The sequence below is a fragment of the Rhodanobacter sp. DHB23 genome, assembly GCF_014842975.1.
In the GTDB taxonomy this organism is placed as follows: Bacteria; Pseudomonadota; Gammaproteobacteria; order Xanthomonadales; family Rhodanobacteraceae; genus Rhodanobacter_A.
This window is the reverse complement of the sequence record NZ_JACYXK010000020.1, coordinates 1-55,632: the sequence shown is the minus strand read 5'-3', so window position 1 is coordinate 55,632 and position 55,632 is coordinate 1. Positions and strand designations below refer to the sequence as shown.

The following is a 55,632-nucleotide window of genomic DNA, read 5'->3' as shown; positions in this document are numbered from 1 at the left end:
CATCATGGGTCTCCCGTCGTCTCGTCGGTGGCCGCCACGGGCTCGCCGTAGGCGCTGGTGGCGCCGGCATGGCCGGTTGCGGATTGCTGCGCCTCGCCATCGGCCTGCGCGTGCAGCATCTGTTGGTGTTCGAAGTCGCGCACCATGCGCTCGGCGAAGTCCTTGTACACCGGCGTGGGACTGAAGACCGACGCCGCCGCACGGGCGAGCAGGCAGGCGGCCATGATCGGTATCACCATGGCCTGGTTGTCGGTCAGCTCCATCGCGATCACCGCCGAGGTGAGCGGCGCGCCGGTGACGCCGGACAGGTAGGCGCTCATGCCCAGCAGCACCACCGCCGCCTCCGGCGCGTGCGGCAGCAGGTGGGCGATGTTGTGGCCGAGGCCCGCGCCCACGGCCAGCGCCGGCGAGAAGATGCCGCCCGGGATGCCGGCCCAGTACGAGACCACGTTGGCGAGCAGCTTGACGATGCCGAAGCTTTCGCCGGGCGTCGTCGAGGCCTCCTGCACGAAGGCGCGCGCCTGGTCGTAGCCGGTGCCGTAGACGCTGTTGTGCGAGAGCACGCCGATGACGGCCAGCGCCAGTCCGCAAGCGGCGGCGAACAGCACCGGCCAGCGTGCGCGCAAGCGGCCGACCATGGCCAGCGGGCCGTGGCGGCTGAGCAGGACCAGCCGGGCGAACAGGCCGCCGAGCAAGCCGCAGACGATGCCGCACAACAGCACCGCCAGCCACGCATGGCCCAGCAGCAGGTCGGCCTGCACTTCGCCGAAGTACGAGTAATTGCCCATGATGCCCAGCGACACCACGCCGCCCACGATCACCGCGGTCAGCAGCAGGCCGCTGAAGCGGTGCTCGAAGGTGCCGGCCAGTTCCTCGATGGCGAACACCACGCCGGCCAGTGGCGTGTTGAATGCCGCCGCGATGCCCGCGGCGCCGCCGGCGAGGATGAAGCGCGAAGCGGCCTTGGGGTCGGTGAAGCCGAAGCGCCGGCCCAGCGAGTAGAACAGGCCCGCACCCACGTGCACGGTCGGGCCTTCGCGGCCGATGGAGGCGCCCACCGTCAGCGCGATCAGGGTCAGCAGCATCTTGCAGGCCGCGATCGGCAAGGCCAGCATGCGTTCGCGGAAACCCTCGTCCTCGATGTGCATGGTGGCGATCACTTGCGGGATGCCGCTGCCGCGGGTGGCGCGCAGGCGTCCCTCGGTGGCCCAGGCCAGCAGCCCGAACACCACCGGCGTGATCAGCAGCGGTATCCACACGCCATGCGCGAGGATGTGCTGGAACAGCGCATAGGCCCAGTTGCTGGCCTTGGCGAACAGGATCGCCGCCAGCGCCACCAGGATCGCGCCGCTCCACAGCGCGATGCGCCGCTTCCACTGCATCGGGGCGAAGAACTCGTGGCCCAGCAGGGCCTGCAGACGAGGGTTGGACGACTTCGGCGCGGGCTCGGACATCCGCCGATTATCGCAGACTGCGCCACGCCATCGGCATCAGCGCGGCCTCGGCAGCCAGCGCGTCTCGTACAGGTCGAAGCGGCGGTCCTTGAGGTTCTGCACGGCGCCGGCGTTGCGCGCGCTGGCCAGGCTTTCCAGGTGCAGGTCGGCGAACAGCACGGTCTCGCTGTTCGGGGTGGAGTCGGCGGCGATGCCGTCGCGCGCGAACGGGAAGTCGCTGGGGGTGAGGATGCAGCTCTGGCCGTACTGGATGTCGAAATTGTTGACGCCGGGCAGGTTGCCGACGTTGCCGGAGAGCACCACGTAGCACTGGTTTTCCACCGCCCGCGCCTGCGCGCAGTAGCGCACGCGCAGGTAACCCTCGCGCACGTCGGTGCAGAACGGCACGAACAGGATCAGCGCGCCCTGGTCCACCAGGTGGCGCGCCACCTCGGGGAACTCGCTGTCGTAGCAGATCATCACGCCGATCGGGCCGCAGTCGGTCGGCACCGTGGCGGCGCTGTCGCCGCCGGAGATGTTCCAGGTGATGCGTTCGCTGGGCGTGGGGTGCAGCTTCTCGCGCTCGTGGATCGAGCCGTCGCGCAGGCAGATGTAGCAGACGTTGTGGATGTCGCCGTTGTCCTGCTCGGTGGGATGGGTGCCGGCGACGATGTTGATGTTGTAATGCACGGCCAGCCGGCCGAACAGCTCCTTCACCTGCGGCGTGTACTGGCTGAGCCGGCGGATGACCCGGGTGGCCGGCAGCTCGGTGTTCTCGATCGACAGCAGCTGCAGCGTGATCAGCTCGGGGAACACCACGAAGTCCGCGTTGTAGTCGGCGGCGATGTCGGTGAAGTACTCGACCTGGGTGGCGAACTCCTCGAACGAGGCGATGCGCCGCTGCAGGTATTGCACCGAAGCCACGCGCACCGTGGTGGGCAACTGGCGCGGGGAGGCGGTCGAGGGAATGTCCGGCTGGTCGAGCAGCAGCGGATTGCGCCACGCCAGGTGCACCGCATAGCCCAGCGATTCGTGGTCCGCGGGCACGTAGTTGCGCAACAGGCCGATCACCTCGAAATCGTTGGACAACTGGAAGCTCAGCGTGAGGTCGCGGCGGCGGCCCGCCTGCACCGCCTGCACGTAGCCCTCGGCGCTGCCGTAGCGCTGGATGTTGCGCGCCAGTCCGGGGATGCGACCGCCGAACACGATGCCGCGCAGCTTCAGGTCCATGCACAGCCGCTTGCGCGCCTGGTACAGGCGCTGGCCGATGCGCATGCGGCGGTAGTCGGGGTGCACCACCACCTCGATGCCGTACAGCCAGTTGCCGTCCGGCTTGTGGCGCGAGGCCATGCCGCCGGCGGTGATCTGCACCCAGGTGTGCGGCGCCAGCGCGGCGGCCTCGTCGATGCGGAAGGTGGCGCAGTAGCCCACCACCTTGCCTTCATACTCCACCACGAACTGGCCCTGCGGGAAGTGCGTCTGCTGGGAGCGCAGCATTTCCGCGGAATAGCCGTTTTCCGGCGTGTAGATGCGGGCGGTGAGTTCGACCAGGGCCGGTACGTCGCCGGGCGTGGCCAGACGCAGGCGCAGCTTGGGAATGCGTTCGCCGTTTTTCCTCGCCATGCAGGCATGCTGCGGCGGCGCGGGTGAAGCGGATGCGAGCGTGGCGACTACAATGCGCGGCATCACCTACGGGAGTCATGCATGAATCACGTCGTTCGCTGCCTGTTTCGGGTGTTTCCATGAACGCCGGTGTGGGCGGCTGGAGCGGTCGCGTCGACCTGCCGGAAGGCCCCGCCACGCGCCGCTGGCACCAGTGGGTGCGCGAGCCGGTGGCCGGCGCCGCGCCCGGCGTGGCGGTGCTGGGCTTCGCCAGCGACGAGGGCGTGCGCCGCAACGGCGGTCGCGTGGGCGCGGCCGAAGGCCCCGCCGCGCTGCGCAGGATGCTTTCCAACCTGCCGCTGCTGGACGACACGCCGCTCTACGACGCAGGCGATGTCGATGCAGCCGACGGCGACCTGGAAGGCGCGCAGTTGCGCTACGCAGGAAAACTCGCCGCGCTGCTCGATACCGGCCACTTCCCGGTGGGACTTGGCGGCGGGCACGAGATCGCGTTCGCCACCTACCAGGGCCTGGCCCTGCACCTGGGCGAGCGCCGCCCGCGCGTGGCCATCGTCAACTTCGACGCGCATTTCGACCTGCGCAGGCAGGATCGCGCCAGTTCCGGCACGCCGTTCCTGCAGGCGATCGAGCACGCCGCCGCGCATGGCCTGCCGCTGGATTACTGCGTGTTCGGCATCAGCACCTCGGCGAACACGCGCGTGCTGTTCGACACCGCCGACGAGCTGGGTGTGCATTACGTGCGCGACGACGAACTGGGCCTGCTCGACCTGCCGGCGCGCATCGCGCAGTTGCAGGCCAGGCTGGCGGACGTCGACGCCGTCTACCTCACGTTCTGCCTCGACGCGTTGCCGCATGCGATGGCGCCCGGCGTCAGCGCGCCCAGCGCGCGCGGCATACCGATGGAAGTGGTCGAACCGCTGCTCGATGCCATCGCCGCCACCGGCAAGGTGAAGGTCATGGACGTGGCGGAGCTCTCGCCGCCGTTCGACCGCGACCACGTCACCGCGCGCGTCGCGGCGCGATTGATCCATCGCGTCACGCATGCCGCGGCGCGTGCCGCAAGAACCTGAGTTTTGCTGCCAGTCAGGTCGATAAGGCAGGACTGAATCCGCGCGGCCGTCGTCGTCAGCGCGGTTTGGCGCACGACGTTTTCAGCAGCACATACCCCCGAGGAGGAGTGTTGCCATGCGCCGTTTCATGTCCGTCTGTCTGCTCGCCGCCGCCCTGCTTGGCGTCGGCACCATGCTCACCGGTTGCGTGATGGTCGCGCCGCCGCGCCCCGCCCGCGTCTGGGTGCCGGGCTACTGGGGCTACGGCCACGCCTGGGTCGGTGGCTACTGGCGTTATCGCTGAGCCCGGGGATGCATGAGGCCGGGGCGTTGCGGCGCCCCGGCCTTTGCATCTGGCGTCGATCCGCTTGCCTCGCAAAAAAAGCCGCGTCGGCGACAACCGACGCGGCTTTACGTTGCGCAGAGGGAGGAGGTTCTGCGCAGACGTTCCTTACTGGCCGTTGCCGGCGGCCTTCTGCTGGGCGCGGAACTGCTGCCACTGCTGGCGGCGGGCCTGTGCCTTCGCCTTCTGCGCGGCCAGCTGCGATTGCTGCGCCGGGGTCAGCACGTTGTAGATCTGCGCGCGGACGTTGGCCATCTGCTGCACGCGGGCGGTGGTGGCGGCGCCTTCGGCCTGGGCCAGCGCGGCGGCGGCGGACTGGTAGCCCGGATCGGTGGGGGTCATCGCCTCGAAGGCCTGCTTCTGCTGGCGCAGCGCCTGGAACTGGCCCTTGTTCTGCGCGAAGCTGCTCTTCATGATCTGCTTGATGCTGGCCTTCTGGGCATCGGTCAGGTTGAGCCCGTGCAGCGCCATCATGCCGTGGTGGCCGCCATGGTGACCCCAGCCGCCGGGGCCGCCCGGGCCGGGAGCGCCCTGCGCCGCGACGGCGAAGCTGCCGATGGCCAGTGCCGAGCTGAGGGCCAGGCCGAGAATGAGGTTCTTGCGCATGGAGTGTCGCCTCTTGCGTTGGGGGAATGGAACGTGTGGCTATTGGACGACAATCCGGCGTGTATGTTCTTTGCGGGAGCGTAAAGATGGGTAAAGCCCTTGCCGCCGCCCGCCGCCGCCCCGCTAAATAGCGCCATGACCCGCATCCTGATCGCCGACGACGACCGCGAACTCTGCAACCTGCTGTCCGAGTACCTGCAGCGCGAAGGCTTCGCCGTGGACCTTGCCCATGACGGCGAGGAGGCGCTGGCGCGGCTGCACAACGCGGCGCAGCGGCCCGACCTGCTGATACTCGACGTGATGATGCCGGGCCGCGACGGCCTGGAGACGCTGCGCGAGCTGCGCATGAAGCACCGCCTGCCGGTGATCATGCTTTCCGCGCGCGGCGAGCCGGTGGATCGCGTGGTGGGGCTGGAGCTGGGCGCGGACGATTACCTTTCCAAGCCCTGCCTGCCGCGCGAACTGCTGGCCCGGGTGCGTGCGCAATTGCGGCGCCAGGCGCCGGCGGCGGCCGCCCCGGCCGAGTTGCAGCTCGGCGCGCTGAAGCTGCTGCCCGGCGAGCGCCGTGCCCTGCTTGGCGAGCAGGAGCTGTCGCTCACCGGCGCCGAGTTCCAGCTGTTGCTGGCGCTGGTGCAGCACGCGGGCGAGCTGGTGGACAAGGCCGTGCTCACCCGCCTCGCGCTGGGCCGCGAACTGGAGCGCTACGACCGCAGCATCGACGTGCACGTGAGCCGCCTGCGCCACAAGCTGGCCGAAGCTTCCGCGCAATCGCCGCGCATCGATTCCGTGCGCGGTGCCGGCTACGTGCTGGTGGCGGGCGCGCCATGAACCCGTTCAAGAGTTCGCTGTACTGGCGGCTGCTGCTGTGGTTCTGCGCGGTGAACCTGCTGGTGCTGGTGCTGGGCGGTTTCCTCACCCGGCGCTTCGTGGAATACACCACCGCGGTGGAGATCGACTGGGCCGCGTTGGCGCAATCGGCCGAACAGGCCTACGACCAGGGCGGTCCCGCCGGACTGGCGGACTGGAGCAGCCAGCAACGGCACGAGGGCGTCGAGGCCACGCTGTTCCAGGACGGGCAGCCGTTGCGACCGGTCTGGTTGCCGCCGTCGATCCTCGCCTCGCTGCCCGGCATGCTGGCGACCAACCGCAGCCTGGTGCTGCGGCCATGGCGTGGCCTGCTCATGTACGTGGCGGTGGAGCCCGTGGTCGGCGCGGACGGCCGGCAGCGGCAGCTGGTGGCGATCAGCCGCACGCGCACGCGGCTGCCGCCGCAGGCGCGCGAACGGATCCTGCTGGCCGTGCAATGCGCGCTGTCGCTGCTGTTCATCGGCCTGGTGGGCTGGTGGGTGGCGCGCAGCGTGGCCAAGCCGGTGCAGGCGCTGCGCGCGGCGGCGCAGCGCATGGCCGCGGGCGAGCTGTCCGCGCGCGTGGACCATCCCGGCGGTGCGGCGCATGACGAGCTGGCCCAGCTCGCCGGCGATTTCGACGCCATGGCCGAACGCATCGAGGCGCTGGTCACGCACGACCGCCGCGTGCTGCAGGATCTTTCGCACGAACTGCGCTCGCCGCTGGCGCGCCTGCAGCTGATCATCGACCTGGCCCAGCGCAGCGCCGATCCCGTGGCGGCGGAACGCTACTTCCGCCAGGCCGAACAGGAGATCGCCCGGCTCGACCGCATGACCGGCGACATGCTGGCGCTGTCGCGCATGGAAGGCGGCCTGCCGGGCATGGAGCGCGAGCGGCTGGACTTCGCCGAGCTCGCCCACGACGGCGTGCGACAGGCGGCGCTGGAAGCGGATGCGCGCCGCATCGACCTGCAGTGGCGGCATGCCGCCGGCGGGCCGATCGACGTGGTCGGCACCCCCGTGCTGCTGGAGCGCGCGCTGGGCAACCTGATCTCCAACGCCATCAAGTACAGCCCCGAGGGAAGCCGGGTGGAGGTTTCGGTGCAGGCCGCCGGCGGGCAGGCCGAATGCCTGGTGCGCGACCAGGGCCCCGGCGTGCCCGAGGCCGAGCTGGGCTCGTTGTTCCGGCCGTTTTTCCGCGGCAGCAACGCCGCACGCGCCGAAGGCCACGGCCTCGGCCTCGCCATCGCGCAGCGCGTGGCCAGGGCGCATGGCGGCGAAATCCTCGCGCGCAATGCCGGGGACGGCGGGCTGGAGGTGCGGCTGAGGTTGCCGGTGGCCGCCAGTTGAAGGCTGCCGTGCAGCACTGCCGGGAGGGTGGGCGAAGGATGTTTCCGCGGCCCGGGAACATCCTGTGGACCTTGGCCGCGGTTGTCGTTGTCCTGTATTTCGCCCTGCCTGCCGCGCTGCTGCGCTGGAACCTCGACCGGCTGATATTCACGGCGCAATCCAGCGACCGCACGCATGAGGACCAGCGCTTCGAGATTGCCGTTTCGGCCGGGGCCACCGTCGTGGTGCGCAGGTACGGCCACGCCGGGCAGGCATGCGCGTTCTTCTTTCCGGGGCAGCATGGCGGCATCGGCCGCTACGAGAGAACGCTGTTCCCCCTGATACGGCGCGGCGGGGCCGATGTCTACGCCATTTCGTACCCCGGCCAGGATGGGGCGAAGGGGCATGCCCATGTCGCGCTCCTGCCCGACCAGGTGGCGCTGGCGGTATCGCGGGTGGGCAGCGCGACCCGCTGCGGGATGGACCGCAGCGTCTTCGTCGGCCGGTCGCTGGGCGCGACCATGGCGCTGGTGGAAGCCACGAGGTTCAAGCCCAGGGGCGTGCTTGTCGATGGGCTGGGAGCTGACCTGGCCAGTGTCGTCCGGGCCTGGATCCGCCGGCATCCGGCGTTGATCGGCTGGCAGGTGCTTCCCGTGCGCGGGTTGCTGGGGCAGCGGGACTATTCCGCCGCAGCGCTTTTGGGGCAGATTCCATCCGTGCCCGTATCGGTGTTCCAGGGGACCGCCGATGCGGTGACGCCCTATGCGCCTGCACGGAGTGCAACGATGGGACTTCCGAACGTGACATTCACGACGGTGGCGGGCGGCACGCATCGGGATACGTACGTGCTTGCCGGGGCTGCCTATGCCGGAAGCCTGCGCTCGTTGCTGGATGCGGATACTTCGCGGAGTAGATGACCCTGTTGGATGCCACCGACCTGCCGATGCGCCGCAACGCCTTCGCCGCCGTGGGACTGGCGCTGTGCGCGGCGCTGTTCTTCACGATGACCTATGTGCTCAACCGCAGCCTGGTAACGGGCGGCGGGCATTGGGCGTGGGCGGTGATCCTGCGCTACCTGATCACCTTGCCGCTGCTGGCCTTGGCGCTGCCGTGGCGCGGCGGGCTGGGCGAGTTGCCGCGCGAGCTGCGCGCGCATCCGCGCGCGTGGCTGGTGTGGAGCAGCGTGGGCTTCGTGCTGTTCGGTGTACCGCTGACCTGGGCCGCCGGCAGCGGGCCGGCGTGGCTGGTGGCGGGCAGCTTCCAGACCACGGTGCTGGCCGGGCCGCTGCTGGCGCCGCTGATCTATCGCGATGCGCGCCGGCGGCTGGCGTGGCCCACGCTGGCGATCGGCGCGCTGATCGTGGCCGGCGTGTTCGCGCTGCAATGGGGGCATGCGCACGGCCATTTGAGTGCCGGCGACTGGCTGGCGGCGGGTGCGGTGGTGCTTTCCGCGTTCGCCTATCCGCTGGGCAACCGCATGCTGCTGCTGCATCTGGAAACCAGCGCGCAGCGGGTGAATGCCCTGCAGCGCGTGTTCGGCATGACGTTGTGCAGCTGGCCGCTGTGGTTGCTGATCGCGGCGATCGCGCTGTGCACGGTGGGCCTGCCGGGATGGCGCGAGGTGTGGCTGGCCGGCGGCGTGGCCCTGTCCTCGGGCGTGATCGCCACCGTGCTGTTCTTCGCCGCCACCGACCGCGTGCGCACGCAGCCCACCGCGCTGGCCGCGGTGGAGGCGATGCAGGCGGCGGAGTTGCTGTTCACCACGGCGCTGGGCGCCGCCGTGCTTGGCGAGGCGTGGCCGCATGGCTGGGCGCTGCTGGGCGCATTGGCCATTGTCGTGGGCATCGCACTGTTCGGCTGGGTGAGCGGACGCGATGCAGCGGGCGATGAGGCGGCCGTGCGCGCGCTGCGTGGCGACCGCAGCGCGTGAAACATGCTGCTTCCGCTCGTCATCCCGGCGCAGGCCGGGATCCAGTGGCAGCATGGCGCGGATCGGCGTCATCAGCGCTGGATTCCTGCCCCCGCCCGAATGACGAATCCAAGGCTCAACTCGGCTGCTTGCCGTAGCGGTATTCCACCATCAGCCACAGCTTGCGCTGGTTCACGGTGAAGCTGTCGGCGCGGTAGTCGCCGTATTGCAGCTCCAGATTCAGGTGTGCATCGAGGTTGGCGAGCAGGCCGACATCGGTCTCGCTGCCGTAGCGCCTGCCGTCGCTGCTCGCGGGTTGGAAGTCGTGCTGGGTGACTTGCCAGCTCAGCCCCTGCCACGGCAGTTGGCCGAGCAGGCCGCCATAGCGATCGTGCAGGCCGTGCGGCGGAATGGAGAACACGCCGACCCAGCCGTCGAAGCTGTGTCCCGAACCGTAGGCGGTATTGAAGGCGTTGCGACCGTTGCCGCCCAGCAGTTCCTCGCCCGCGCGCGCCGAAATTGCCGGCAGGCCGTAGCTGAGTTCGACCAGGTGGTAGGGCAGGCTGAAATGCGCAGGGTTGTTGGCGTAGTCCTGCTGGTGCGCGCCCTCCAGTGTCCAGCTCAACCGTGTTTGCCCGATGGGCGCGTTGCCGATCCAGCGCAGGCCTTCGGTGCGCACGGAGTCGGCCGCCTGGGTGAGGTTCTTCACGAAGTAGGCATAGGCGGTCAGGTTGCCCAGCGGCAACGCCTGGTCCACGTGCAGCAGCTTGCCGTCGAGCTTCCAGCGGCGCTGGTCGATGTCGGGGAAGTCCGCGCCCACGGTGCGGTTGACCTGGCCGATCCAGCCCCAGCCGATCGTGGTGCCGCTGCCCGGCCGCACGTAGCCGGTGATGCCGTCGAAGCTCTGCGGGTTCTGGCGCCACAGGTTGGCGCTGAAGAAGCGGCGGTCGTCGAGGTTGAGGTATTGCCTGCCGGCGCGGACGCCGAACGTGTCGTTCGCGTAGCCCACCCACGCGTTGCTCACTTCGGCCGACGGCGGATCGGGCTCGGCGGGGTAGGGCGTGCGCTTGCCGGTGGTGTCGTTGTACTGGCGGCCGAACAGCGTAAGCACCTTGGTGCCTTCCGCATAGGCGGAGAAGTCGGGCAGCGGCGTCCACAGGTAACCCAGTTGCAGGCGCAGGGTGTGGGCGTGGCCGGTGTCGGCCAGGTTGGCCTGGTGCAGCGTGCTGTCGCGGTAGCGCAGCTCGATGTACGGCACGCCGTCGTCGGCATGGGCGAGCGGGGCGAGCAGCAGGCCGGCGAGCAGCAGCAGGACAGGTCTTCGCATTCGTGGCCTCGGTTTCCTCATGGGGTGAGCCGAGTCTGTTCACGAATGGACGTCCAAAAAAATGAAGCCTCGGCATGTGGATATGACGGGCGACGCGTGCCGAAGTCATGGTTTCATGTAATTTCGTTTTGAATCGTTTTCTTGCGTATTGGAAGGCAACGGGTTACATATCTGGCTTCGATCATCAAGCTATGGGAACCGCCATGCGCCACCCACGAACCCTGCGCCATCCGGCGACACTCGGCCTGCTGGCCTGCACCTTGCTCGCCGGCGGCATCGGCGCCGCCGTGGCGCAGACGCAGACGCTCGAGGACGGCGTGCAACTGCGCTGGAACGCCGACCAGTACGGCAACCATCGCTACACCATCGCCGTGGACAAGGCCGCGGCGGCGGTGCAGGTGACGATCCCATGGCATCGGCGCGACCATCATCCCGAAAGTGTCGCCACCTTCGTGGTCGGCCCGGACGGACAGGTGGTGGGCAACGTGCTGCGCGAGCGCATCGACCAGGCCGAAGGCGTGCTGGCGTTCGAGGCGAGGCAGGCCGGCACGTATGCGGTTTACTACCTGCCCTACATCGGCAGCGGTCGTTCGAACTATCCCACGGTGACCTATCGCACGCCGGCGGATACCGCGGACGCCACATGGGTAAAGAAGAACAACCTGGACGATCCGCGCCATGCGGCGAAGCTGCCGCAGGCGCGCGTGCTCGGCTACGAGGCGGTGGACGATTTCGACGCCTACACCGACATGGAGCGCACCGCGACGCCGGACGAGTTGCAGCACCTGCTGGCGGCGAACCCGGATCAGCCCTGGCTGCTGTTCCCGGAAACCCGCGAACACCCGATCCGCATGTTCAGCCAGGTTCCCGAGCGTTGGGCCGAACATGGCGCAGGCAGCGCGTTGACCGACCACGCGCTGCGCGGCGAATACCTGAGTTTCCAAGTGGGCCTGTGGACCGCGCGCAGTGCGGCACAGGACGTGCGCGTGAGCTTCGATGACCTGCACGGGCCGGATGGCGCGACGATCCCGGCGGCGCAGCTCACCTGCTTCAACCTCGGTGGTACCGACTACGCGGGCAAGCCGTTCACCAATCGCCTCGATGTGGCGCAAGGCCGCGTGCAGCCGCTGTGGATGGGGCTGGATATTCCGAAGGATGCGAAGCCCGGCACCTACCATGGCACGCTGACGGTCAGTGCGGACGGCACCGCACCGCGGCAGGTTCCATTGGCGATCACCGTGGACGCGGGCACGGCGAAGGCGCACGGCGACGACGATCCGTTCAAGCTCACGCGCCTGCGCTGGCTCAACTCCACGCTGGCGCAGAACAACGACCTGGTGAAGCCGTTCACCGCGGTGACCGTGCAGGGCGCCAAGCTCGGCATCCTCGGCCGCACCGTGACACTCGCACCCAGCGGCCTGCCGGCGCAGATCGACAGCTACTTCGACGAGCGCATGACCGGTATTGCCAAGGCGCCGCGCGCGCTGCTGGCCGCGCCGATGCAGCTGCTGGTACAGGACGCCGGCGGCGCGCATGCCTTGCGTGCAACAGGTTCGCCCAGCGTGCAGGTCGATGGCCCCGGCAAGGTGCACTGGCAGGTGACGGGCCAGGCCGGCGCGCTGAAGGGTGAAGTGACCGCCAGCCTGGAGATGGATGGCACGCTCAGCTATGCCATCGCGCTCACCGCCACGCAGGCGGTGAAGCTCGACGACATCCGCCTGGAGATTCCGCTGAGGAACGACGTGGCGCAGTACGAACTGGGCCTGGGCCGCACCGGTTCCGCCGCGCCGGACAGCTTCGCGTGGAAATGGAACGTCGAGAACAACCAGGACGGCGCGTGGATCGGCGCGGTGAACGCGGGCCTGGAATTCCACCTGCGCGACGAGAACTATCGCCGCCCGCTCAACACCAACTTCTACCACCAGCAACCGCTGTTGATGCCGACGTCCTGGGACAACGCGGGGCAGGGCGGCATCACGTTCGCGCACGACGGCGCGCGCTACGTGGTCAAGGCGTTCAGCGGCGCGCGCACGATGGCGGCGGGGCAGACGCTGCACTACGACCTCGTGCTGCGCGTGACCCCGTTCAAGACCATCAAGCCGGCACAGCACTTCGCCGAGCGCTATTTCCACAAGTACGCCGACCTCGACCAGATCAAGGCCGAGGGTGCCAACGTGGTGAACATCCATCACGCCACGCCGATCAATCCGTGGATCAACTATCCGTTCCTCGAACCCGCCAAGATGAAGGCGTACATCGATGCGGCCCATGCACGCGGCATGGAGGTGAAGATCTACGACACCATCCGCGAGCTCACCGACCGCGCGCCCGAACTGCCGATGCTGGAAAGCCTCACCGGCTGCCGCCTCGGCGACGACGGCAACGCCGCACCCGGACCGTGCAGCGAGATCGTCAGCCCCGGCAAGGGCGGCGGCTTCTCCTGGTTGCAGGAACATCTGGACGGCAACTACATCGCCGCCTGGCACGTGCCGGAGAACCGCGACGCGGCGGTGGTCGACGCCGGCCAGAGCCGCTGGCACAACTTCTACATCGAGGGGCTGGACTGGCTGGCGCGCAACATTGGCATCGACGGCCTTTACCTCGACGACGTGGCCTACGACCGCACCACCATGCTGCGCGTGCGCAAGGTGCTGGATGCGCATCGGCCGCATGCGCTGATCGACCTGCATTCCGCCAGCCAGTACGACGCGCGCGACGGCTACATCAACAGCGCGCTGCTCTACATGGAGCTGTTCCCGTACATCAACCGCCTGTGGTTCGGCGAGGAGTTCGACTACGAGCACACCTCGCCCCAGTACTGGCTCACCGAGATCTCCGGCATTCCCTACGGCCTGATGGGCGAGATGCTGCAGAACGGCGGCAATCCGTGGCGCGGCATGGTGTTCGGCATGACCAACCGCCTGCCGTGGACCGGCGGCGACCCGCGCCGCCTGTGGCAGCTGTGGGATGCGTTCGGCATCGAGCAGGCCGACATGGTCGGCTGGTGGGTGCACGACACGCCGGTGAAGACCAGCAATCCGGACGTGCTCGCCACCAGCTACGTGCGTAAGGGCGACAAGACGCTGGTGTCCATCGCCTCGTGGGCCCCCGCCACCGCGAAGGTGAAGCTCACAATCAACTGGAAGGCGCTGGGCCTGAATCCTGCACGCGTCCGCCTGGTCGCCCCCGCGGTGGAGGGCTTCCAGCCGGCCGCCACGTTCAAGCCGGGCGATGAAATCACCGTGGAGCCCGGCAAGGGCTGGCTGCTGGAGCTGGAGGCGCCGCCGGCGCACGGCACCGACGGCCAGGAGTGACGTCCGGCACCTGCGGCAGGGCGATCGTGCAACTAGCGTGACGCCCACGCTGCGCCGCGTCCGGTCGATGGACGCGGCATCGCGTGGGTGGGATGTCCGATCGCTTGTTCTCGACTTGCCGCATAAGGAGTTACGACGTGTCCGGTTCACGCTGCTGCATGCTCTGTCTGGCCCTGGTGGTTGCCCTGGGTCTCAACACCGCCACCGCCGCTACCGCTACCGCCGCACCGCCGGCGCTGGCCGCACCGCAGGTCTTCGCGCCGGGCATCGTCTCCGGTCCTGCCAACGACGAGGCGCCGACCTTCAGCCCCGACGGCAACACGCTGCTCTTCACCCGCAGCGGCGCCGGCGGCGGCACCATCATGGAATCGCATCGCGTGGACGGACATTGGTCCGCCCCGGTCATGGCATCGTTCTCCGGCGCCTGGCCGGATCTTGCGCCGGAGTTTTCGCCGGATGGCAGGTACGTGATCTATGTGTCGATCCATCGCATCGACAGCACGCCGGCGCACAACCAGGTAGGCCTGTGGCGCGTGGACCGCGAAGGCAACGACGGCTGGAGCAAGCCCCGGCGCCTGCCGGACGCGGTCAACATCAGCGACGCCGTGTGGAAGGCCAGCATGACGCGCGATGGCAGCATCTACTTCCTGTCGATCGACCCTGGCAAGGGCAAGCGCCTGTACGTGTCGCACTATGCGCACGGCACCTACCAGCCAGCACAGCCGTTGCCGTTCAGCCACTACGGCGACAACGACGTGGATCCGGAGATCGCGCCCGACGGTTCGTACATGGTGTTCGCCAGCGATCACCGCCTGCCGGGCAACAGCAAAGACCACCTGTTCATCGTGTTCCGCCAGGGCGATGGCTGGGACACGCCGCAGGCCATCCGTTACGAGGGCGACGATGCGCCCGGCTTCAGCACCGACTACCTGCCGCACCTCGGGCCGGACCAGCGCACGCTGTATTTCACCAGCGACCGCAGCATGCCGGTGGCGCACTATCCGCACACGCCGGCGCAGGCGGCCGAATACCTGCAGCGCATCGAGCAGTGGGACAACGGCAACCTCAACGCATGGTCGGTGTCGCTGACGCCCATGCTGGAGGCGCACAGAAACGCAGGCTGATCCGCGTGCCGGCGATGTGCCGCCGCGCATCGTCGATCGTTCCACGCGGAGGTTCTATCCTCGCTGCATTACGTTCGGAAGGATGCGGCGGCGATGCACGATCTCCCTCTCCCTGATGCGCCAGCTGCGGATCCGCAGGACTGGATCCGCCACGGCACGCCTGCGTTCCGCCGCACCAACCTCGCGCTGTTCGCCGCGGGCCTGGCCACGTTCGGCCTGCTGTACTGCGTGCAGCCGCTGATGCCGGAATTCAGCCGCGACTACGGCGTGAGCGAGGCGGGTGCGGCGATGTCGCTGTCGCTCACCACTGGCGTGCTGGCCTTCGCGATGCTGTTCGCAGGCGGACTGTCCGACGCGTGGGGGCGCAAGCCGGTGATGGTGGCATCGTTGCTGTCGTCGGCGGTGCTGGTGCTGGCCAGTGCGGCGATGCCGGACTGGGCTTCGCTGCTGGTGGTGCGCACCCTGCTCGGCCTCACGCTGAGTGGGTTGCCTGCGGTGGCGATGACCTACCTCAGCGAGGAAATGCACGTCGAGTCGATCGGCCTCGGCATGGGCCTGTACATCAGCGGTAGCGCGGTGGGCGGCATGGGCGGGCGGCTGGTCGCCGGCGTGCTCGCGGATTTCTTCGGCTGGCGCACGGGCGTGGCCGTGGTGGGCGTGATCGGCCTGGTCTGCGCGTTGGCGTTCTGGCGCGCGTTGCCGCCGTCGCGGCGCTTCGTGCGCCAGCCGTGGGATGCACGTGCGCTCGCGGCGCGCTTCGCCGGCATGTTCCGTGACCGCGGCCTGCCGTGGCTGTTCGTCGAAGGCTTCCTGCTGCTGGGTGCCTTCGTCACCGTCTACAACTACCTCGGCTACCGCCTGCTCGCGCCGCCGTACAACCTGAGCCAGGCGGTGGTGGGGCTGATCTTCGGCATCTACCTGATCGGCACCTTCAGTTCGGCGTGGATGGGCCATCTCGCCGGCAAACTGGGCCGGCGCAAGGTGTTGTGGACGGCGCTGGCGCTGATGATGGTGGGCGTGCTGCTGACCCTGGCCGCATCGCTGTGGCTGATCGCGCTGGGCATCGTGGCGATCACCTTCGGTTTCTTCGGCGGCCATTCCATCGTCAGCAGCTGGGTGGGTCGGCGCGCGGGTGCGGCGAAGGCACAGGCCTCGTCGATGTACCTGTTCTGCTACTACATGGGTTCCAGCGTGGCCGGCGCCAGCGGCGGCCTGTTCTACGCCGCGCACGGCTGGAACGGCGTGGCCGCCTTCGTCGGTGCGCTGGTGCTGGCTGGGCTGGTGATCGCGCTGGGGCTGGTCCGGCTCAAGCCGCTGGTGAATGTGGCTACGCCGCCGACGCCGATGAGCAAGGGGGCGATGGGGTAGGAGCCGGGATACGGGATTGGGGATTCGGTACAGCAGCATGTCGCGCGCTTTAGCTTTCCCGAATCCCGTATCCCTAATCCCCGCTCTTGAGCATGCCCTTCACCTGGTCGTAGTCGCCGTCGTTCCTGTCGGCGGGGATGCCGAGCAGGTGGGTCATCAGCGGGTAGACGTCCACGTTCGGGAATTCCGGATAGCGCAGGCCGGCCTGGAACGCCGGGCCATGGGCGATGAACAGCGCGCCCATGCGCGGGTCGGCGTTGTCGTAGCCGTGTTCGCCGATGCTGATGTGGCCCGCGTGCTTGGCCAGGTGCTCGGCGGTGGTGATGCGCCAGCCGGTGTCGGCCAGGCATACCAGTTGCGGCACGCGCGGGTTGTTGCCGTAGTGCAGGCGCGCCGGGATGCGCGTCTTGTCCCAGCAGCGCATGTGCTGCTGCGGCTGTTGCAGCGTGCGTTCTATCGCGGCGAAATCATGGCCCGGCTTCGGGTTGAAGCCGGCGACGATGCCGAGGCTCACGGTCTGTACTTCATCCAGCGGGATCAGCTTTTCGATCAGCACGCTGTTGGCGAGCGGCACGCTGGCCATGCCGTGGTCGGCGACCACGATGATGTTCATGCGGTCGAACAGGCCGCGCTGCCGCAGCCCCGCCACCAGCCGCGCCAGCGCGGCGTCGGTGTCGCGCAGCGCCTGGTCCACCTCGGGCGAATGCGGGCCGTGGTCGTGGCCGGCATGGTCGACCTGGTCGAAGTACAGGGTGAGGAAGGTCGGCCGCTGCGCCGTCGGCAGGTCGAGCCAGGCCAGCACCTGGTCCACGCGCTGGTCCGGCGTCACCTTGCCGTCGTAGGGCAGCCAGTAATCCGGGTGCCGGCCGTGGATGTCGGCCTCGGCGCCGGGCCAGAACATCGTGGCGGAGCGCAGGCCGTGCGCATCGGCGTCCTCCCAGATCGGCGTGCCTTCATTCCACCAGCGGCCGTCGCCCGCCGCCTTGCGGTCGCCCAGCGAGAACTTGCCCAGCGCGGGATCGAACATGGTGTTGTTGACGATGCCGTGGTGGTCCGGGTACAGGCCGGTGACCAGGGTGTAATGGTTCGGGAAGGTCAGCGAGGGGAACGAGGGACGCATCGCGTCGGCATGCACGCCGCCTTGCGCCAGCATGGCCAGCGTAGGGGTGAGACCGCGATCGATATAGTCGGCGCGGAACGCGTCGATGGAGATCAGCAACAGGGGCGCGGGACGGTTCGCCGCGGCGGCCTGCACCGGCACGGTGGGGGCCGGGGGTTGCGTGGCGCAACCGGTGCCGAGCGCGACCAGCGAGGCCAGCAACAGGCGGGATAGTAATTTCATGCGGAAGGCATACGATACGGATGTCTTCCCATGATCGCCCAGAAGTCATGACAATCGCACGCATATTTTGCTCGCTGGCTGTCCTGTCCGCCGTGGCCGGTACTGCCTCGGCCCAGACCACGGCGGCAAACGCACGCTTCCAGCAGGCAACCCAACAGCAGCAGACCAACGACCAGCTGCAGAAGAACCAGCAGCAGGCGCAACAGCGCCAGAACGTATCCAGCATGGCGCAGCAGCCGCTGGCGCAGGATTCGGACGCGCGTCGCCAGCAGCAACAGGCCGACCAGGCGCAGCAGCAGCGGGACAACGCGCGGCAGCAGGACCTGGTCAACCAGGCGCGCGATGCCGCCGCGTCGACGGATGCGCAGCAGGGTCATCCCTGAGCGTCTGCCAGCGATCTCCACGCGAACCACGTGGAGCTATCGAACGGGCTTTAGGGACACGTATCCAGCCTCCGCGTCGACCTTCAGTCCCTGTGTCGACGCGGCAGCGCCGCGCACAGCAGCACGATGAGCAGCGCCAGGTCCAGCCAGGCGAACCAGTCGCCCCAGCGCGCATAGAGCGTGTGCGTGGTGCGCAGCGGCAGGTCGCCCACCAGTGCCGCGTCGTGCTGTTCGCTGGAGGCTTCCGCCAGCACGCGACCGCGGTCGTCGCTGAGCGTGAGGCGGCCGTCGCGCGCAGCACGGGCGATGGCGAAGCCGCTCTCCACGCCGCGCATGATCGCCATGCGGCTGTGCAGCCAGCCGTCGATGCCGAAATCCCAGGCCGGCACCAGCAGCAGCTGCGTGTCGCGCCTCGCGTAGGCGCGGCCGGTGTCGTGGAAATCCATGTCCTTGCAGATCGCCAGCCCGATGCGCGGCGAGCCGGCCAGCACCGTGTAGCTGTCGCCCGGCGTGTACTGATGCTCGAAGCCGGGGATCAGGTGATGCTTGCTGTAGACCTGGGGCGCCGCGCCATCGGGCGGGAAGGCCATCGCCATGTTGCGCTCGGCGTGCGGATCGCCCCTGGCGTCGATGCCGGCATCCAGCAGCAGGTCGTGCCGGTTGGCCAGCTGCGCGAAGGCCGGCACGGTGGCGTCGGCAGTGGCGAAGGAGGTTTCGGGAATCACCACGGTGCGCGCGCCCTGCTGCGCCAGCGCGTCGATGACCTGCACGTAGCGGGCCTGCAGCGCCTGTCCGTCGGCAGTGTCCAGCGCCGGGCGTATCGGCTGCTCGATGGACGCCAGCCCGATGCGCAGCGTGGTGTCCGCCGGCGCCTGCAGGCGCAGCCCGCCGTAGAGCAGGGTGGCGGCCAGCGGAACCAGCGCTACCGCCAGCACGGCGGCGCGGCCAGGGCGCGGTGATGCGGACGGCCACGCCAGCGTGGCCAGCGCCGCCGGCAGCAACAGCAGCAGGAAGCTCACGCCCCACAGGCCGGTGGCCGCGGCGAGCTGGACCACCGGCAGCGCATCCATCTGGCTGTAGGCGATGTTGCCGAAGGTGCCGTGCGGCGACACCTGGCTGCTGGCGTATTCGACCGCCACCCACAACGCGGCCGGTGCCAGCGCGGCGGCGATGGTGCGGCCGCCGAGCAGCAGCCGGCGATGCAGCAGCGCCACCAGCATGAACACCAGCGCCGGCCCGGCGATGGCCTGCAGGACGAAGGGCAGCGGCAGGCCGATGACGCCATGCAGGTAATGCCACTGGTTGCAGCCGCCGAGCGCGTAGGCCGCGAATGCGGCAAGCGCCGCCCGGTGCGCCCGCACGCGCGGCGCCAGCCACAGCACCGGGAGCGGTGCGATCCAGGCCAGCCACCACAGCGGATGCACGCCGCTGCCGAACCACCAGCACAGCGCGGACGACGCGGTCGCCGCCAGACCGGCCGGCACCGCGCGACGATCAGATCCTGATGCCATCGAGCAGCCTCCCTATCGATGCGCGGTAGAACGCGCGGAACTGTTCTTCGTCGTAGCTGAAGCGGCCTGCGCGATACAGCGCGATCAGCCCGTGCGTATGCGCCCAGAACGTCATCGCCACGTCCCACGGGTCGTCCTTGCGCAGCACACCCTCGCGCATGCCCTCGGCCAGCGTGTCGGCCACCACGTTGAGCGTGGGCGAGCGACGTGCGCGGAAGTCCCCGGGAAATTGCCGGGCGTCGTCGCGGCGCACCGAGAACGCGTGGTCGAACAGGTGCGGGTGGGCCAGTGCGTAGTCCAGGTACAACATCTGCGTGGCGCACAGGCGCTCGATCACGCCGGCCCGTCCGTCGTGCTCCTGCCAGCTGTCCGCCACGGACTGGAAACTGTCGTCGGCGATCCGCTTCAGCAACGCCTCGCGGTTCGGGAAATGGCGGTAGATCGCCATCGGCGTGATGCCGACCAGCTCGGCCACACGGCGCATCGTCACCGCCTCGCCGCCTTCGCGGTCGAACAGCTTGTGCGCGGCGCGCAGGATCTTCTCGGCAGTGGTCAGGCGCTTCATGTATACACTGTATACATGAAGCGGTGGGCGCGTCAACGCACCTCGGGGAGGCCATGGGAACATCCGGTGCCCCGGTTCGCGGACTCCGGGCAGCGCAGGCTCTCGCCTCGAACGACGAAGCCAGGCAACTTGAATTCGCGAGAACCCGCACGGGTGAGTCCCTCTCCCTTCGGGAGAGGGTGCCGGCAGGCGGGAGAGGGTCCGGGCGGAGCGAGACGTCGAGGCAAATCCGAACCCTCACCCCCAGCCCCGCTCCCGAAGGGACTTGATCAGCGTCGAGTCTCAGTCGTGCCATGTCCTGTCTCCCTCCCCTGCATGCAGGGGAGGGCTGGGGTGGGGTCAGGCTCTTGCGAAAGCCATCCATGAGCGTCTTTCGCAGGGTTTCACCCCCTCCCAACCTCCCCCTGCAAGCAGGGGGAGGAGCAAATCAGTTCACAAGCTGAGACTCGATGCCAATCAGGCCGAAGAGGGAGGGGAGAAGATCACTTGCGAAATTTCCGGACAGCAGTGTGCGAAAGCCGGAATCCAGCACTTTTGCATTCAAGGGATTACAGGCACTGGATCCCAGCTTGACCAGCCTTCGGCTGTTGAGAAGCGCCTCGCTGGGATGACGAGCAAATCAGAGGTCCACCGGTGCATTACGCCGAAGCGAACAGGTCACCGCCGGTGACCCGCGCCTCCATCGACAGCAGGAACTGCTTCACCGGCAACCCGCCGCCGAAACCGGTGAGGCTGCCGTCCGCACCGATCACGCGGTGGCAGGGCAGCACGATGGGCAGCGGGTTGCGGCCGTTCGCGGCACCCACCGCGCGCACTGCCTGCGGCTGCTGGATGCGCCGCGCCATTTCGCCGTAGCTGATCGTGGCGCCGTAGGGGATGTTCGCCAGCTCGTGCCACACCGCGAGCTGGAACGGCGTGCCTACGGGGTGCAGCGGCAGCGCGAACGCCTGTCGCTCGCCAGCGAAATATTCCTCCAGCTGCACGCGGGCGAAGGCGAGCTTGCCTGCATCGCGCACCCACCGCGGATCGAGCGACTTCGGATGCTTCCCGCTCTCGAACCACACTTCGCGCAGGCCCTGGGCATCGGCGAGCAGGCGCAGCAGGCCGATGGGCGTGGGCAGTTCGTCGTACCAGATGGTTTCCTGCGTTTTCATGGATTGGCTCCCTTGCGTTTCGTGCGTGGTGTCGGCGCGGCGTCGCTGCTGGCGCGCCATAGATGGATCACGGCATAGGCGCGCCACGGCCGCCAGGCCTCGGCGAGCGCGGTCAGCGCCCTGGTACTGAGTGCATCGCCGTCGCCCGCGGCAGCGCGGCGCAGGATCAGGTCGGCGGCGGGGAAGGCATCGGGATGGCTCAGTGCGCGCATCGCCATGTAGTGCGCCGTCCATTCGCCGATGCCGGGCAGCGCGACCCAGCGCGCCACGAATTCCTCCAGCGGCTGCTCCGCGCGGAAATCCACGCGGCCGTCGAGCAGGGCGCGCGCCACGCCGCGTATCGTTTCGGCACGCGCCGTGGTCACGCCGAGTGCGCGCAGGTCGGCATCCGCCAATGTTTCGGGCGTGGGGAACAGGCGATCCAGCCCGGGCAACGGCGCTTGCTCCAAAACCACACCGTGGTGTTGCACGAGGCGCGACGCCAGCGTGCGTGCCGCCGCCACGCTCACCTGCTGGCCGAGGATCGCGCGCACCGCGACCTCGAAACCGTCCCAGCTGCCCGGCAGGCGCAGCCCCGGGCGCTTGCGCAGCAGCGTGCGCAGCGTGGCCTCGCCGCGCAACGCGTCGGCGATCGCGCGCGGGTCGGCATCCAGGTCGAACAGGCGACGCACGCGCGACACCACGCCCTGCATCCGCACCGGCTGCGGGCAATGCAGTTCCAGTTTCAGCGCATGCTCGCCGCCCGGCCACGCCGAAACGCGCAACCAGCCCGGCGCGTCGGCCGGGCCGAACACGCGCGCATAACTCGTCCCGTCCACCTGCTCGATGCCGGGCAGCGCGCGGCCGCGCAGGAAGTCGAGCAGCGAGGCGAAATCGAACGGCGGGCGGTACGCCAGCCGCAGCGTCAGCGCGTCGTTCTTCGCCGCGCGCGGCTGGCGGCGCAGTTCGCGCGGCGCGATGTGGTTCGCCTGCGCGAACGCGGCGTTGAAGCGGCGCAGGCTGCGGAAGCCCGACGCCAGCGCGACCTCGGTCACCGGCATCGCCGTCTCGGTCAGCAGCTGCTTCGCGAACAGCAGGCGCCGCGTGGTGTGCACGCTCAGCGGCGGCGCGCCCAGCCGTTCGGTGAACAGCCGGCGCAATTGCCGCGCACCCACGTTGACGCGCGCGGCGAGCTGCTCCAGCGAGCCTTCGTCCAGCGCCCCGTGCTCGATCAGCTTCAGCGCACGCGCCACCACGTGGTCGCCGCGCTGCCACACGTCGTTGCCCGGCGACAGCTCCGGCCGGCAGCGCAGGCAGGGCCGGAAACCGGCCGCTTCCGCCGCCGCCGCGCTGGCGTAGTAGCGCACGTTCTCCCGCTTCGGCGCGGGCGCGGGGCACACCGGCCGGCAATAGATGCCGGTGCTGCGCACGGCGGTGAAGAACAGCCCGTCGAAGCGCGCGTCGCGGCTCAGGCGCGCCTGTTCGCAGCTGCGCGGGTCGGGCAGGGTGCCGGCATGGAGTTCGTTCATGCCGTCAGGCTAGCACCGGCGAGTCGATGCGACTCGCCGTTTTCGGACATCTATGCAGGCGCCCCGCCGGAGCCGCGCCGGCTCAGTGCACGGGCGTCATCAGGTGCTGGTACGGCGTGCCGGGCCACATCACGTAGGGCACCGCCGTATCCGGCGTGGCGTCCTTCGGATACCGGTCGTAGAACGCCGCGTCCGCGCCGAAGATCATCAGGTGCGGGCCGGTGCGTACCCAGTGCCGGCCGGCGGCGGGCTTCGTGGCGAACGGGTCGGTGTTGCTGGCGTCGACGCCGCCTTGCAGCATGTACGCCAGGCCGACGCCGGGCGGCGGCGGCTGGTGCGCCATGTACGCACCGAGCCATGCCCACGCGTTCCTGTCCGCGCACATCGGGTCCGGCCCCGGCGTGGCCGGGTTGTCCGGCATGCAGGTGAAACCGTTCGTTCCCTTGCGCAGCGTGCGCATCGTGCCGCCTGCACCCGGCACGACGATCGTGGCGTGCTTCGCGATGCCCGCCGGCGCCGCGCTCATCGCGCTCGCGATCAGCTCGGCGTCCGTCGGCATCTTCCTGTCCGCAGCCTGCAACCCGCCCGCGGCGAGCAGCATCGCGGTGGCAATCGTGTATCGGCAAATCGACTCGGTCGTACGCATGGCAGCCTCCCCCGCTATGACGCGTGACGGCCACTCCCGGATCCCCGGCCCGCCAGTCTCCGCCGCTGCCCGGAGTGCGTCAATTCGTGCACGCGGGATATTCCGGCTGCTGCGCCGGCGCGCCCTGCAGCACGCCGGGCGGCGGCTCGCGGTGGGCCCATCCGTCGCATTGACAGCCGCCGCGCGCTGCCGAACGATCCGGCTTGGCGACCCTGCCATCTCCCAGGGAGGCATGCATGACACGCGCATATCGCACTGTCCGTTTTCCGTGTACCGCGACGCTGGCGGCCTTGCTCGCGGCCTGGCTGCCGCTCCCGGCCGGCGCCGCCGCGAAGCCGGCGGCGCCGGCATGGGTCGCCACCTGGGGACAGGCGATGACCTCGCAATACGAGTCGGTCATCGGCAGCGACGGCAAGCCGGCGCCGGATGCCTGGGGGCAGCCGGTCGAGCGCGCGCCCACGGTCGCTCACCTGACCTTGCGCCAGAGCGTGGACGTCAGCGCCGGCGGCGAACGCGTGCGCATCCGCTTGTCGAACTACTACGGCCGCGAGCCGCTCACCGTGAGCGTCGCGCGCATCGCGCTGGGCGCCGGCCATGCCGGCGACCGGTCGGCGATCGCGCCGGGCAGCGACCGGCCGCTGCGCTTCGACGGCGGCAAGGCCTCCATCACCATCGCGCCCGGCAGCGAGGCCGTCAGCGACCCGGTCGAACTGCAGGTGCCGGCGTTGTCGAACGTGGTCGTCAGCCTGTACTTCGACGGACCGGCTCAGCTTGCCGATGCCCACCCGCTGGAACGGGCGCATACCACGTACGCGGTCGACGGCGATGCCACGCAACAGCCGTCGCTGGCGCAACAGCCGGTTGCAAGGGCATGGCTGCGCACGCGGGGCGATCACATCCACCTGCTGGCCGGCGTCGAGGTCGCGGCGCCGGCGGGCACCCGCGGCATCGTCGCGTTCGGTGACTCGATCACCGACGGCGCCCTTGCCAGCGCGCCCGGCAAGACCTGGCCGGCGGTGCTGGCCGGCCTGGCCCAGCGCAACGGCGACGCGGCGGCCGTGGTGAACGCCGGCATCAGCGCTGACGAACTCACCACCGACCAGATCGGCGCGCCCGGCGCCGGCAGCGCCGGCCTGAAGCGCTTCCTGCGCGACGTGATCGACCGCTCCGGCGTCACCGACGTGGTGGTGCTGTTCGGCGCCAACGACATCAACCGCGGCATCGACGCCGCCGGTTATCCGGACGGCGCGTCGGCCGGCGACCTGATCGCCGGCATGCGCATGCTGGCCGACGTCGCCCACCAGCATCATCTGCACATCTACGCCGGCACGGTCACGCCGTTCGCCGGCTTCCCGGGCTGGTACAGCCCGCAACGGGAGGCCGTGCGGCTGCAGCTCAACCAGTGGATACGCAGTTCGGGCGCGTTCGACGGCGTGGTTGATTTCGCCGACGCCGTGGCCGGCACGTACACGCCGCCGCCGTTGGTTGCGAAGCAGTCCCCGCTGCCGGTGGGCATGGCCACCGTCTGCGCCGGCGACGCCGGCCTGCATCCGAACGATCGCGGCTACGCCGTGATGGGCACGCTGGCCTACGACGTGCTGTTCCACGCGAAGCTGCAGCCGCCGCAGGGGTGCCATTGAGCTCGTGCCGCTCCGGGCATTCCCCGCGCGGGCCGGCGCACGGGTTCCATCGGGGTGCGGGCGGATTGCCCGCCCGTGCCCGCGTGGCGTAGCTTCCGCTCTTTCCGGATGACACGCAGGGATGCCATGAACCGATCATTCGCCGCCGCATGCGCCCTGGGCTGCATCCTGGCATTTGCCGCCAAGGGCGCCGGGCACGCGCCCCAGGCATGGAGGGTGATCAACAACGACCGCCAGCACTACGCGGTGGACGGCTCGGGCGACGTGACCGGCGGCTTCGGCGCGACGGTGACGCTGGCGGGGCACGACGCCGGTCCCGCGAAGTTCGGCGGCGCGCTGGCCACGCTGGACGCCGCGGTGTACCGCGGCCAGACGCTGGTGCTTTCCGCCGATCTCGATACCAGCGAAGTGGCGCGCGGAGCGGCGCTATGGCTGCGGGCGGACGACGCGGCCGGCAAGCGGATCGCCTTCGCCAACTCCCAGTGGATGCCCGTGCTCGGCACGGTGTCGGGCGCGCATCGCGAGGTGCGCATCGACGTGCCGGCGACGGCCGCGCACGTGCTGCTCGGCGTGACCCTGGCGGGCGACGGCGAAGTCGTCGCCCGGCATCTCCGGCTCGTGGCCGCGGGCAAATCCGGCGCTGCCGCGGTGGCGCCGGAGGCCGTGCTCGATGCCGCCATCCGCATCGTGCGCGCACGCGCCCTGCATGCGCGGGACGTCGACTGGGAACGGCTGACGCCCGCGCTGCGTGCGATGGTCAAGGACGCGCAAACCCCGGCGGATGCCCATCCGGCCATCCGTCTCCTGCTGACATGGCTGGGCGACCACCACAGCTTCCTGATGGAGCCATCGGATGCCCGCCAGGAACGCACCCAGGGCGGGGCGACATCGCCTTCCACCGTCGAACTGCGGCCGGGCGGCATCGGCTACATCGAGATGCCGGGCTACCGCGGCATGGACGCGCGCCATGCCTTCGCGGGCACCATGGTGGACGCGATCGGCAAGCTGGCGCCCCGGGTGCGTTGCGGCTGGATCGTCGACCTGCGCGGCGATACCGGCGGCAACATGTATCCGATGCTGGCGGGGCTGCGCCCCCTGCTTGGCGACGGGAAGCTCGGCGGCTTCCGCGATGCCGGCGGGCACACGGATGCCTTCGCGGCCTCCAGCCCGCGCGACCCGTCGCCGCCGACTGGACCGGCACTGGAGCATGCCGCGGTGGCCGTGCTGTACGGACCGCACACGGCCAGCTCCGGCGAGGCGGTGGCCGTGGCCTTCCGCGGGCGACCCGGCACGCGCTCGTTCGGCCAGCCCACGGCCGGGCTCAGCACGGCGAATACCGGTTTCGGCCTGCCCGACGGCAGCATGATCTTCCTGACGACCGCCGTCGACGTGGATCGCACGGGGCAGGCGTACGGCGGCAAGCTGCAGCCGGACGTGCCGACAGCAGCCTCCGGCGCCGAGGGAGATGCGACGCTTGCGGCGGCACAGGCATGGCTGGAGCAAAGCCCGGGCTGCCCTCGTTGAGACTGTTCGCGTCGCAGGGTTCGCCGCGCATGGCGCGTCACGCCCCGCGCCTTCTCCCCACCATGCTCGCCAGCACCCCGTCGCGCCGGATCAGCCCGTGGTACAGCGCCGCCGCCATATGCGCGAGGACGGTGAGGAACAGCAGCATCGCCAGCCAGGTATGCAGGTGGCGCAGGACGGCGAAGGCGATCGGGTTCGCCGGGAAGATCGCCGGCAGGCGCAGCGAGTCGCCGAGCATCACCGGATAGCCGCCGGCCGAGAGCATTGCCCAGCCCACCAGCGGCATCGCGATCATCAGTGCATAGAGCAGCCAGTGCGAGGCGTGCGCAGCCAGCTTCTGCGGCATGGGGAGATCCGCCGGCAACGGTGGTGGCGGATAGTGCAGGCGCACGGCGAGACGCACCACCGCAAGCAGCAGAATCGCGATGCCCAGCGGCTTGTGGATGCGCAGCAGCCACGCGTGGCGTTCGGATACCGAGGCCACCATGCCGACGCCGATGAACAGCATCGCCAGGATCATCGCCGCCATCAGCCAGTGCAGCACGCGGGCGGGCAGCGCGAACAGACCGGTCGTGTCCTTCATTGCCGGGCCTCCGGCTGCGCCTTCGCAGGCATGGACGCGGTACCCGGCAGGTGCGCCTCCTCGCTGGTGCGGCGCAGGTAGGAGTCGGCATAGGCGGCCGAGCGCGCCGGCAGCAGCGGGTCGTCGGACGGCGCGATGCCGTTCGGCAGCACGGTCGGGTCGTAGTTGATGTCGCGGCAGGGGCCGCTGTCCTGCGCCTGCTCGCTTTCGACCACCAGCGTGCCGGCGTCGACGGTCGGGCGATCGGTCGGCCATGCCCTGGTGGCGTCGTCGGTGGGATCGCCCGGGTTGGCCAGCGTCACCACCAGCTTCCAGCGCAGCGGGCCATGGGAAAGACGCTGGCGCAGATCGGTGGCAAGGTAATCGGCATCCGTCGGTGCGGCGCCATCGTCATCCGCGGACTGCGGCACCATGCGCCAGCGCACCGCATGACGCTGGCCATCCGGCCCCGTGAACACGAAGGCATCGAGGCTCCAGTAGCTCTCGGTGGCGAAGCTGGCCGAGGGCTTCGCGGTCTTCGCCCAGGCACGGAAGGCGGCCGTTTCCGGATGTGCGGCGAAGAACGCCGCCACTTTCTTCGGATCGGGTTTGCCGGTGGCCGGGTCGGGCTGCTGCGCCTGCAACTGTTCGTAGAACGCCTGCGGCGTAGCCACCGGGAACACCGGCATGCTGTTCATGCCGGTGCGCCATTGCTGCCCGTTCGTCTGGGTGAAACGCAGCGCCATGCTGCGGATCGGCACGCTGCTGTCCGGCGCATACGGGTTGCTGCCCGGGATCGCGAAGCGGCCCACCACCGGCGTGCGTTGCCCCGGCGCGAACACCTGTGCCATCGAATACGGCGCGGCCTGGCCGCTGCTCTGGAAATAGCCGGCGACGCACACGCCCTTGGCGTGGTTGCGCCGGTAGCCGGGATGCACGCCGGCGTTGGCCTCGAACTGGTCGACAAGGCGCTTCGGCGTGAGCCGCTGCGGCGCGAGCCAGCCGCCGACGTAGCCGAAGGCCAGTGCACAAGCCGCGGGAACGGCGGCGATCAGTACCCAGGCCCCCAGGTGGTGCGGTCGTTTTTTGGGTGTCGGTGACTCTGGCATCAGGTGCTCCGGAACAATCGAAATAGCGGTGGGCCTGGCTGGCACAGGGTGCGCCAACGACGGCTGCTTCCGGGGTATTCGCCCGGCCTTCGTCCGGCGTTACCCGCATGATCGAAACATGCCGCTACGCAGGCTGCGCAGTCGACGCACAGCACTGACAACCCTCGCAACGCGGTGCTACTGTCCTGTCTTTCGTGCCTTGGGGGAGCGGCGAAATCATGTCGACGCATGGACGCACCGCACTGATCGTTGCACTGGCCCTGGTGGGCATCGCAGGCCTCGGCGCATTCGGCTGGTTCGTCAGCAGCGAGATGCCGCTATTCCTGACGACGGCTGCCAAGGAAGCGCAACCCACCGGCTCCCGCATCCAGCCCCCCGCCATGCTGCGCAGGCATGCCGGGCCCGTCTTCACTCCCGACGAAGTGCATGCCTTTCTCGCCAAGGTTCGCAGCGCCGAGGCCATCGCCGATCCGTTGCAACGCTGCATGAGCTACCCCGATCCACCGCGCAGTCACTGGTCGCCGGCGACGGTAGAGGCCTATTGCCGTTATTACTTGCAAAAGACGATCTCGTTTGACGAAGCGCAGGCACTCATCCAGAACGGGCGCGCCGCCGAGCTCGATCGCCGGCTTGCGCAGGCGCTTCAGGCGCAGATCACGCGCCCCGAGTCGCATGGCCTGCTGGATTACACGTACTTCAAGGCGTTCAACGAGGGTTCGCTCGGTGTCCGCGAAACCCTGGATGCATGGAAGCGGGCGTCGCCCAACAGCGCGTTTGCCTTTGCGGCAAGCGGTTGGGCGTATGTGGCCATGGCCTCGAAAGCGCGCGGCGGCGCCTACATAAGCGAGACGCCGCAAAGCAACATCGACGCGATGGATCGCCTGCTGGCGCGGGCGGATACCGATCTGCAGCGCGCCATGGCCTTGGATCCCAAGGTCACGCCGACCTACGTCGCGATGATCCATGTCGGTGCGATGAGCTTTGGGGCCGCCTACGTCGATCGTGCCGCGCGGAGTGGCCTCCCGGTGGCGCCCGACGACTATGCCATTTACGGCATGCTGAGCAACGCGGCGGAGCCCCGCTGGGGCGGTTCGCTGGCGGCCATGGATCGCGTGGCCCGGCAGGCGCAGGTGTCCGTAAAGGAAAACCCGCTGCTGGCGATCCTGCTCTCCGCCGGGCCGGCCTACGAATATGACGTGTGCAATTGCCGCTCGTCGGTCGATTGGTCGATGTATCCCAAGGTATTCGACAACGTCAGCAGCACGGCCTTGCTTGGCTACGCCGGCAACACCGCCAGCGAGCACGGACACGCGGAACTCGCGGTGGTCTATCTGTCGGAGCGACTGCGCTTCCTGCCGGATGCGCAGGGCACGCGCCGGAGGCGGGACAGCAACCTTGCCCGCGTGGGCGAATCCCGGATGGCGCTCGACGACGCCAATCGCCTCATCGCCGGGAATCCCATGAACCCCGACAACTACCAGCTGCGCGGCACCGTCTACCTGTCGCGCGGGGACAGCCAGAACGCCGAAAAGGATCTCGAGCGCGCACTGGCGATGAACTCCGACGACATCGATGTGCTCATGCTGCTGGGGAGTCTCTACACCAACCAGACGCACGAGTGGGACAAGGCCTGGGACATCACCGACCGCATCATCCGCAAATACCCCGGCAGCCCGGCGGGGTGGGTGATGCGGGCAACCATCCAGGAAACGCAGCCGCGTGCCGGCCTGGACGGCACCTATCGGTATTTCCTCGACCATTTTGCCAACGATCCGAATCCGGGCATGCAATGGCAGATCAGCCACATGCGTGAACTTCTCGCCAAGGCGCCGCCAAACGCGGCGGCGGGGCCGGCGCCGAAAAGCCACTAGACGGGTTGCCCGCGGGTACAACACACCTTCCCCCGCAGGTTTTTCCGCCGCCATGCCGCAGCGCGCCTTTTCACGCGCCGGATGGCTCGCCACAATCGGGTTTTCCCTCGTTCCCCGAGATCGCCATGAACGCTCCCACCCGCATCGACACCACCCGCACCATCCGCGCGCCGCGCGGCACCGAGCTGAGCTGCAAGAGCTGGCTCACCGAGGCGCCGTTCCGCATGCTGCAGAACAACCTCGACCCCGAGGTGGCGGAGAACCCGGCGGAGTTGGTGGTGTACGGCGGCATCGGCCGCGCCGCGCGCAACTGGGAATGCTTCGACGCCATCCTGCGCTCCCTGCGTGAACTCAACGACGACGAGACCCTGCTGGTGCAGTCCGGCAAGCCGGTGGGCGTGTTCCCCACCCACAGGGACGCGCCGCGCGTGCTCATCGCCAACTCCAACCTGGTGCCGGCCTGGGCCAACTGGGAGCACTTCAACGAGCTCGATAAGAAGGGCCTGATGATGTACGGCCAGATGACGGCCGGCTCGTGGATCTACATCGGCTCGCAGGGCATCGTGCAGGGCACCTACGAAACCTTCGTGGAAATGGGTCGCCAGAGCTACGGCGGTAGTTTGAAAGGGCGATGGATACTCACCGCCGGCCTCGGCGGCATGGGCGGCGCGCAGCCGCTGGCGGCCACGCTGGCCGGCGCTTGCTCGTTGAACATCGAATGCCAGCAGAAGAGCATCGACTTCCGCCTCAAGACCCGCTACGTGGACGAGCAGGCCAGCGACCTCGACGACGCGCTGGCGCGCATCGCCAAGTACACCGCCGCCGGCGAAGCCAAATCCATCGCGCTGCTCGGCAACGCCGCCGACGTGCTGCCCGAACTCGTGCGCCGCGGCGTGAAGCCCGACGCCGTCACCGACCAGACCAGCGCGCACGACCCGGTCAACGGCTACCTGCCCAGCGGCTGGACCGTGGAGCAGTGGTTCGAGCGCCGCAAGAGCGACCCCAACGGCACCCGCGACGCCGCCAAGAAATCCATGAAGCAGCACGTGGAAGCCATGCTCGCCTTCCACGCGCAGGGCATCCCCACTTTCGACTACGGCAACAACATCCGCCAGATGGCCAAGGACGAAGGCTGCGCCGACGCCTTCGCCTTCCCCGGCTTCGTGCCCGCCTACGTGCGCCCGCTGTTCTGCCGCGGCGTGGGCCCGTTCCGCTGGGTGGCGCTATCAGGTGACCCGGAAGACATCTACAAGACCGACCAGAAGGTGAAGGAGCTGATCCCCGACGATGAGCACCTGCACCGCTGGCTGGACATGGCCAAGGACCGCATCAATTTCCAGGGCCTGCCCGCGCGCATCTGCTGGGTGGGCCTGGGTCAGCGGCACAAGCTGGGCCTCGCGTTCAACGAGATGGTGCGCAACGGCGAGTTGAAGGCGCCGGTGGTGATCGGCCGCGACCACCTCGACTCCGGCTCCGTCGCGTCACCGAACCGCGAGACCGAGGCGATGAAGGACGGCAGCGACGCCGTGTCCGACTGGCCGTTGCTCAATGCGTTGCTCAATACGGCCGGTGGCGCGACGTGGGTGTCGCTGCACCACGGCGGTGGCGTGGGCATGGGCTACAGCCAGCACTCCGGCGTGGTGATCGTGTGCGACGGCAGCGCCGAGGCGGACAAGCGGATTGCGCGGGTGTTGTGGAACGATCCGGGTACCGGGGTGATGCGGCATGCGGATGCGGGGTATGAGATTGCTGTCGCGTGTGCGAAGGAGCAGGGGTTGAAGTTGCCGATGGTTTGAAGGTAATTAAGTTGTCTGGCAAATTATTCGTCGCCGATGAATAAAAAGGAATATCTATGAAAAGCGTTGGATTTTTCAACAATAAGGGTGGTGTAGGAAAGACCACGTTAATTTGCAATTTGGCTGCATCGTTGGCAAAGATAAAACAAAAAAAAATATTGATAATTGATGCTGATCCTCAGTGCAACGCATCAGCTTACCTTCTTCCTGAAGATTCGCTCGAGCAAATATTGATTGATTCGACGAATTTTAGTCTCGACAGTTTTTATGAGCCGATTAGACGGGGGCAGGGGTATCCCGCAGGAATTCCAACTGTTAAACGAAGCGATCGATTTGGTGTCGACCTTATCGTTGGGGATCCCAAGTTGTCTATTAGGGAAGATTTACTGGCGACGGATTGGGCGGCAACAAAAAATGGTGATCCGCGTGGATTTCAGACGACATACGCAATAAAAGAGTTGATACAGAGGTTTCAGGACTATGATTACGTCCTGATTGACATGGGTCCATCCCTTGGGGCTCTAAATAGGTCCGTATTGCTGGCAGTTGACTATTTTGTTATGCCTCTATCGGTTGATATATTTAGTCTAATGGCTGTGCAAAACATAATTAACTCGCTGGATAATTGGAAGCAATCTCTGTGTGATGCTATTCAACGCCATGAGCGTCAGGAGGGTGAGGCTTTTAGGATTCATGGTAGCGCTGTGGCGTGGAATCTGAAGTTTGCTGGTTTTGTTATGCAGCAATACAAGGCCAAGAGTAAAGAGGGTATAAGGCAGCCGGTGGCGGCGTTCGAAAGGATCATTTCTATGCAAAGAGAAGAGATGGAAAAGCTTTGCGATTTCTTCGACGTGCGACCAGATAATGTAAACCTTGGCGAAATTCCCACATTAAGCAGTGTCGTGCCGTTATCTCAACAGGCGCACGCGCCTATCTTTGAGTTAAATTCGACTGACGGTATAGTCGGTTCCCAATATACTCGTGTTAGCGACGCTGGAGATTTCTTTCATTACATTTCTGATAGGTTCGTTCAGGGGTTGTCGTGATGATTAATTGGCCCGACAGGCTGGTGAATTGTATCGCGAGGCGCCGATGCGTTGTTGTTATCGGATCTGGGGTCTCAAGGAATGCGCTTAACGGCGCCGGGAAGAGGCCTCCTACTTGGGAGGAATTCTTGCGCGGCTGTGCTGATAAATTGGCCGATTCCGTGGCAATAAATGGATCGATTGATGAGCGCGATTTTCTTACCGCTTGCGAGCTGATTAAGAGAGCAATGGGGGTGCATGATTTCGTTCAGGTAGTGCAGCAAGAGTTTCAACAGCCTGCGTATAAGCATGCAAAAATACATGAGTATATTTATGGTCTGGATGTATCAGTGGTGGCTAGCCCTAATTTCGATAATATCTACGAGACCTATGCTTCCGCAGTTTCTGCTGGATCGGTGGTTATCAAGGATCATACGAGTAACGATATTGGAAGTTATTTGCTTGGCGGCGAATCACGGCTAATTATTAAGACGCACGGATCGGCAAATAACCCACAAGATGTTATATTTACGAGAATGGATTATGCGCAGGCAAGGACGAAGTTCATGCTGTTCTATGAAATATTAAAGTCTCTTGTTATGACGCACACTTTTCTTTTTATCGGATGCGGTGTTGATGATCCAGATATCAGGATGCTATTTGAGGATGTGCAATTTGCATACGGTAGAATGCCGTTTCATTATATGACATTGCCTCGTGGGACTGCGCATGCCGATGTGCTGCGGGTCATATCTGAGCTTATGCATGTTCAATTTCTGGAATATTCGAGTGATGATGGGCACCTGGAGTTGACTGGGTCGCTTGGTGAATTAGTTGAGAGGGTTGAAGAATTAAGAAGTGAGATTTCCCTTAATAGAAGGTGGTGAAATTCCAAGATGAGATTCAGGATGAGCAAGACTTAGTTCCTTGGTTCTTCGGCTGAAAGTTAATGCGGTCACAAGCTAAGTGGGTATTTTACTTCCTGTGTTATCGCCCATTGATAAAGCGTGGTTCAAGGCGGTGTAAGTTGTAAGTATCTTAGTGAGTCGGGAGGGGGTGTGGAAGTTTCTGCAATTTATGGATATGAGTTCACGAAGCCATTTTTCTTAAATGGTTTTGAGTTTATTCCTAGATATGAGGATGCCGTTCAAGCTCATGATGCGTCTAGGTCGCGCGATTTCAACTTGACCGGATGGGTTTATTCCGAAGTGTTTGGTGACGTTCTGCCGTTCCGTCTGGCCGCAGTGCTTTCTTTTATAGAGCGCATGAAAGTCGTAATCTCAGATCCAATTGTATTGTTGCCGTCTTTCAAGGGAGATTTTGTCGATTCAATCTCTGGGGGATTGTTTGAGAGGTCTAGCGGCGGTGGTGCGGTTTTGATTCGTGATTGTATAGACAAGAACAGTCGACCTGATTTCATCCGGAAGGCGATGAGTGCGTTTGATAATCTGGATATCGCGGAGAAATGCCGATTTCCTGAGCTAATTTTTAGCTGTGTTGAATCGTTTTCTCTGTCTCGGCCACTGATAGAGATACAGTATTTCCTTCTTTTTTCGTCTCTCGAAATGTATGCTCGATCGATCACGCGAGACTCATCGCCAAGGCTGCCACGCATTATCTCTAAGGCTTTGAATGATCATGGCTTTGACGTATCGAAAAAGCATCAGTTTGATTCTCGGAAGTCTATTAGTACTTATACCGATTTTCGTAATGCTCTTTTCCATAATGGAAGGAGATTTTTTGTAAGGGAGGAGGGTGGAGTGAGGAAATATTTCAGATTGAATGATTATATTTTCAATATCGCACAGTTGGTGGCGCTTCTGGTGCTTAAGGTGGTTGATTTTGACGATGGACATATAAACTGGAATAGCTGGTTAGATCGACAGGCTTTCAAATAGCGATGTAGCGGATAAAGGGATGGGGTAATTAAACCGCAATCATGGGTCAATTTCCTCGGTTGCGAGCCTTCCTCGCCGGTTGACTTTGAGATGTACGGCTCTGGTCATTGGCTCCGCCGGGCACACCTTGGTGAAGCGGCCCGGCAGGCCTGCGTTTGGGGTCAATACGGCACGTCGCCCGGATGAAGCAGTGCGAGTTGGGGCAGTGGCAACTGACTGAGCCGTTCGGCCTGCTCGCTGAGGAAGTACAGGGCGGCGAAGAGGCCTTCGGTGGTGGGCGCATCCAGCGGGCAGCAGCCGGGTTCGACGGTGTCGCTCTGGCTGTTGGCGTGGAGGTCGCGGAAGGCTTCGCTGTTGGTGAGGAGGCGGGCGAGGGCGCGGATGGCGGTGGTGAGGCCGGCCAGGGTGGCGGCGTCCTGCTGGTCGGGGTCGGCTTCGGCGAGCGTCCAGTAGGGGCGCGAGAGCGGGTTGGTGGGGATGCGCGCATCGTCGTGCGCGACTGCCGTATGATCGGGCTTAGCCATAATCAACTCTCCAGTAGTTGGTGGTGGTCAGCGGGTCGTATGGGTTGCAGCCCATGCGGCCCGCGCTGCTTTGGCCTTGCGGGTTTTCTGCGGCCGGCGATGCGGTGTCGGCGGCAGTGCCATGCTAAATAAGCGGGGCGGGAAAATCTGTAGGGAAAGGATTTTGTTTTGTAAGTTGTGCGTTTGATTGATGGGGAAATTCAGGGCGGTCGCATTTAATTCATGCAGGTGTGATGGCGCGGTTTTCTTGGACGTTCGTTTCAGTAAATCAACTCCATTCCCTGTCTGGATCCACAGGCAAAACCATCCATTCAATCAGGTCAACCTTGCGGAGATGGGTATGGAAACCGTTTGTCAGGCGTGTGGTTACCAGAGAAAGCCGACGGATCAGGCGCCCGATTGGCAATGCCCATCCTGCGGCAGGGCGTACGTGAAGACGGCGCATGAATCGCCCAGCCCGCTGGTGGTCTACACGGACAACCCTGCCGCCGCGGCGGACCACCGTGTGCCCGAGGGGCCTTCGTACCGCACGGAGCCGAAGGAGACGACGCTCAACAAGCGCGGAATACTCATCGGCACGCTTTTTTCGCTCTTTCTCGTCTTCGGCATCCCCATCCTGGCCGATCCGTCGGCGGCATCCGACATTCTTCTGCACAGCGACGCCGGGTTCGTGGCCCTCCTTTTCATCGCGCTGATGGCGGTGGTGGGCGTGATGAGGCGCATGAGTGCGAAGGTCGATTCCGGCGACCGCAAGTCCTCACTGGCCTTTGCGGCCACGTTCTTCGTGCTCGTTTTCGCGGTGCTTTTCTTCGGCCTCGCGATTTCCATGCACAACGAAGACCGCATCGAGGCCAGGATCCAGGGCAACGGCCTGCGGGCCACGGCGGACGTGGTCCGCATCTACAACGGCGGCTGCGGAAAGCGGTCTTGCAGCATCTACGTGGAATACGCGTTCGCGCCGGCGGCTGGCGCGGACGGCACGTCCAAGCCCATCCATGGCTACGCACGTATCGGCGGCCGTTCCAATGATCCCGATGTCGTGTACGCACGCACGAACAAACAGGTTCCGATCGCCTACGAAGTGGGCCATCCGACAGTCTCGGCCCTGAACTTCAACGACGATGTCTTCCGCCTCGATCATGGTCAACAGTCCCGCGCCGGCACGGCCTTGCTGGGTAAGCTCTTTCTGGGAATCCTGCTGCTGGTACTCGCGGTGGTTGCCCTCAGCCTCTGGCTGCGCCCGGGCGAGAAATCGAATGCGGTGTGATGAGAGCAATGCTGGCGCGAGACGCGCTGAGCTGCATCCCAGGTCAGCCGGCTATCAGCCAATAGCTTTGGTGGGTAGCGTCCGTTTCTGACCCGGGCCCGCCATTACGGCTCGCAAGGCACCAGGAGGTGCTGATTGAAGAACGTCATCGGAATTGCAGCGCTGTCCTGCGTGCTCAGTTGTTCGGCACCTGCAAGGGCCGGCGCGTCCGCACCGGCGCCTGTCACGTATCAGGTCCCTGCTTCGTGGAAACGGATGAGCGACGATGGCACGCCCGCGCAAAATCAGGGCGCCATGTTCGAGGTAACGACCAGGGACAGTTCTGAAGACCATCCTCTAGTGGTGATCCGAAGCTACAAGCAGCCTTCGGGACTGAGCATGGACAACATCGACCTTGAACAAGTGGCCAAGAAGATCACCCCTGGTGGCGTACCCATCAGTTGCGCGGACGACGGTACGAATTGGAAAACGTGCGTCTTTCTTGGCCACGTCGACGACAAGAAAATAGTCGTGCTCTATCGCATTGGAGTGAAGGACGGCTACGTCGCGGAAGAAGCGTTCCTCTTTCCCTTGGCTGCCGCCAAATCTGATGAGTTGGCACTGCTGACCGTCTACGGACAGGAGGCGCAGCAGGGGCGGACAACGGGAGTCTATGCAGCGCTCCATAGCACCTACAAGACGATCTCGCTGTTCAACGAATTCACGAAAACGCTGGGCATCAACGGGCCGGCTCCGTTCAATGCCAAGGCGATCATGGCCAAGCTGCCCGAAGAGGCACATCCGACCGTTTATCGGTGGAAGGGTGACCCGGCCGGTTCCAGCTCCGCTGGCGGCTGATCCTTATGAGGACGTGGTTCTTTCATGGGAGACTACGGTATGTCCGCTTTCGACCAAAGCGGACAGCTTCTCAAGAGGCCCCGTGTCGATCCCGTAGACGCTCATTCGTCGCACGCATGAAGGTGACCATACCGGCCACGCTTCACGCCAAGGAGACAATCATGTCCTACATCGATGGTTTCGTGATCGCCGTACCCAACGTCAACCGCGAGAAGTTTATCGAGCACGCCCGCACCCTTGACGCTATTTTCGTGGAGTATGGCGCTATCCGGGTGGTGGAGTGCTGGGGCGACAACGTGCCCGATGGCAAGCTCACCGACTTTCGCCGCGCTGTGCAGGCGACACAGGATGAATCCGTGGTGTTTTCCTGGGTGGAGTGGCCCGACAAGGTCGCTCGCGATGCCGGCATGGCGAAATTTATGCAAGACCCGCGCATGAAAGCCGCCGCTGACTGTCCTTTCGATGGCAAGCGCATGATCTTTGGCGGCTTCAAGCCAGTGGTTAGCCTCCCTGGCTAGGGAGGCGTTGAGCTGGGCGCTTTCAAAGCAACGTCCGCTTCCGACCCGAAGCGGACACCAGCAGTTTTAGCTTGTCATCAAGGAGGCGGCTCAGTGAGCATGAACATCATCGATATCGTATTTGCCGCCATGGTGCCCATCGCCTTCGCTGTCGCCATCTGGTACTACGTTTCTTTGTTCAAGCTTTCACGCATCCTTGCCCGGGACAATCCGCAAGTCCTTTCTCGCGCTCGCGAAAAGCGATTAATGCGCACCTCTAATCTTCGAGCTGCATACCTTGTGCTCAGCGGCACAAAGGATTCGGCGTTCGATGGGTGCAAGCTTTCTAGCCGCGCGTTGGAGGCTCGCACTCAAGCAAGCAGGCTTCTGTACATTAGCGTTTGTGTCTTCATGGTGCTTCTTGCCGCAGGGCTCACCGTGTCAGTCACGAAAGCCTAACCGGTCCGTAAGTGACTTCCGACCAACCCCGGATGCATGACGCTTTTGCCCCAGGCGCTCGATCCAGAGCTGCGAGGCACTCCATCCAAACCATGGAGTTGGACGTCCGCTTCTGGCCGCGGGCAGCCCTTGCGCCCATGGCCGCGACCGAGGATGCTCCGAAGGAGCCGAGTCCGACCCAAAGCTGACATTGAAAGTGCCCGCTGGCCGCTTCATCCGTGTATCTGGGGGTGGCACAAAACGGCACAGATCACGCACCAGAGCCGTAGCCTTGATGTCACAACGGGTGATACACGTTGAATGGCTGGACGTTGCTGCCGGACGGTTATGCCAAGAAGCTTGAAGGGTTCGTTTAACAGAGATTGGGGGAGCTATGGAAGCTGAACTACACGCAATCCAATTACATCTTTGGATCATCACAGCGCTGCTGATGGCCATTTTTCTTGCCGCCGGGTACTGTAACTACTCGCGCATCAAGGCGCAGACCCAAGTGTCACCGTACAATCATATGAAAGACCTTTGGGAGCGCGAGAGGTTTGCGGAACTGCGGGAGTATACGTCTGCCTATCTGAAGACGCGACCGAACGCTTCGTTCGTTTTGCTGTTTCACGCAAAGGTTTTAATTCACTACAAAGATTATCGGGAGGCACAAATCGCCGCCGAAAAGTTGGCCGATTCCTCGCCGGAAACACGCGAGAAAGCATTACTGATAATAAAACTTATTGACGCCAAGATCGCCAATGAAAATAAGGCTTGAAGCCTGCTTCCGACCCGAAACGGCCGCTCAGGGGTCATAGCTCTCCGTCCTTTATATCTGACTGTTAGTCGGATGCCGCGAATGACGTTACGATACGAGATCAAAGGAAGCGATAAATGAGCAATGCGCACTATGAAAAGCTTGAATCGCTCTGCGCTAATTTCCAGCGTCAGTGGATTGCCTCGTTGCGAGATACGTTGAAGAAGCACCACATTCCTGACGAGGTGGCAAAGTCCGTTTGCGGCGAATTCAGCTTTGACTTGTCAATGCTCTTTGATCAAGGCGAGATCGAATGTGGAGGTCGCACCTACAGGCCATTTATTGCCTTCACCGACGATGCGGATAAGCCAAGTCTCGTTGTTGATGCCAACGGCCCTAAATTTCATGAGTACGCCTTTGGCACTACCGAGGAGGCATATGAGCACAATTAAGCACTCGCCTATATGCGCCGCTTAACTCCAGGTTGACCGTCCGTCCCTAGCCGCAGGCTGCCCTTGCACCCATGGCCGCGACCGAGGATGCTTCGAAGGGCCGGGTACGATCAAGGCAGCCGTTCCAAGACTACGCATCCCCGTCCCGTTATCCGTATGTTTCGATAGTCAGGCGCAGGACCAAACCCAAATATATGTTGCCGCGAATGCTGGCGCACGAGTGTTCGATAGTGCTTCTGAGCTGCAACGGGGGACTGGATTTCTGCGCAGGTCGACAATCCTGAGCCATCAACTTTCGACCATGGCGGACATGACGTAGGAACTGGCACGCCACACACTGGGGATGGATAGATGAGTTGGATTGATAAGCTGAAATCATCGCTCGGCGCCAAGTCGGCTGGAACCAATTCGGAGCCGGGAGAGGAAAAGACAGCGACAGCTGAGCAACCATCGGACGGCGGTCGGGGAACTGGGCTCTACCACCCATTCGACAAGTCGCAGACCAATTTCTTCTACAACTTGCTGTTCTGCGACGACATCAAGCTTTTTGCGCCAGGAGACACCGCTCGGTCGAACGAACCGTGGTCCAATTTGCTTGCGGAGCATCCCGACAGCGTTGCACTACAGAGCCTCGCCATGGACGAAACCCAGGAGGGAAGAGTTCGCGCCTTGGCGTATGGAAGATTGCGTGCTGCTGGCGCTTTGGTACCGACAAAAAAGACCCTTGCCGTAATTGTTGAGGTGCAGTTGCAGCATGGACTGGATGTGCTCGCCGTCTTCGCGGAAGGTGGCGTCCGCTATCTGAATCAGTCCGGCAAGATCGCGATCTTCGAGGGGGCTGGGCATCCGGTTGAGAAGCTGGCGCACGACATGCTGAAGGTGGCACAGCCTATCGTGGACAGGATTGGCCCTTGGGAAAAGGGGCGACTGCCGCCGCCGAAAAAAGGCAACGTCCGAATGACGTTCCTTGTTTCCGACGGCCTGTATTTCGGCGAAGGCCCGCTCAATCTGATGCAGTCGGATCCAATGGCAGGGCCTCTAATCGGCAAGGCGACTCAGCTTTTGCAGGCCATAGTTGAGTTGGGCGTCAATTCGACTTCTGGCGAGTTGTGACTCACCCTGGGTGCCCGCTCCCACAGCAGCCGTTCCAAGACTACGCATCCCCGTCCCGTTATCCGTATGTTTCGATAGCCATGCGCAGGACCAAGCCCACCGGAGGCGCACCATGACGACGAAGGCTCAGATCAGCCGCTATCTCGAAGCCCTGCCGGAGCCAAAGCGGGGCGATATGCGGAAGCTCCATGGCGCCATTCTCGACATGAATCCGGAGTGCAAGCTGTGGTTCCTCGACGGCAAGGACGAAAACGGCAAGATTGTCTCCAACCCGTGCATCGGCTACGGCACGCTGGGCAAGCAATACGCCAACGGCAAGACCAAGGAAGTGTTTCAGGCAGGGATCAGCGCCAACTCGGCGGGGCTGTCGGTCTACATCATGGGCATGGACGACAAGAAGTATCTGCAGGACACGTACGGCGACTCGATCGGCAAGGCGAATGTCACCGGCTACTGCATCAAGCTCAAGGCGCTCAAGGATATCGACCTGGATACGCTCAAGAAGGCCATCCAGGATGGCATGGAACGGACACGCGCTTGACTGGATAACGGGGCGGAAGCGATTAATCTTCAGGCAAGGGTGGGTGGCTTTCCTTTGATGCTTTTGAGAAATCTGACCTGTCCCGGGTTTCGGGTGAAATTTAGTCGGAAATCTTCCCAGGCCTTTCTCGTTCTTGGCCGGCTTTTGCCAGTATTTGGTAACTCTTATTTGTTGGGCATGAGTGGTGGTTTTGACTCGATGCGGACCTAATGTAGAAGGTGAGTGTCGTATGAATTTGTGGCAGCATCTGGAGCCGGGGCGAGTATGCGTAAAGTAAGAGTTGCAATAGCCATTGCGGCTTGTTTGACGTCAGTCGCAATTTTTGCGATGAGTGGTGGCGCGGTCGCGCCGTTAAAGACCGCTGTACCTGGCACCGGAGTCACGATGGAGCTGCCGGACGATGTTGTTATCGCTCCTTTCGGTACGACAAGCACCAGCGCAAGTCGGCAGATAGTGGTGGCTATTGTATCTGGCTCGATAGAACATGATTTAACCAAAAATGCCACGCAAATGGCTTTATATCCTGATCCGAGCGAGAAATTTAGCAACGACAGCCTTGTCGGAACACTTTACAGACGAAACCGCAGTAGTGATGGCGGGAGCTGGGACGGTTGGTGGCTGCATGTAAAAAAGGGAAATAACGTATTGGGGGTTATGATTAGTTATTCGGGAGGCGCGCCGGGTAAGCTCGGAGAGCTAAAGAAGTATCTGTCTACCGTCACTTGGGACGGTACTCTTGGTGATCCTGAAATCGCATTCGGGCTTAAATTTGATGTTCAAGGGATGAAGCTCGCGCACCCGGGAATCGGTGCGTTGCTGTATACGGCCGACGGAAATGTGAGTCAGAATCAGGAATACCTTTACATCTATGCAATTCCTGGCAGCTTGCTGGGAGATATGACGAAATTCCATCGCGCTTGCGATGCGTTCGCCGACAAAATGCTTCGAGGCAAACTGCGCACGCCGATGCGGTATCAGGCCAACAATGGAATCCGCGTTTGTGATACATGGAGCGGTCCCGGGCTGGTCGGCAGCGAATATTCTGCAGTTCTGTGGCTTCCAGGCGGCTCAGTAATCCTGGCGACAGGACTTGGAGACCCCGGCATCTTTCAACATGCGTTGTTGAACCTTCATCGCATTCGATAGATGACACGATGGAAGCAGTTAAACCGTTACCGGGCCGGATTCACTTATATCTCCGCCGGAAGTGAGCCGGTCACAGTCAGCTTGCGTCCCCATCCCCCGAGAAAACGTACACGCCCAGCGCATGGCTCTTGGCCTGGTACATGGCGGCGTCCGCGGCGCGCAGGTAGTCGTCGGTGGTCGCGAAGCCGGCCTGGCTGCTGACCACCCCGATGCTTGCGCCGCAGGTCACGGTGTGCGGGCCGATCCGATAGGGCGCCGCGAGGGCGCTGGCCATCTGCCGGGCCCGCTCGGCGGCGCCCGCGGGATCGATGGATTCGAGCAGCACGTTGAATTCGTCGCCGCTCATGCGGGCGACCAGGTCGATGGCCCGCACGCAGGATTCGAGCCGGCGCGCCACCTGCTGCAGCAACTGGTCGCCCACATGGTGCCCGAGGGTGTCGTTGACGGCCTTGAAGCGGTCGAGGTCGAGCAGCAGCACGGCGAACATGGTGGTGTCCCGCTGTGACGACGCGTCGCCGCCTTTCGGGGCGCCGTCGCGGTGCAGCGCGATGGCGTGTTCGAGGCGGTCGCGGAACAGCGGTCGGCCGGGCAGGTTGGTCAGGGCGTCGTACGAGCTGCTGCGTTCCGCCAGGTCGCTCAGCGACCCGGCCATGCGCACGGCGATGCCGTTCTCGAACTGGGCGATGCCGCGCCAGTTGAGCCATACCAGCCGCCCCGAGCCATGGCGGGCGCGGAAATCCACGGAGAAGTTCGGGTGGTCGCTCGACAGGTGCCTGCGGTAGGCGGCCTCGACGCGCTCGTGGTCGTCGGGATCGATGAGCTGCTGCAGGAACCGCCAGCCGTCTTCGTGCAGGTGGCCGCTGCCGTCCTGCCCGACGATCTCGTTGAAGCGCTGGGACACGTGCAGCACGCCCGTCTGCAGGTTCCAGTCCCAGATGCCATCGTTGGAGCCGCGGGTGGCGAGCGCATAGCGGTTGTCGGACTGCACCAGTTCGAGTTCGGTGCTTTTCTGCTCGGTCACGTCGATCATCAGGCCGATCATGCGGTTCGGACGGCCAGGCTCGACGTCCACGCGGCACAGGTCGCGCACCCAGACGACGTCGCCGGACTTGGCGATCAGCCGGTAGCTCATCTCGTACGCATAGCTGTGCGTGGCGTAGTACGCGGCATCGTCGATGACCAGCGCCTCGGCCAGGTCGTCGGGGTGCACGTGCGCCCGCCAGAAGCCCGGGTCGGCCCGCCACTCTTCCACGGAGTAGCCGAAGAGGCGCTCGACCTGCGGGCTGAGGAAGGTATTGCCCACGCCAAGCTCCGCTTCCCAGACCACGCCGTCGATGGTTTCCAGCAGCCGCAGGAAGCGCTGGCGGTCCTCCATCAGGACCTGCTCGCCGATCTCGGTGATCTCGATCAGGACACCCTGGCGACTGACCACGCGATCCGCGGCGTCGGTCTTCGGATGCAACTGCAGGCGCATCCAGCGATGCTCCGAGTTGGCGAAGCGCAAGCGGAACACCGGCATGCCCGCCCGCAGGGCTCCGGTGTCGTCGGGATGCACGAAGTCCAGCAGGGACCGGCCGAGCGTCCCGTCCACCGGATGGCCCGTGAGCTTGTGCCAGGCAGGATTGAGGTAGGTGATGACCCACCGTGCGTCCGTTTGCACCACCGCGTCGGGCAGCAGCTGCAGCAGTTCTTCGGGCGTCGTGGGGAAGGCGGGCATCTGGTTCTTATGCTCACCGATGCGCGAGCGTCGAGTCCAGCCCCTGGACCCGTTGTGGCGTGCTTCCGCCTGGCTTCAATTCCGGCGGGCGTGCCATTGCCGGGAAGCCCGGTGGCGAGCCACAGGTGACATGCAGGGCGAGACGTATTTTGCCTTTCCGCGCGATCCGGATGGCCGGCTGCGGAGCGCTGGCGTGTCTGGTCTCGGTCGTTTGCGGTTTGTCCGGGGGCAGCGAATGGCCGGCATGCCGGATTGATGCCGGTAGCCGTTCGTGCCATATTCGTCTCCATATTTGGAGGCGAATATGGAAACCATCCTTGCCGGCGCGAGCATCAGCATCACCGAGCTCAAGCGCAATCCCAGTGCCGTGATCGAGGCGGCCGACGGCGAGTCGGTCGCGGTGCTGGTGCACAACAAGCCCAGTGCCTATCTGGTGCCGGCCGAGACGTACCAGCGCCTGCTGGAGCGACTGGAAGACCTGGAGCTGGCCGAACTGGTGCGCGCGCGCAGCGGCGAGAAGCGCGTGAAGGTCAAGCTCGATGAGCTATAGCCTGGCGTTCGTCGAGTCGGCGCTGAAGGAATGGCGCAAGCTGGCGCCAGCCATCCGCGAGCAGATGAAACGCAAGCTGGCCGAGCGGCTGGAACAGCCGCACGTCCCATCCGCGCGCCTGCATGGCCTGCCGGATTGCTACAAGATCAAATTGCGCACGGCCGGCTATCGACTCGTCTACCAGGTGGACGACAAGGTCGTGGTGGTGACCGTGATTGCGGTGGGCAAGCGCGACAAGGGGCTGGTTTATCTGACTGCGAAGAAGCGCAGTTGATATCGACGGCGGGGAGAGCAGGGTCAGGTTCGCTTTGAGGGGGAGGCTGGTCGTGACCCTTGGCTGCGTCGAGCGCCTAGGCAAGAGGTGAGGGCGCCCGGACGTGGTCCGGGCGCCCTCGAACGAGCCGGGGCAGGCTTTATGTTGGCTACTTCAGCCAGCGGTTCCCGCGCGATCCGCCGCAGGCAGGTTGATCGAATAGACGACGGAAGCGATTTTCCATCCATCGTTTGTAAGGACCGTTGTCCAGACGATGCGTCCGTGCCCCACCTTCGCCCTGTAGTCGAAGGAGACCGACCCGACCTCGCCGTCGGAATGGATGTCGAGGTTTTCGATCCGGTCGGGCGGAAGTTTCACCTCGCCGACGACGTCTTCCTTGGCGGTAATCAGCAGGGTGCGCGGCACGGGCTGCTTGTTGGCGGCCGTGACGAGCGCATAGGAACTGGGGGCGAAGCCGCCCCTCACGGGTGCGTCCGCACTCACGTACAGGCGCAGTAATGCCGGGGAGTCCTTCGTTGCCACGGCGTGCTCGTAGGCATTCCACAGGGCATGCAGCGCCGCCACATCCGGATCCGCGCCGGATGCGCTGGCCGCGTCCACCCCGAAGGCCTGCATCGCAAGCAGCAAACTTGCGGCAACGACAGCGGCCTTGCCTGTCTGCTTCTTCATCGGATCCCCTTTCGAATCGCGCCCACATCGGTACGCCCTGGCGTTGACCACGGGGATCGAAGTGGAGTTCCGGATCGGGCCCTGGATAAGCGCGGGCGGCGCCTTGAAGCATGCGTTGCAGGAAGCCGGCGCCGGCCATGTCAGGGGGACTCTGATTTTGCTCGTCATCCCAGCGGAGGCTCAGTGCTGTCCGGGATATCCGATGTTCCAGTTCGCGAACTTCAGGCAGCGCGGGCTTTCGCTTCGGGCAACGAAGCCTGGCGACTTGAATTCGCGCAAACCCGTACGGGTGAATCCCTCTCCCTTCGGGAGAGGGTGCCGGCAGGCGGGTGAGGGTTCGGGCGGAGCGAAACGTTGCCGCAAGTCCGAACCCTCACCCCCAGCCCCTCTCCCGGAGGGAGAGGGGAGTGGATCACTTGCGAAGTATTCCGGACAGCAGTGAGCGGAGGCTGGGATCCAGCGTCTTCAGATCATTGAACGCAACGGCACTGGATGACTCGCCACGCTTGCTCCTTCGGGGCCAGCCTTGGGCTGTTCAACGCTCGCAGGAATGACGAGCAGAAGGCCGATTGATGAGACCTTCCTTCAAAACGGGAAAGCGTGCAGTGGTGCCTTTGGTGTCGGGTCCCGACGCGCAGCGCAACTGGGCTGACCAGCATTGCCAGCTGGCCGACCACCGGACTGAGGGTTGCTTGCCGCCCCGTTGTCGACGACGGCCCTGGCGGGACCCGCTACAAGCAACGGCAGCTATTTCTTCTTTGCTGCAGGCGCTGTTTTCCCAGCCATGCCAACCCGCCCCGTCACGTCCAGGGAGCGGCAGATGACCGAGCTGCTGGTTTCCTGCACGCCTGCGCCCGAGCGCAGCAATTCGACGAGTTCCCCGAGATGTGCGGTGTCCCTGCAGGCGACGCGCAGGCGCGCGTCGAACGAACCCGTCAGCGACACGGCGTCGTGGACGACGTCGATGCTTTGCAGGACTTGTTCGAACGCCTCCATGCTGGCGCCTGGCTGGAGCTTCACGTCGATGAACACCTGCAGTCCGAAGCCCATGGCTTCCATCGAGACGTTGGCCTGGAACCCGGTGATGATGCCGCGCTCCTGCAGGCGCGCGACGCGTTCCGCCGTGGCGTTCGGGCTGAGATTGACCTGCGCACCCAGCTCGCGAAAGCTCGCCCGTCCGTCCGCCTGCAGGACACCGAGGATTTTGCGGTCGATGCCGTCTATCGCATGGTTTCGCAACGCTTAATCTCCATGTTTTGATGTTTTCATTCGTAAAGTCACAAGATTGCGTCATCGACAACATTACATGCGACATTTTCGATACTGTACCGCGCTTAGTGCGGTCACATGTCGTCCGCGTCGCGTCGGCGGCGAACCAAGGCGGCAGTGCTGCGCGGGGTTTCCATCAAAGGCTGTTTTACAAGGAGAGCATTCATGCGCTTTTGTCGCGTCCTTACGTCCTGCGTGTTGTCGCTGGCGCCCCTCGCCGTGGCGGTTGCGCAGGTGGCCCCATCCGCCGGGCCGGTCGACGCATCCACGCGCCAGGCAGTTGTTGCGAGTCTCGGCAAGCAGCTGCAGGCGAACTACGTGTTTCCCGACGTCGCCGGCAAGGTGGCTGCCGCACTCGATGCGAAGGTCGCTGGCCATGCCTACGAGCACGACGCAACGACCGACACGTTTGCCGAAGCATTGACCCATGACCTGCAGTCGGTCGGGATGGATCGGCACCTGCGGATCAGGTATGACCCTACGTTCAAGCCGGACGAAAACGACGACTCGGCGCTTACGCCGAAACAGATCGACGAGCAGCGGACGATGGCGAGCCAGTACGGCTACGGCATCGCCAAGGTGGAACGACTCCCGGGCAACGTGGCTTACCTGGACATCCGCGGCTTCCTGCCGGCCGACTTCGTGGCGAGCGGGTATGCCGCCGCGATGAACCTGGTTGCCGGAAGCGATGCACTGATCATCGACCTGCGGAAGAACGGCGGCGGCGATCCTGCCGCGGTCGCCACCTTGCTCAGCTACTTCTTCGCCGAAGGCGACAGTCGCCACCTCAACGACCTGTACTGGCGCAAAGGCGACAGGACCCAGCAGTTCTGGACGTCTGCCGTCGGCGGGCCGCGCTATACCAAGCCCGTGTACGTGCTGACGTCTGCGCTCACGTTCTCCGGCGGCGAAGAATGCGCCTACGATTTCCAGACGCAGAAGCGGGCCACGCTGGTCGGTGCAGGCACGGGCGGCGGCGCCAATCCCGGCGATGTCTTCGCCCTGGGCCACGGTTTCGTCGCCTTCATTCCGGTGGGCCGTGCCGTCAACCCCGTCACGCATACGAACTGGGAGCATGTCGGTGTCAAACCGGATATTGCCGTGCCTGCGGCTGACGCGATGAGGACCGCCTACGTGGCGATACTCAAGAAACTGCTCATCACGACAAAGGATCCAGAGCAGCTGGCCCGGCTGAAGGCGACGCTGGCGCGGGTGGAGAAGGGCGAGGAGGAAAAGCCCAACTACGATCCTCCCAAGTAAGGACAAGGGGGATGGGCTACGCCAGGCGATCCGTCACCCCTGCCTGATCCATTCCGGAGATCGCCTGCTCGACCTCGATGACGACCGCCGCGTGCGTGGCGTCATCGGCGGCCGTCAGGTACTTGAGGACGCGCCTTTCACCGGAATCCCGTGGTGGAGCTTGCGGATAGTGCCGGGCGATCCTTCGGCGCATCATGTCGCCTGGTCCAGTCGGGGAGGTGCGACATGCCGGTCGAACTGAAGATGCTGGGGTGGTCGACAGCGCTGGGGCTGGTCTACCTGTTGCTGGCCACGCTGCTGTCGCTGGGACAGCGTGGCATGGCCTGGAACGCGGGCAATCGCGACGAGGCGGTGCCGCTGACCGGGGTGGCCGCGCGGGTGGACCGCGCCAGCCGCAATTTCCTGGAGACCTTCGCGTTCTTCGCCGCCGCCGTGCTGGTGGTCGTGGTGGGGCAGCGCACCGGTGCCAGGACGGCGCTGGGCGCGGAACTCTACTTCTGGGCGCGCGTCGTCTACCTGCCGGTCTATGCGGCTGGCATTCCCTACCTGCGCACGCTGGTCTGGACCGTGTCTGTCGTCGGGTCGGTGATGGTGTTGTCCGGCGTGTTCGGTCCGGGCTGAGCGGATGGCGGGATGGGTGTGGCACCCTGCGCGTTGCCGGGGTTGCCGGTCCATGCAATCCACGGCCCGGGGCAAGCCTTCATCGGCTGCCCAGGGCTGGCCAGTGATGCCGACAACTGCACGGCGAAGTTACGCGGGTAAGCCGCTCGCGCTGCGCGGTGGGCGACGCAGGTGGCAGGTGCGTGAGGGTATCGGCATCAGGCAGTGGCAGGGGGCACTTTCCCTGAGGCCTGCGTTGCAGGAAGTCGATGCTGGCCTTGCGGCCTTGCTTGAACGCAGCCGGTCGAGCCTGCCCGGCTACTGCGGCTGCTTGTAGATGGCGCCGCCCTTCATCACGAAAGGCACGTGCTCGATGGCGCTGATGTCCACCGTCGGGTCGCCCTGGACGGCGATGATGTCGGCGTCGAGGCCGGCCTTCAGTTGACCGAAGCGGTCCTGCTGGCGCAGGACCTTCGCATCGACGGCCGTGGCGGCAAGCAGTGCGCGCGCAGGCGACATGCCGTCGCGCACCATCCACTCCAGCTCCTTGTAGTTGGTGCCGTGCATGAACACGCCCACGTCGCTGCCCGAGCCGATGGTGACGCCGGCCTGCATGGCCAGCCTGAAGGCGTTCGCCGCCTGCTGCATGTCGGCGGTGGGCGGCAGGCCGGGCTTCCAGCCGTGGAAGTATCCGGCGTAGGCCGCTTCCGCTTCGAGCGTGGGCATGTAGGCGACGTTGTGCTGCTTCATGAGTTCGAACACCTCGCGCGTGCCGCCGTAGGCATGCTCGATGGTGTCGACGCCGGCCAGCACCGACCGGCGCATGCCTTCGGGGGTGGTGGAATGCACGGCGACCGGCAGGTTCATCGAGTGCGCGGTTTCCACCGCGGCGTTCAATTCCTCCTGGGTGAACGTGGGCACGGCGCCCTTGCTCTTGCCGCAGTGGTAGTCGGCGTAGAGCTTGATCCAGTCCGCGCCGTGGCCAGCCTGGTCGCGCACGGCGTCGATCATCTGCGCGACGCCGCTGACCGGGATGCCGCCTTGCGGCAGATCCAGGTCGGCGCGGAAGCCCAGCGGGCCCGGACCGTAGCAGTGCGCGGCGATGGTGGCGCGCGTGGCGACGAACAGGTGCGGGCCCGGGATCAGGCCCTGGTCGATCGCGCGCTGCACGTCGACGTCCGCATAGCCCGCGCCTTCCGTGCCCAGGTCGCGCAGGGCGGTGAAGCCGGCCATCAGCGTGTCGTGCACGTGCTGCACTGCTTCGATGGTGCGATAGGGCAGCGTCTCCTTCAGCACCTGGTCGTTCCACAGGGTTTCGTTGTACGGGTGCAGGAAGATGTGCGAGTGCGCGTCGATCAGGCCGGGCAGCAGGGTGGTGCCCGCAAGGGTGATGGTTTGCGTGCCGGCCGGCACATTCACTTGCGAGGCCGGTCCCACGGCGGCGATCTTGTCGCCCTGCACCAGCACCACCCAGCCGGCATGCGCCTGTTCGCTGCGCGCATCGAAAACGCGGTCGGCCTTGAGCAGCCAGGGATGATCGGCCGGTTTCGGCACGGTGCCGGCCTGGCACGTCAGGGCAATGCCTGCGAGCCCGATGGTCGCTGCAAACAAGGCGACGACTGCACGCCGGAATCGATGCATGGTCACGTGGGCCTCCCCGGTTGCGCTTTCATCGTTCGCCGATGACGCCTGTGCCGGGGAGCATAACGGCAACGGTCTCATGCGTCAGTCTGCTGGAAGCGGGGCACGGTGCACTTCTCGAAGTCGGCGTGATGACGGATACCCTGTCGATACTCGCCCTGTCCGCCATGCTGTTCCCGAAGAAGCGTAGCGCCCGGTATCGCGAGGCCGTTCCCGTGCTGGCGCTGGCGGCTTTCGTTGCGGCTATCCGCCGGTACCGCATGCCTCCCGCGTTCTGCACGAAGGCGGCGGAGCCGAGCGCCCCGATTGCATTCCTCGCCGCCGCCTGTCGGATCCTTTCGTGGAAATCGGCGCCGGCTCCGCGTGGACGTTCACGATGACGGTGCCCGATCCGGTCCTGGCCGCGCGCCGGGCGCCGTTCTAAAGTTGCCGCTGGTCCGCGCGAAGGAACCGCCCATGCTGACGACACTGGCCGTTGCGAACTACCGCTCGCTGCGCGAGCTGATCGTGCCGCTGGGACGGCTCAACCTCGTGGTCGGCGCGAACGGCAGCGGCAAGTCGAACCTGTACCGCGCACTGCGCCTGCTCGCCGAGTCCGCGCAGGCGGGCATCGTGCCGGCGCTCGCGCGCGAGGGCGGCCTGGGTTCGGCGCTGTGGGCGGGGCCGGAGACGATCAGCCGCGCGATGCGCCGCGGCGAGGTGCCGGTGCAGGGCGGCCCGCGGCAGGAGTCCGTGCGCCTGTGCCTGGGGTTTGCCAGCGACGACCTCGGCTATGCCGTGGACCTCGGCTACCCGGAACCGTCGTCCAGCGCCTTCGCGCTCGATCCGCAGATCAAGCGCGAGGCGATCTGGAACGGTCCGTTCCTGCGTGCGGCGGGCACGCTGGTCGACCGGGACGGCGGCATGGCGCGCGTGCGCGACGGGCGCGGCTGGCGGGTGATCCACCAGCACCTCAATCCGTTCGAGAGCCTGTTCGGCCAGATCGCCGATGCGCAGAGCGCGCCCGAGGTGCTGACCCTGCGCGAGACGATACGCGGCTGGCGCTTCTACGACCATTTCCGTTCGGACGCGGACGCGCCCGCGCGCCTGCCGCAGCTCGCCACGCGCACGCCGGTGTTGAGCCACGACGGCCGCGACGTCGCCGCCGCGTGGCAGACGATCCGCGAAATCGGCGATGCGGGTGCGCTCGATGCCGCGGTCGCGGATGCGTTCCCGGGCGCGGAAGTCAAAGTGGGCAACACGGACGGCCGCTTCCTGCTGCACTTCTCGCAGCACGGGCTGCTGCGCCCGCTGTCGGCCGCGGAACTCTCCGACGGCACGCTGCGCTACCTGCTGTGGATCGCCGCGCTGCACACGTCGCGACCGCCGCCGCTGATGGTGCTCAACGAACCGGAGACCAGCCTGCATCCCGATCTGCTGCCGCCGCTGGCGCGCCTGATCGCCAATGCGGCCACGCGCACGCAGGTGTGGGTGGTGTCGCACGCGCCGCGCCTGATCGCGGCGCTCGAGGACCAGCCGCATTGCCACACCATCCGGCTGGAAAAGGAGTTGAGCCAGACGGTGGTGAGCGGGCAGGGCATGCTGGACCAGCCCGCGTGGCATTGGCCGGAGCGGTAGCGCCGCAGCCCGGGTTGAATGGGATACTCCGGCGATGGGGCCATCAGGGGGAAGGACGTGACATTTTCGACCGAGCAGAAGCTCCGGCCCGAACTGGGGCGCGACGAGCGATTGTTGTGGGCTGGCGTGCCCGGGCAGGGGCTGCGCTTCCGTTCCAGCGACTGGCTGATGGTGCCTTTCAGCCTGATGTGGGGAGGTTTTGCGTTCTTCTGGGAGTTTTCCGTGACCGCAATCGGGAAAGCCCCGCTTTTCATGAAGCTGTGGGGCATCCCGTTCGTGCTGATGGGCCTCTACATCATCGTGGGCCGCTTTTTCGTGGATTCGCTTCGGCGCGCCCATGCCGACTATGGCGTGACCGATCAGCGCGTGATCATCGTCGATGGCTTGTTTGGCCGTCGCGTCAAGAGCCTGGCGCTGGAGGGCGTCGCCGACATGTCCCTGAGCGAGCGGCCGGACGGTAGCGGCACCATCACGTTTGGTTCGGGTACCGGGCCATCCTCGTGGCCTGGTGGCAGTTCGTGGCCTGGAATGCGTAATCGGCAGCCGCCGTCTTTCGAAATGATCCCGGGTGTCAGGCAGGTCTATTCCCTGATCCGCGAGGCGCAGCAGTCGAACCGGGGGCGTCGGGTGGCGTAGCCGGCGCGTTCGGGCCGTGCGACGTGTCGATCCGCATCACCGCCATTCGTCGTCACTCCGAAGCCGGCACCCGGCCGGCCACGATCAACCGCATCACCCAGGGAGAAACCCACCATGCGTCTTCCCATGCTTGTGCTGCTGCTGGCAGCCATCCCGGCCACGGCCATGCCCGCGCCGGTGCATTTCACCCTCGACCCGGACCACACCTACCCCAGCTTCGAGGCCGATCACATGGGCCTGTCGGTCTGGCGCGGCAAGTTCGATCACAGTACCGGCACCGCCACGCTCGACACGGCGGCCGGGACCGGCACGGTGGATGTCACCGTCGACATCGCCAGCATCGATTTCGGCAACCCGGCGTTGGACAAGGTGATGCTGGGCGCCAAGGCGCCGATGTGCCAGACGGAGTGCGGCACCTTCTTCGTGGAGAAATATCCGACGGCGCGCTATCGGGGCACGCTCGCGGATTTCGTCGACGGCGTGCCGACCAGGCTCATCGGCACGTTGACGATGCGCGGGGTGACCAGGCCGCTGACACTTGCCATCGATCGATTCAAGTGCGTCCCCGATTTCATGCTCAAGCCGCGGCTGCGTTGCGGCGCCGACGCGCTGGGGACGTTCGAGCGCGATGCCTTCGGACTCGACGGCGGCAAGTCGTTCGGCATGGACATGAAGGTGACGCTCCGCATCCAGGTCGAAGCGGTTCAGGACAAATGAAACCCGTCGACACGGGAGCGGGTTGAGCCGGCCTGGGTTTGACAGGCATCCAAGGATGCGATTTCGGGATGGCCTCCGCTCTCGGCCGCGGCCGCCTCGATGAGGATGCGAAAGCACGGCTTCCGCTGCGCCAGCGCGCGCCGGGGGCAGGCCCGGACGGGCGGTTGTGGCGTGCGGTCGGTTGATAACGACCCATCAGCCATAATGGCGGGTCTTTTCCGTCAGCGAGCCTTCCCACGCATGAAATCCCCTGCCAGCCTGCAGGCACTCGTTGACGATGGCGTGATCGATGAGGTCCTGCGTCCGCTGAAAAGCGGCAAGGAGGCGTCGGTCTATGTCGTGCGCTCGGGCGACGAGGTGCGTTGCGCCAAGGTCTACAAGGACATGGCCCAGCGCAGCTTCCAGCAGCGCGTGCAGTACCAGGAAGGGCGCAAGGTGCGCGGCAGCCGCCAGGCGCGCGCGATGGGCAAGGCCACCAAGTTCGGGCGCAGGGAGGCCGAGGCGGCCTGGAAAAGCGCCGAGGTGGATGCGCTGTATCGACTGGCGGCCGCGGGCGTGCGGGTGCCGCAACCGTACGGCTACTTTGGCGGCGTGCTGGTGATGGAGTTGCTTACCGACGCCGAGGGCCGTTCGGCGCCGCGGCTGGGCGAGGTGGAACTGTCGGCGCAGACGGCGCGTGATCACCATCGTTTCCTGGTGCGCCAGGTCGCATGCATGTTGTGCGAGGGACTGATCCATGGCGACCTGTCCGAATACAACGTGCTGGTGGCGGCCGACGGCCCGGTCATCATCGACTTGCCCCAGGTGGTCAGCGCCGCCGGCAACAATGCCGCGCGCACCATGCTGCGGCGGGACGTGGGCAACATCACGATCAGCCTGTCGCGCTTCGCGCCGGAATTGCTCGATACGCACTACGCCGAGGAGATGTGGGCGCTGTTCGAGCAGGGCGAACTGCGGCCGGACAGCGAACTGACCGGCCACTTCGCGTTCGACGAGGGCGCGGTGGACGTCGACAGCGTGATGCAGTCGATCATCGATGCGCGCGAGGAAGCCGTCATCCGCCAGCAGGGGCGCGAGGCGGCGCAGATGGAGGCTTGAGGCCAGCACCTACCGGTGCGCGACGCCGCCCTGTCAGACCCTGGCGGCCTTCTTGGCGACCTTCTCGGCTTTCTTTTCCTTGGCCGTCTTCAGGGGTTTCTTCTTGTCGCCCTTTTTCTGGTTCATGCCTTTCATGGAACGCTCCTGCGGGCGTGGATTCGCCGCGGAGTCATGGTGACAGCTTTGGGTTGCGACGGGTCTGTTTTCTTTCGGCGGGACTTCGCGCCCGGCAGGCCTGCCGCGGACACCAGCGAACATCCGGTGGGGCCGGACCGGCAGCGCGCGCCGCGGATAACCTCGAAAACCCGCTCTCGCTGGTCATCCCGACGCAAGCGGGACAAGTGCGTAGCGCGCAGAACACCCGCAGGGCGGCCCCGGCAGGGGCGGGCGCAGCGGGTCATCCGGCGCCTGCGACTTTCGAAGGTTCGGACGTCACTGGGTTCCGGCCTGCGCAGGTAATGACGGGTTATTCGAGGTTCCCCTTGGCCAGGCTCCGCCGGATGGAACGGCGGGATCAGGCGACGGCGTACTCGCCCATGCGGATATCCGGGCGGAGCGGCAGCGTGAGGTCGCCGGCGATGAGCTGCAGCTCGCCGTCCTGGATCAGGCACTGCAGGCGCATGGTGCGCTCGCACAGGGCGGCCAGTTGCTGCATGTCGGCATGGCCGATGGCGAGCACGCTGAGGTTGTCGTGGCGCGCAAGCGCGCCGGCGGTCTTGCTCCACCAGACGTCGGCGGCGTGGCCGCCATAGGCCAGCACCACGACGTGCCGCGACTGGTTGCAGGCCTTGCGCAGGCGCGTCTCGTCGGGCAGGCCGACGTCGATCCACAGCTCGATCTCGCCGGTATAGGCCTTGCGCCACAGGGCCGGCTCCTCGGTGTCGCTGAGGCCCTTGCCGAATTCCAGCCGCTCGTCGGCGTACAGCGCGAACGCGAGCAGGCGCGCCATCAGCCGCTCCTCGGTTTCCGACGGATGCCGGGCGAGCGTGAGCGCGTGGGTGGCGTAGTAGTGCCGGTCCATGTCGCTGATCGACAGTTCGGCCTTGTGGATGGTGGCGGTGAGGGCCATGGGCATGCCTAGCAGGCTGTTGAGAAGCGACATCTTTCGCGCTACGCGATAGCTTTCATAGATCGTGCAGCGCCATCCTTGGCGGTTTCACGTCAACCTTGCCCTTCTTCCGGACGCACGTTTCCTCAAGTCGGTGAAG

At 65.5% G+C, this 55,632-nt stretch carries 56 protein-coding genes (1 of these 56 only partly in view); 35 read left to right on the top strand and 21 right to left on the bottom strand.

Features of this window, described 5'->3' with window-relative positions:
• The 3 genes in view from hutI to IHE47_RS03405 are tightly spaced (at most 36 nt apart) and all read right to left on the bottom strand, a layout consistent with a single transcriptional unit that may run on beyond the window.
• Window positions 1-6: the start of an imidazolonepropionase gene (gene hutI / locus IHE47_RS03415; RefSeq protein WP_192104263.1), read on the bottom strand. It extends 1,212 nt beyond the left edge of the window; 6 of the gene's 1,218 nt are visible here — the first part of the coding sequence; it begins with the start codon at window positions 4-6; the stop codon falls past the left edge of the window.
• A complete protein-coding gene (locus tag IHE47_RS03410; protein WP_192104261.1) occupies window positions 3-1,454 on the bottom strand; it encodes a chloride channel protein in 1,452 nt (483 codons plus the stop codon). The genes hutI and IHE47_RS03410 overlap by 4 nt, the downstream gene beginning before the upstream one ends.
• A gap of 36 nt (window positions 1,455-1,490) precedes the next feature.
• Complete coding sequence (locus IHE47_RS03405) at window positions 1,491-3,056, bottom strand: carbon-nitrogen hydrolase family protein (RefSeq protein ID WP_192104259.1); 1,566 nt, start codon at window positions 3,054-3,056, stop codon at window positions 1,491-1,493.
• 119 nt (window positions 3,057-3,175) lie between these two features.
• Between IHE47_RS03405 and hutG the strand changes: the two genes are divergently transcribed.
• Together hutG and IHE47_RS03395 are read left to right on the top strand one after the other, a co-directional pair.
• Window positions 3,176-4,126, top strand: a complete 951-nt coding sequence (hutG, locus tag IHE47_RS03400) for a formimidoylglutamase (protein WP_192104257.1) — start codon at window positions 3,176-3,178, stop codon at window positions 4,124-4,126.
• 115 nt (window positions 4,127-4,241) lie between these two features.
• A complete protein-coding gene (locus IHE47_RS03395) occupies window positions 4,242-4,409 on the top strand; it encodes a hypothetical protein (protein ID WP_192104255.1) in 168 nt (55 codons plus the stop codon).
• A gap of 147 nt (window positions 4,410-4,556) precedes the next feature.
• On the opposite strand, the gene IHE47_RS03390 is transcribed toward IHE47_RS03395, so the two are convergent.
• Window positions 4,557-5,054, bottom strand: coding sequence for a Spy/CpxP family protein refolding chaperone (locus IHE47_RS03390; protein ID WP_192104253.1), 498 nt, complete (start codon window positions 5,052-5,054; stop codon window positions 4,557-4,559).
• Window positions 5,055-5,189: 135 nt separating this feature from the next.
• On the opposite strand from IHE47_RS03390, the gene IHE47_RS03385 reads away from it, so the two are divergent.
• Genes IHE47_RS03385 through IHE47_RS03370 form a run of 4 tightly spaced genes read left to right on the top strand, consistent with a single transcriptional unit; the run spans window position 5,190 to window position 9,158 of the window.
• The gene (locus IHE47_RS03385; RefSeq protein WP_192104251.1) at window positions 5,190-5,882 is read left to right on the top strand and encodes a response regulator transcription factor; all 693 of its coding nucleotides are present in this window, start codon (window positions 5,190-5,192) and stop codon (window positions 5,880-5,882) included.
• Window positions 5,879-7,249 (top strand): HAMP domain-containing sensor histidine kinase, encoded by a 1,371-nt coding sequence (locus IHE47_RS03380; protein WP_192104249.1) that lies wholly within the window; start codon window positions 5,879-5,881, stop codon window positions 7,247-7,249. Before IHE47_RS03385 ends, IHE47_RS03380 begins: the two co-directional genes overlap by 4 nt.
• Before the next feature lie 38 nt (window positions 7,250-7,287).
• Window positions 7,288-8,145 (top strand): hypothetical protein, encoded by an 858-nt coding sequence (locus tag IHE47_RS03375; protein ID WP_192104247.1) that lies wholly within the window; start codon window positions 7,288-7,290, stop codon window positions 8,143-8,145.
• Window positions 8,142-9,158 carry a multidrug resistance efflux transporter family protein gene (locus IHE47_RS03370; RefSeq protein ID WP_225561595.1) on the top strand — a complete coding sequence of 339 codons (1,017 nt, stop codon included), beginning with the start codon at window positions 8,142-8,144 and terminating at the stop codon, window positions 9,156-9,158. Before IHE47_RS03375 ends, IHE47_RS03370 begins: the two co-directional genes overlap by 4 nt.
• A gap of 115 nt (window positions 9,159-9,273) precedes the next feature.
• Here IHE47_RS03370 and IHE47_RS03365 read toward each other — a convergent pair whose 3' ends face one another.
• On the bottom strand, window positions 9,274-10,464 hold the full coding sequence (locus tag IHE47_RS03365; RefSeq protein WP_192104245.1) for an alginate export family protein: 1,191 nt from the start codon (window positions 10,462-10,464) through the stop codon (window positions 9,274-9,276).
• A gap of 203 nt (window positions 10,465-10,667) precedes the next feature.
• Here IHE47_RS03365 and IHE47_RS03360 point away from each other — a divergent pair, with 203 nt between their 5' ends.
• The 3 genes from IHE47_RS03360 to IHE47_RS03350 all read left to right on the top strand — a co-directional run bounded on the left by IHE47_RS03360 (window position 10,668) and on the right by IHE47_RS03350 (window position 16,270).
• Window positions 10,668-13,778 (top strand): glycoside hydrolase domain-containing protein, encoded by a 3,111-nt coding sequence (locus IHE47_RS03360; protein WP_192104243.1) that lies wholly within the window; start codon window positions 10,668-10,670, stop codon window positions 13,776-13,778.
• Window positions 13,779-13,915: 137 nt separating this feature from the next.
• Window positions 13,916-14,902, top strand: a complete 987-nt coding sequence (locus tag IHE47_RS03355; RefSeq protein ID WP_192104241.1) for a PD40 domain-containing protein — start codon at window positions 13,916-13,918, stop codon at window positions 14,900-14,902.
• Window positions 14,903-14,995: 93 nt separating this feature from the next.
• Complete coding sequence (locus IHE47_RS03350) at window positions 14,996-16,270, top strand: MFS transporter (protein WP_192104239.1); 1,275 nt, start codon at window positions 14,996-14,998, stop codon at window positions 16,268-16,270.
• Window positions 16,271-16,343: 73 nt separating this feature from the next.
• Here the strand turns inward: IHE47_RS03350 and IHE47_RS03345 are convergent, their stop codons facing one another.
• Entirely contained in the window at window positions 16,344-17,612 is a 1,269-nt protein-coding gene (locus tag IHE47_RS03345; protein ID WP_192104237.1) for an ectonucleotide pyrophosphatase/phosphodiesterase, read from the bottom strand.
• Window positions 17,613-17,659: 47 nt separating this feature from the next.
• Between IHE47_RS03345 and IHE47_RS03340 the strand changes: the two genes are divergently transcribed.
• Window positions 17,660-17,995, top strand: coding sequence for a hypothetical protein (locus IHE47_RS03340; protein ID WP_192104235.1), 336 nt, complete (start codon window positions 17,660-17,662; stop codon window positions 17,993-17,995).
• An 83-nt stretch (window positions 17,996-18,078) separates the two neighbouring features.
• Here IHE47_RS03340 and IHE47_RS03335 read toward each other — a convergent pair whose 3' ends face one another.
• From IHE47_RS03335 to IHE47_RS03315, 5 genes are all read right to left on the bottom strand, one after another.
• On the bottom strand, window positions 18,079-19,506 hold the full coding sequence (locus IHE47_RS03335; RefSeq protein WP_192104233.1) for a nitrilase-related carbon-nitrogen hydrolase: 1,428 nt from the start codon (window positions 19,504-19,506) through the stop codon (window positions 18,079-18,081).
• Window positions 19,490-20,071, bottom strand: a complete 582-nt coding sequence (locus IHE47_RS03330) for a TetR/AcrR family transcriptional regulator (protein ID WP_192104231.1) — start codon at window positions 20,069-20,071, stop codon at window positions 19,490-19,492. Before IHE47_RS03330 ends, IHE47_RS03335 begins: the two co-directional genes overlap by 17 nt.
• Window positions 20,072-20,709: 638 nt before the next feature.
• Window positions 20,710-21,225, bottom strand: a complete 516-nt coding sequence (locus IHE47_RS03325; protein ID WP_192104229.1) for a methylated-DNA--[protein]-cysteine S-methyltransferase — start codon at window positions 21,223-21,225, stop codon at window positions 20,710-20,712.
• On the bottom strand, window positions 21,222-22,733 hold the full coding sequence (locus IHE47_RS03320) for a DNA-3-methyladenine glycosylase 2 (protein ID WP_192104227.1): 1,512 nt from the start codon (window positions 22,731-22,733) through the stop codon (window positions 21,222-21,224). The genes IHE47_RS03325 and IHE47_RS03320 overlap by 4 nt, the downstream gene beginning before the upstream one ends.
• Window positions 22,734-22,815: 82 nt before the next feature.
• Complete coding sequence (locus IHE47_RS03315) at window positions 22,816-23,379, bottom strand: hypothetical protein (RefSeq protein WP_225561594.1); 564 nt, start codon at window positions 23,377-23,379, stop codon at window positions 22,816-22,818.
• Between the two features lie 236 nt (window positions 23,380-23,615).
• On the opposite strand from IHE47_RS03315, the gene IHE47_RS03310 reads away from it, so the two are divergent.
• A complete protein-coding gene (locus IHE47_RS03310) occupies window positions 23,616-25,019 on the top strand; it encodes a GDSL-type esterase/lipase family protein (protein ID WP_192104225.1) in 1,404 nt (467 codons plus the stop codon).
• A gap of 126 nt (window positions 25,020-25,145) precedes the next feature.
• A complete protein-coding gene (locus IHE47_RS03305) occupies window positions 25,146-26,543 on the top strand; it encodes a S41 family peptidase (protein WP_192104223.1) in 1,398 nt (465 codons plus the stop codon).
• 37 nt (window positions 26,544-26,580) lie between these two features.
• On the opposite strand, the gene IHE47_RS03300 is transcribed toward IHE47_RS03305, so the two are convergent.
• Together IHE47_RS03300 and IHE47_RS03295 are read right to left on the bottom strand one after the other, a co-directional pair.
• Window positions 26,581-27,126, bottom strand: a complete 546-nt coding sequence (locus IHE47_RS03300) for a cytochrome b (RefSeq protein WP_192104221.1) — start codon at window positions 27,124-27,126, stop codon at window positions 26,581-26,583.
• Window positions 27,123-28,214, bottom strand: coding sequence for a catalase family peroxidase (locus IHE47_RS03295; protein WP_192104219.1), 1,092 nt, complete (start codon window positions 28,212-28,214; stop codon window positions 27,123-27,125). The genes IHE47_RS03300 and IHE47_RS03295 overlap by 4 nt, the downstream gene beginning before the upstream one ends.
• A gap of 218 nt (window positions 28,215-28,432) precedes the next feature.
• Here IHE47_RS03295 and IHE47_RS03290 point away from each other — a divergent pair, with 218 nt between their 5' ends.
• The 5 genes from IHE47_RS03290 to IHE47_RS03270 all read left to right on the top strand — a co-directional run bounded on the left by IHE47_RS03290 (window position 28,433) and on the right by IHE47_RS03270 (window position 34,804).
• Complete coding sequence (locus IHE47_RS03290) at window positions 28,433-30,085, top strand: DUF4034 domain-containing protein (RefSeq protein WP_192104216.1); 1,653 nt, start codon at window positions 28,433-28,435, stop codon at window positions 30,083-30,085.
• A gap of 125 nt (window positions 30,086-30,210) precedes the next feature.
• The gene (gene hutU / locus IHE47_RS03285; protein ID WP_192104214.1) at window positions 30,211-31,881 is read left to right on the top strand and encodes a urocanate hydratase; all 1,671 of its coding nucleotides are present in this window, start codon (window positions 30,211-30,213) and stop codon (window positions 31,879-31,881) included.
• 56 nt (window positions 31,882-31,937) lie between these two features.
• Entirely contained in the window at window positions 31,938-32,927 is a 990-nt protein-coding gene (locus IHE47_RS03280; RefSeq protein ID WP_192104212.1) for an AAA family ATPase, read from the top strand.
• A 128-nt stretch (window positions 32,928-33,055) separates the two neighbouring features.
• The gene (locus IHE47_RS03275; protein ID WP_225561593.1) at window positions 33,056-33,793 is read left to right on the top strand and encodes an SIR2 family protein; all 738 of its coding nucleotides are present in this window, start codon (window positions 33,056-33,058) and stop codon (window positions 33,791-33,793) included.
• A gap of 171 nt (window positions 33,794-33,964) precedes the next feature.
• On the top strand, window positions 33,965-34,804 hold the full coding sequence (locus tag IHE47_RS03270) for a hypothetical protein (RefSeq protein WP_192104208.1): 840 nt from the start codon (window positions 33,965-33,967) through the stop codon (window positions 34,802-34,804).
• A 161-nt stretch (window positions 34,805-34,965) separates the two neighbouring features.
• On the opposite strand, the gene IHE47_RS03265 is transcribed toward IHE47_RS03270, so the two are convergent.
• Both IHE47_RS03265 and IHE47_RS03260 read right to left on the bottom strand, forming a co-directional pair.
• Window positions 34,966-35,328 (bottom strand): hypothetical protein, encoded by a 363-nt coding sequence (locus IHE47_RS03265; RefSeq protein WP_192104206.1) that lies wholly within the window; start codon window positions 35,326-35,328, stop codon window positions 34,966-34,968.
• Window positions 35,329-35,355: 27 nt separating this feature from the next.
• A complete protein-coding gene (locus IHE47_RS03260; RefSeq protein WP_192104204.1) occupies window positions 35,356-35,643 on the bottom strand; it encodes a hypothetical protein in 288 nt (95 codons plus the stop codon).
• A gap of 25 nt (window positions 35,644-35,668) precedes the next feature.
• Here IHE47_RS03260 and IHE47_RS03255 point away from each other — a divergent pair, with 25 nt between their 5' ends.
• From IHE47_RS03255 to IHE47_RS03215, 9 genes are all read left to right on the top strand, one after another.
• A complete protein-coding gene (locus IHE47_RS03255) occupies window positions 35,669-36,595 on the top strand; it encodes a hypothetical protein (protein ID WP_192104202.1) in 927 nt (308 codons plus the stop codon).
• A 135-nt stretch (window positions 36,596-36,730) separates the two neighbouring features.
• The gene (locus IHE47_RS03250) at window positions 36,731-37,432 is read left to right on the top strand and encodes a hypothetical protein (RefSeq protein ID WP_192104200.1); all 702 of its coding nucleotides are present in this window, start codon (window positions 36,731-36,733) and stop codon (window positions 37,430-37,432) included.
• 161 nt (window positions 37,433-37,593) lie between these two features.
• Window positions 37,594-37,950, top strand: a complete 357-nt coding sequence (locus IHE47_RS03245; protein ID WP_192104198.1) for a DUF1428 domain-containing protein — start codon at window positions 37,594-37,596, stop codon at window positions 37,948-37,950.
• Between the two features lie 99 nt (window positions 37,951-38,049).
• Window positions 38,050-38,388: a hypothetical protein gene (locus IHE47_RS03240; protein WP_192104196.1), complete on the top strand. Its 339-nt coding sequence runs from the start codon at window positions 38,050-38,052 to the stop codon at window positions 38,386-38,388.
• 373 nt (window positions 38,389-38,761) lie between these two features.
• Window positions 38,762-39,145: a hypothetical protein gene (locus tag IHE47_RS03235; protein WP_192104194.1), complete on the top strand. Its 384-nt coding sequence runs from the start codon at window positions 38,762-38,764 to the stop codon at window positions 39,143-39,145.
• 116 nt (window positions 39,146-39,261) lie between these two features.
• A complete protein-coding gene (locus IHE47_RS03230; RefSeq protein WP_192104192.1) occupies window positions 39,262-39,576 on the top strand; it encodes a hypothetical protein in 315 nt (104 codons plus the stop codon).
• Between the two features lie 351 nt (window positions 39,577-39,927).
• Window positions 39,928-40,689 (top strand): hypothetical protein, encoded by a 762-nt coding sequence (locus IHE47_RS03225; RefSeq protein WP_192104190.1) that lies wholly within the window; start codon window positions 39,928-39,930, stop codon window positions 40,687-40,689.
• A 112-nt stretch (window positions 40,690-40,801) separates the two neighbouring features.
• Window positions 40,802-41,230 carry a DUF1801 domain-containing protein gene (locus tag IHE47_RS03220; RefSeq protein ID WP_192104188.1) on the top strand — a complete coding sequence of 143 codons (429 nt, stop codon included), beginning with the start codon at window positions 40,802-40,804 and terminating at the stop codon, window positions 41,228-41,230.
• A 264-nt stretch (window positions 41,231-41,494) separates the two neighbouring features.
• Window positions 41,495-42,376: a hypothetical protein gene (locus IHE47_RS03215; RefSeq protein WP_192104186.1), complete on the top strand. Its 882-nt coding sequence runs from the start codon at window positions 41,495-41,497 to the stop codon at window positions 42,374-42,376.
• Between the two features lie 76 nt (window positions 42,377-42,452).
• On the opposite strand, the gene IHE47_RS03210 is transcribed toward IHE47_RS03215, so the two are convergent.
• Window positions 42,453-44,093, bottom strand: a complete 1,641-nt coding sequence (locus IHE47_RS03210; RefSeq protein WP_192104184.1) for a diguanylate cyclase — start codon at window positions 44,091-44,093, stop codon at window positions 42,453-42,455.
• Window positions 44,094-44,397: 304 nt separating this feature from the next.
• On the opposite strand from IHE47_RS03210, the gene IHE47_RS03205 reads away from it, so the two are divergent.
• A complete protein-coding gene (locus IHE47_RS03205; protein ID WP_192104178.1) occupies window positions 44,398-44,643 on the top strand; it encodes a type II toxin-antitoxin system prevent-host-death family antitoxin in 246 nt (81 codons plus the stop codon).
• Complete coding sequence (locus IHE47_RS03200; protein ID WP_192104176.1) at window positions 44,633-44,917, top strand: type II toxin-antitoxin system RelE/ParE family toxin; 285 nt, start codon at window positions 44,633-44,635, stop codon at window positions 44,915-44,917. The genes IHE47_RS03205 and IHE47_RS03200 overlap by 11 nt, the downstream gene beginning before the upstream one ends.
• 153 nt (window positions 44,918-45,070) lie before the next feature.
• On the opposite strand, the gene IHE47_RS03195 is transcribed toward IHE47_RS03200, so the two are convergent.
• A complete protein-coding gene (locus IHE47_RS03195; protein WP_192104174.1) occupies window positions 45,071-45,586 on the bottom strand; it encodes a hypothetical protein in 516 nt (171 codons plus the stop codon).
• Window positions 45,587-46,333: 747 nt separating this feature from the next.
• A complete protein-coding gene (locus IHE47_RS03190) occupies window positions 46,334-46,825 on the bottom strand; it encodes an Lrp/AsnC family transcriptional regulator (protein WP_192104172.1) in 492 nt (163 codons plus the stop codon).
• A 195-nt stretch (window positions 46,826-47,020) separates the two neighbouring features.
• Between IHE47_RS03190 and IHE47_RS03185 the strand changes: the two genes are divergently transcribed.
• Window positions 47,021-48,115 carry a S41 family peptidase gene (locus IHE47_RS03185; RefSeq protein ID WP_192104170.1) on the top strand — a complete coding sequence of 365 codons (1,095 nt, stop codon included), beginning with the start codon at window positions 47,021-47,023 and terminating at the stop codon, window positions 48,113-48,115.
• Between the two features lie 16 nt (window positions 48,116-48,131).
• Here IHE47_RS03185 and IHE47_RS03180 read toward each other — a convergent pair whose 3' ends face one another.
• Window positions 48,132-48,308, bottom strand: coding sequence for a hypothetical protein (locus IHE47_RS03180; protein WP_192104437.1), 177 nt, complete (start codon window positions 48,306-48,308; stop codon window positions 48,132-48,134).
• A 32-nt stretch (window positions 48,309-48,340) separates the two neighbouring features.
• Between IHE47_RS03180 and IHE47_RS03175 the strand changes: the two genes are divergently transcribed.
• Entirely contained in the window at window positions 48,341-48,736 is a 396-nt protein-coding gene (locus IHE47_RS03175; RefSeq protein ID WP_192104168.1) for an MAPEG family protein, read from the top strand.
• A 297-nt stretch (window positions 48,737-49,033) separates the two neighbouring features.
• Here IHE47_RS03175 and IHE47_RS03170 read toward each other — a convergent pair whose 3' ends face one another.
• A complete protein-coding gene (locus tag IHE47_RS03170; RefSeq protein ID WP_225561602.1) occupies window positions 49,034-50,356 on the bottom strand; it encodes an amidohydrolase family protein in 1,323 nt (440 codons plus the stop codon).
• Between the two features lie 131 nt (window positions 50,357-50,487).
• Here IHE47_RS03170 and IHE47_RS03165 point away from each other — a divergent pair, with 131 nt between their 5' ends.
• The 5 genes from IHE47_RS03165 to IHE47_RS03145 all read left to right on the top strand — a co-directional run bounded on the left by IHE47_RS03165 (window position 50,488) and on the right by IHE47_RS03145 (window position 54,424).
• Window positions 50,488-50,736, top strand: coding sequence for a hypothetical protein (locus IHE47_RS03165; protein WP_192104164.1), 249 nt, complete (start codon window positions 50,488-50,490; stop codon window positions 50,734-50,736).
• A gap of 76 nt (window positions 50,737-50,812) precedes the next feature.
• A complete protein-coding gene (locus IHE47_RS03160) occupies window positions 50,813-51,973 on the top strand; it encodes an AAA family ATPase (protein WP_192104162.1) in 1,161 nt (386 codons plus the stop codon).
• A gap of 57 nt (window positions 51,974-52,030) precedes the next feature.
• Entirely contained in the window at window positions 52,031-52,609 is a 579-nt protein-coding gene (locus IHE47_RS17955) for a PH domain-containing protein (RefSeq protein ID WP_192104160.1), read from the top strand.
• Between the two features lie 126 nt (window positions 52,610-52,735).
• Window positions 52,736-53,326, top strand: a complete 591-nt coding sequence (locus IHE47_RS03150) for a YceI family protein (protein ID WP_225561592.1) — start codon at window positions 52,736-52,738, stop codon at window positions 53,324-53,326.
• A 240-nt stretch (window positions 53,327-53,566) separates the two neighbouring features.
• Entirely contained in the window at window positions 53,567-54,424 is an 858-nt protein-coding gene (locus IHE47_RS03145) for a PA4780 family RIO1-like protein kinase (protein ID WP_192104155.1), read from the top strand.
• 514 nt (window positions 54,425-54,938) lie between these two features.
• Here the strand turns inward: IHE47_RS03145 and IHE47_RS03140 are convergent.
• Window positions 54,939-55,493, bottom strand: coding sequence for a YaeQ family protein (locus tag IHE47_RS03140; protein ID WP_192104153.1), 555 nt, complete (start codon window positions 55,491-55,493; stop codon window positions 54,939-54,941).
• Window positions 55,494-55,632: the final 139 nt, after the last annotated feature.

Bases quoted from the DNA above. Each gene is read 5' to 3' on its own strand.
- IHE47_RS03410 (WP_192104261.1), bottom strand. From the start codon at position 1,454: ATGTCCGAGCCCGCGCCGAAGTCGTCCAACCCTCGTCTGCAGGCCCTG.
- IHE47_RS03405 (WP_192104259.1), bottom strand. From the start codon at position 3,056: ATGGCGAGGAAAAACGGCGAACGCATTCCCAAGCTGCGCCTGCGTCTG.
- hutG (WP_192104257.1), top strand. From the start codon at position 3,176: ATGAACGCCGGTGTGGGCGGCTGGAGCGGTCGCGTCGACCTGCCGGAA.
- IHE47_RS03395 (WP_192104255.1), top strand. From the start codon at position 4,242: ATGCGCCGTTTCATGTCCGTCTGTCTGCTCGCCGCCGCCCTGCTTGGC.
- IHE47_RS03390 (WP_192104253.1), bottom strand. From the start codon at position 5,054: ATGCGCAAGAACCTCATTCTCGGCCTGGCCCTCAGCTCGGCACTGGCC.
- IHE47_RS03385 (WP_192104251.1), top strand. From the start codon at position 5,190: ATGACCCGCATCCTGATCGCCGACGACGACCGCGAACTCTGCAACCTG.
- IHE47_RS03380 (WP_192104249.1), top strand. From the start codon at position 5,879: ATGAACCCGTTCAAGAGTTCGCTGTACTGGCGGCTGCTGCTGTGGTTC.
- IHE47_RS03375 (WP_192104247.1), top strand. From the start codon at position 7,288: ATGTTTCCGCGGCCCGGGAACATCCTGTGGACCTTGGCCGCGGTTGTC.
- IHE47_RS03370 (WP_225561595.1), top strand. From the start codon at position 8,142: ATGACCCTGTTGGATGCCACCGACCTGCCGATGCGCCGCAACGCCTTC.
- IHE47_RS03365 (WP_192104245.1), bottom strand. From the start codon at position 10,464: ATGCGAAGACCTGTCCTGCTGCTGCTCGCCGGCCTGCTGCTCGCCCCG.
- IHE47_RS03360 (WP_192104243.1), top strand. From the start codon at position 10,668: ATGCGCCACCCACGAACCCTGCGCCATCCGGCGACACTCGGCCTGCTG.
- IHE47_RS03350 (WP_192104239.1), top strand. From the start codon at position 14,996: ATGCACGATCTCCCTCTCCCTGATGCGCCAGCTGCGGATCCGCAGGAC.
- IHE47_RS03345 (WP_192104237.1), bottom strand. From the start codon at position 17,612: ATGAAATTACTATCCCGCCTGTTGCTGGCCTCGCTGGTCGCGCTCGGC.
- IHE47_RS03340 (WP_192104235.1), top strand. From the start codon at position 17,660: ATGACAATCGCACGCATATTTTGCTCGCTGGCTGTCCTGTCCGCCGTG.
- IHE47_RS03335 (WP_192104233.1), bottom strand. From the start codon at position 19,506: ATGGCATCAGGATCTGATCGTCGCGCGGTGCCGGCCGGTCTGGCGGCG.
- IHE47_RS03330 (WP_192104231.1), bottom strand. From the start codon at position 20,071: ATGAAGCGCCTGACCACTGCCGAGAAGATCCTGCGCGCCGCGCACAAG.
- IHE47_RS03325 (WP_192104229.1), bottom strand. From the start codon at position 21,225: ATGAAAACGCAGGAAACCATCTGGTACGACGAACTGCCCACGCCCATC.
- IHE47_RS03320 (WP_192104227.1), bottom strand. From the start codon at position 22,733: ATGAACGAACTCCATGCCGGCACCCTGCCCGACCCGCGCAGCTGCGAA.
- IHE47_RS03315 (WP_225561594.1), bottom strand. From the start codon at position 23,379: ATGCGTACGACCGAGTCGATTTGCCGATACACGATTGCCACCGCGATG.
- IHE47_RS03310 (WP_192104225.1), top strand. From the start codon at position 23,616: ATGACACGCGCATATCGCACTGTCCGTTTTCCGTGTACCGCGACGCTG.
- IHE47_RS03305 (WP_192104223.1), top strand. From the start codon at position 25,146: ATGAACCGATCATTCGCCGCCGCATGCGCCCTGGGCTGCATCCTGGCA.
- IHE47_RS03300 (WP_192104221.1), bottom strand. From the start codon at position 27,126: ATGAAGGACACGACCGGTCTGTTCGCGCTGCCCGCCCGCGTGCTGCAC.
- IHE47_RS03295 (WP_192104219.1), bottom strand. From the start codon at position 28,214: ATGCCAGAGTCACCGACACCCAAAAAACGACCGCACCACCTGGGGGCC.
- IHE47_RS03290 (WP_192104216.1), top strand. From the start codon at position 28,433: ATGTCGACGCATGGACGCACCGCACTGATCGTTGCACTGGCCCTGGTG.
- hutU (WP_192104214.1), top strand. From the start codon at position 30,211: ATGAACGCTCCCACCCGCATCGACACCACCCGCACCATCCGCGCGCCG.
- IHE47_RS03280 (WP_192104212.1), top strand. From the start codon at position 31,938: ATGAAAAGCGTTGGATTTTTCAACAATAAGGGTGGTGTAGGAAAGACC.
- IHE47_RS03265 (WP_192104206.1), bottom strand. From the start codon at position 35,328: ATGGCTAAGCCCGATCATACGGCAGTCGCGCACGACGATGCGCGCATC.
- IHE47_RS03255 (WP_192104202.1), top strand. From the start codon at position 35,669: ATGGAAACCGTTTGTCAGGCGTGTGGTTACCAGAGAAAGCCGACGGAT.
- IHE47_RS03245 (WP_192104198.1), top strand. From the start codon at position 37,594: ATGTCCTACATCGATGGTTTCGTGATCGCCGTACCCAACGTCAACCGC.
- IHE47_RS03240 (WP_192104196.1), top strand. From the start codon at position 38,050: ATGAACATCATCGATATCGTATTTGCCGCCATGGTGCCCATCGCCTTC.
- IHE47_RS03235 (WP_192104194.1), top strand. From the start codon at position 38,762: ATGGAAGCTGAACTACACGCAATCCAATTACATCTTTGGATCATCACA.
- IHE47_RS03230 (WP_192104192.1), top strand. From the start codon at position 39,262: ATGAGCAATGCGCACTATGAAAAGCTTGAATCGCTCTGCGCTAATTTC.
- IHE47_RS03225 (WP_192104190.1), top strand. From the start codon at position 39,928: ATGAGTTGGATTGATAAGCTGAAATCATCGCTCGGCGCCAAGTCGGCT.
- IHE47_RS03220 (WP_192104188.1), top strand. From the start codon at position 40,802: ATGACGACGAAGGCTCAGATCAGCCGCTATCTCGAAGCCCTGCCGGAG.
- IHE47_RS03215 (WP_192104186.1), top strand. From the start codon at position 41,495: ATGCGTAAAGTAAGAGTTGCAATAGCCATTGCGGCTTGTTTGACGTCA.
- IHE47_RS03210 (WP_192104184.1), bottom strand. From the start codon at position 44,093: ATGCCCGCCTTCCCCACGACGCCCGAAGAACTGCTGCAGCTGCTGCCC.
- IHE47_RS03205 (WP_192104178.1), top strand. From the start codon at position 44,398: ATGGAAACCATCCTTGCCGGCGCGAGCATCAGCATCACCGAGCTCAAG.
- IHE47_RS03200 (WP_192104176.1), top strand. From the start codon at position 44,633: ATGAGCTATAGCCTGGCGTTCGTCGAGTCGGCGCTGAAGGAATGGCGC.
- IHE47_RS03195 (WP_192104174.1), bottom strand. From the start codon at position 45,586: ATGAAGAAGCAGACAGGCAAGGCCGCTGTCGTTGCCGCAAGTTTGCTG.
- IHE47_RS03185 (WP_192104170.1), top strand. From the start codon at position 47,021: ATGCGCTTTTGTCGCGTCCTTACGTCCTGCGTGTTGTCGCTGGCGCCC.
- IHE47_RS03180 (WP_192104437.1), bottom strand. From the start codon at position 48,308: ATGCGCCGAAGGATCGCCCGGCACTATCCGCAAGCTCCACCACGGGAT.
- IHE47_RS03175 (WP_192104168.1), top strand. From the start codon at position 48,341: ATGCCGGTCGAACTGAAGATGCTGGGGTGGTCGACAGCGCTGGGGCTG.
- IHE47_RS03170 (WP_225561602.1), bottom strand. From the start codon at position 50,356: ATGCATCGATTCCGGCGTGCAGTCGTCGCCTTGTTTGCAGCGACCATC.
- IHE47_RS03165 (WP_192104164.1), top strand. From the start codon at position 50,488: ATGACGGATACCCTGTCGATACTCGCCCTGTCCGCCATGCTGTTCCCG.
- IHE47_RS03160 (WP_192104162.1), top strand. From the start codon at position 50,813: ATGCTGACGACACTGGCCGTTGCGAACTACCGCTCGCTGCGCGAGCTG.
- IHE47_RS03150 (WP_225561592.1), top strand. From the start codon at position 52,736: ATGCTTGTGCTGCTGCTGGCAGCCATCCCGGCCACGGCCATGCCCGCG.
- IHE47_RS03145 (WP_192104155.1), top strand. From the start codon at position 53,567: ATGAAATCCCCTGCCAGCCTGCAGGCACTCGTTGACGATGGCGTGATC.
- IHE47_RS03140 (WP_192104153.1), bottom strand. From the start codon at position 55,493: ATGGCCCTCACCGCCACCATCCACAAGGCCGAACTGTCGATCAGCGAC.